Annotated in this window: 37 protein-coding genes (2 of these 37 only partly in view); 15 read left to right on the top strand and 22 right to left on the bottom strand. The window is 69.0% G+C overall.

Features of this window, described 5'->3' with window-relative positions; translation table 11 throughout:
- On the bottom strand, positions 1 to 764 hold the 5' portion of the coding sequence (locus tag OG206_RS01380; protein ID WP_327111281.1) for a hypothetical protein. The gene continues 289 nt to the left of window position 1, outside the view; 764 of the gene's 1,053 nt are visible here — the first part of the coding sequence; its start codon is at positions 762 to 764; its stop codon lies beyond the left edge, outside the window.
- Between the two features lie 193 nt (positions 765 to 957).
- Between OG206_RS01380 and OG206_RS01375 the strand changes: the two genes are divergently transcribed.
- Both OG206_RS01375 and OG206_RS01370 read left to right on the top strand, forming a co-directional pair.
- A complete protein-coding gene (locus OG206_RS01375; protein WP_327111279.1) occupies positions 958 to 1,410 on the top strand; it encodes a MarR family winged helix-turn-helix transcriptional regulator in 453 nt (150 codons plus the stop codon).
- 192 nt (positions 1,411 to 1,602) lie between these two features.
- Complete coding sequence (locus OG206_RS01370) at positions 1,603 to 2,670, top strand: hypothetical protein (protein WP_327111277.1); 1,068 nt, start codon at positions 1,603 to 1,605, stop codon at positions 2,668 to 2,670.
- A 102-nt stretch (positions 2,671 to 2,772) separates the two neighbouring features.
- Here OG206_RS01370 and OG206_RS01365 read toward each other — a convergent pair whose 3' ends face one another.
- Positions 2,773 to 3,774, bottom strand: coding sequence for a helix-turn-helix domain-containing protein (locus tag OG206_RS01365; RefSeq protein ID WP_327111275.1), 1,002 nt, complete (start codon positions 3,772 to 3,774; stop codon positions 2,773 to 2,775).
- A gap of 480 nt (positions 3,775 to 4,254) precedes the next feature.
- Between OG206_RS01365 and OG206_RS01360 the strand changes: the two genes are divergently transcribed.
- Positions 4,255 to 4,725 carry a hypothetical protein gene (locus tag OG206_RS01360; RefSeq protein WP_327111273.1) on the top strand — a complete coding sequence of 157 codons (471 nt, stop codon included), beginning with the start codon at positions 4,255 to 4,257 and terminating at the stop codon, positions 4,723 to 4,725.
- Positions 4,726 to 4,834: 109 nt separating this feature from the next.
- Here OG206_RS01360 and OG206_RS01355 read toward each other — a convergent pair whose 3' ends face one another.
- From OG206_RS01355 to OG206_RS01340, 4 genes are all read right to left on the bottom strand, one after another.
- On the bottom strand, positions 4,835 to 5,185 hold the full coding sequence (locus OG206_RS01355) for a hypothetical protein (RefSeq protein WP_327111271.1): 351 nt from the start codon (positions 5,183 to 5,185) through the stop codon (positions 4,835 to 4,837).
- Between the two features lie 194 nt (positions 5,186 to 5,379).
- Positions 5,380 to 9,147: a S8 family serine peptidase gene (locus OG206_RS01350; RefSeq protein WP_327111269.1), complete on the bottom strand. Its 3,768-nt coding sequence runs from the start codon at positions 9,145 to 9,147 to the stop codon at positions 5,380 to 5,382.
- Positions 9,148 to 9,606: 459 nt separating this feature from the next.
- On the bottom strand, positions 9,607 to 10,515 hold the full coding sequence (locus OG206_RS01345) for an SGNH/GDSL hydrolase family protein (protein ID WP_327111267.1): 909 nt from the start codon (positions 10,513 to 10,515) through the stop codon (positions 9,607 to 9,609).
- 326 nt (positions 10,516 to 10,841) lie between these two features.
- On the bottom strand, positions 10,842 to 11,810 hold the full coding sequence (locus tag OG206_RS01340; RefSeq protein ID WP_327122150.1) for a 2-hydroxyacid dehydrogenase: 969 nt from the start codon (positions 11,808 to 11,810) through the stop codon (positions 10,842 to 10,844).
- Positions 11,811 to 12,217: 407 nt separating this feature from the next.
- Here OG206_RS01340 and OG206_RS01335 point away from each other — a divergent pair, with 407 nt between their 5' ends.
- Both OG206_RS01335 and OG206_RS01330 read left to right on the top strand, forming a co-directional pair.
- On the top strand, positions 12,218 to 13,198 hold the full coding sequence (locus tag OG206_RS01335) for a hypothetical protein (protein ID WP_327111265.1): 981 nt from the start codon (positions 12,218 to 12,220) through the stop codon (positions 13,196 to 13,198).
- Entirely contained in the window at positions 13,173 to 14,018 is an 846-nt protein-coding gene (locus tag OG206_RS01330) for a prephenate dehydratase (RefSeq protein WP_327111263.1), read from the top strand. Before OG206_RS01335 ends, OG206_RS01330 begins: the two co-directional genes overlap by 26 nt.
- An 85-nt stretch (positions 14,019 to 14,103) precedes the next feature.
- On the opposite strand, the gene OG206_RS01325 is transcribed toward OG206_RS01330, so the two are convergent.
- The 3 genes from OG206_RS01325 to OG206_RS01315 form a co-directional block, all read right to left on the bottom strand.
- On the bottom strand, positions 14,104 to 14,718 hold the full coding sequence (locus OG206_RS01325; protein WP_327111261.1) for an FMN reductase: 615 nt from the start codon (positions 14,716 to 14,718) through the stop codon (positions 14,104 to 14,106).
- Positions 14,715 to 15,818 carry a CE1758 family FMN-dependent luciferase-like monooxygenase gene (locus OG206_RS01320; protein ID WP_327111259.1) on the bottom strand — a complete coding sequence of 368 codons (1,104 nt, stop codon included), beginning with the start codon at positions 15,816 to 15,818 and terminating at the stop codon, positions 14,715 to 14,717. Before OG206_RS01320 ends, OG206_RS01325 begins: the two co-directional genes overlap by 4 nt.
- Positions 15,819 to 16,256: 438 nt before the next feature.
- Positions 16,257 to 17,114: an arylamine N-acetyltransferase family protein gene (locus OG206_RS01315; RefSeq protein WP_327111257.1), complete on the bottom strand. Its 858-nt coding sequence runs from the start codon at positions 17,112 to 17,114 to the stop codon at positions 16,257 to 16,259.
- A gap of 567 nt (positions 17,115 to 17,681) precedes the next feature.
- On the opposite strand from OG206_RS01315, the gene OG206_RS01310 reads away from it, so the two are divergent.
- Complete coding sequence (locus OG206_RS01310) at positions 17,682 to 18,611, top strand: VOC family protein (RefSeq protein WP_327111255.1); 930 nt, start codon at positions 17,682 to 17,684, stop codon at positions 18,609 to 18,611.
- A gap of 41 nt (positions 18,612 to 18,652) precedes the next feature.
- Here the strand turns inward: OG206_RS01310 and OG206_RS01305 are convergent, their stop codons facing one another.
- On the bottom strand, positions 18,653 to 19,399 hold the full coding sequence (locus OG206_RS01305) for a hypothetical protein (RefSeq protein WP_327111253.1): 747 nt from the start codon (positions 19,397 to 19,399) through the stop codon (positions 18,653 to 18,655).
- A gap of 495 nt (positions 19,400 to 19,894) precedes the next feature.
- Between OG206_RS01305 and OG206_RS01300 the strand changes: the two genes are divergently transcribed.
- Complete coding sequence (locus tag OG206_RS01300; RefSeq protein WP_327111251.1) at positions 19,895 to 20,872, top strand: RICIN domain-containing protein; 978 nt, start codon at positions 19,895 to 19,897, stop codon at positions 20,870 to 20,872.
- A 122-nt stretch (positions 20,873 to 20,994) separates the two neighbouring features.
- A complete protein-coding gene (locus OG206_RS01295; RefSeq protein WP_327111249.1) occupies positions 20,995 to 21,333 on the top strand; it encodes a YbaB/EbfC family nucleoid-associated protein in 339 nt (112 codons plus the stop codon).
- Positions 21,334 to 21,433: 100 nt separating this feature from the next.
- Here OG206_RS01295 and OG206_RS01290 read toward each other — a convergent pair whose 3' ends face one another.
- The gene (locus OG206_RS01290; protein ID WP_327111247.1) at positions 21,434 to 21,868 is read right to left on the bottom strand and encodes a hypothetical protein; all 435 of its coding nucleotides are present in this window, start codon (positions 21,866 to 21,868) and stop codon (positions 21,434 to 21,436) included.
- A gap of 938 nt (positions 21,869 to 22,806) precedes the next feature.
- On the opposite strand from OG206_RS01290, the gene OG206_RS01280 reads away from it, so the two are divergent.
- Complete coding sequence (locus OG206_RS01280) at positions 22,807 to 23,184, top strand: peptidase inhibitor family I36 protein (RefSeq protein WP_327111245.1); 378 nt, start codon at positions 22,807 to 22,809, stop codon at positions 23,182 to 23,184.
- A gap of 247 nt (positions 23,185 to 23,431) precedes the next feature.
- Here the strand turns inward: OG206_RS01280 and OG206_RS01275 are convergent, their stop codons facing one another.
- The 4 genes from OG206_RS01275 to OG206_RS01260 form a co-directional block, all read right to left on the bottom strand.
- On the bottom strand, positions 23,432 to 34,570 hold the full coding sequence (locus OG206_RS01275) for a hypothetical protein (RefSeq protein ID WP_327111243.1): 11,139 nt from the start codon (positions 34,568 to 34,570) through the stop codon (positions 23,432 to 23,434).
- 100 nt (positions 34,571 to 34,670) lie between these two features.
- The gene (eccCa, locus tag OG206_RS01270; protein WP_327111241.1) at positions 34,671 to 38,732 is read right to left on the bottom strand and encodes a type VII secretion protein EccCa; all 4,062 of its coding nucleotides are present in this window, start codon (positions 38,730 to 38,732) and stop codon (positions 34,671 to 34,673) included.
- On the bottom strand, positions 38,733 to 39,164 hold the full coding sequence (locus tag OG206_RS01265) for a hypothetical protein (RefSeq protein WP_327111239.1): 432 nt from the start codon (positions 39,162 to 39,164) through the stop codon (positions 38,733 to 38,735).
- A 2-nt stretch (positions 39,165 to 39,166) separates the two neighbouring features.
- Positions 39,167 to 39,463 carry a WXG100 family type VII secretion target gene (locus tag OG206_RS01260; protein WP_327111237.1) on the bottom strand — a complete coding sequence of 99 codons (297 nt, stop codon included), beginning with the start codon at positions 39,461 to 39,463 and terminating at the stop codon, positions 39,167 to 39,169.
- A 189-nt stretch (positions 39,464 to 39,652) separates the two neighbouring features.
- Between OG206_RS01260 and OG206_RS01255 the strand changes: the two genes are divergently transcribed.
- The gene (locus tag OG206_RS01255; RefSeq protein ID WP_327111235.1) at positions 39,653 to 40,279 is read left to right on the top strand and encodes a hypothetical protein; all 627 of its coding nucleotides are present in this window, start codon (positions 39,653 to 39,655) and stop codon (positions 40,277 to 40,279) included.
- Between the two features lie 35 nt (positions 40,280 to 40,314).
- On the opposite strand, the gene OG206_RS01250 is transcribed toward OG206_RS01255, so the two are convergent.
- The 5 genes from OG206_RS01250 to OG206_RS01230 all read right to left on the bottom strand — a co-directional run bounded on the left by OG206_RS01250 (position 40,315) and on the right by OG206_RS01230 (position 48,143).
- Entirely contained in the window at positions 40,315 to 43,008 is a 2,694-nt protein-coding gene (locus OG206_RS01250; RefSeq protein ID WP_327111233.1) for a right-handed parallel beta-helix repeat-containing protein, read from the bottom strand.
- Between the two features lie 28 nt (positions 43,009 to 43,036).
- Positions 43,037 to 44,368, bottom strand: a complete 1,332-nt coding sequence (eccD, locus tag OG206_RS01245) for a type VII secretion integral membrane protein EccD (protein ID WP_327122149.1) — start codon at positions 44,366 to 44,368, stop codon at positions 43,037 to 43,039.
- A 99-nt stretch (positions 44,369 to 44,467) separates the two neighbouring features.
- The gene (locus tag OG206_RS01240) at positions 44,468 to 44,794 is read right to left on the bottom strand and encodes a WXG100 family type VII secretion target (protein WP_327111231.1); all 327 of its coding nucleotides are present in this window, start codon (positions 44,792 to 44,794) and stop codon (positions 44,468 to 44,470) included.
- A gap of 57 nt (positions 44,795 to 44,851) precedes the next feature.
- Positions 44,852 to 45,214 (bottom strand): WXG100 family type VII secretion target, encoded by a 363-nt coding sequence (locus OG206_RS01235; RefSeq protein ID WP_327111229.1) that lies wholly within the window; start codon positions 45,212 to 45,214, stop codon positions 44,852 to 44,854.
- Positions 45,215 to 46,193: 979 nt separating this feature from the next.
- The gene (locus OG206_RS01230) at positions 46,194 to 48,143 is read right to left on the bottom strand and encodes a DUF5010 domain-containing protein (protein WP_327111227.1); all 1,950 of its coding nucleotides are present in this window, start codon (positions 48,141 to 48,143) and stop codon (positions 46,194 to 46,196) included.
- A 370-nt stretch (positions 48,144 to 48,513) separates the two neighbouring features.
- Here OG206_RS01230 and OG206_RS01225 point away from each other — a divergent pair, with 370 nt between their 5' ends.
- Together OG206_RS01225 and OG206_RS01220 are read left to right on the top strand one after the other, a co-directional pair.
- A complete protein-coding gene (locus OG206_RS01225; RefSeq protein ID WP_327111225.1) occupies positions 48,514 to 50,211 on the top strand; it encodes an amidohydrolase in 1,698 nt (565 codons plus the stop codon).
- 298 nt (positions 50,212 to 50,509) lie between these two features.
- Positions 50,510 to 52,414, top strand: a complete 1,905-nt coding sequence (locus tag OG206_RS01220) for a glycerophosphodiester phosphodiesterase (protein ID WP_327111223.1) — start codon at positions 50,510 to 50,512, stop codon at positions 52,412 to 52,414.
- Between the two features lie 59 nt (positions 52,415 to 52,473).
- Here OG206_RS01220 and OG206_RS01215 read toward each other — a convergent pair whose 3' ends face one another.
- Positions 52,474 to 53,316, bottom strand: coding sequence for an SDR family NAD(P)-dependent oxidoreductase (locus OG206_RS01215; protein WP_327111222.1), 843 nt, complete (start codon positions 53,314 to 53,316; stop codon positions 52,474 to 52,476).
- A 320-nt stretch (positions 53,317 to 53,636) separates the two neighbouring features.
- On the bottom strand, positions 53,637 to 54,206 hold the full coding sequence (locus tag OG206_RS01210) for a hypothetical protein (protein WP_327111220.1): 570 nt from the start codon (positions 54,204 to 54,206) through the stop codon (positions 53,637 to 53,639).
- A gap of 279 nt (positions 54,207 to 54,485) precedes the next feature.
- On the opposite strand from OG206_RS01210, the gene OG206_RS01205 reads away from it, so the two are divergent.
- From OG206_RS01205 to OG206_RS01195, 3 genes are all read left to right on the top strand, one after another.
- Positions 54,486 to 54,917: a VOC family protein gene (locus OG206_RS01205; RefSeq protein ID WP_327111218.1), complete on the top strand. Its 432-nt coding sequence runs from the start codon at positions 54,486 to 54,488 to the stop codon at positions 54,915 to 54,917.
- 385 nt (positions 54,918 to 55,302) lie between these two features.
- The gene (locus OG206_RS01200) at positions 55,303 to 57,483 is read left to right on the top strand and encodes a discoidin domain-containing protein (protein ID WP_327111216.1); all 2,181 of its coding nucleotides are present in this window, start codon (positions 55,303 to 55,305) and stop codon (positions 57,481 to 57,483) included.
- Between the two features lie 176 nt (positions 57,484 to 57,659).
- Positions 57,660 to 57,671 carry the 5' portion of a discoidin domain-containing protein gene (locus OG206_RS01195; protein ID WP_327111215.1) on the top strand. Its footprint extends 2,184 nt past the window's final position, so the window shows 12 of its 2,196 coding nt (coding positions 1-12); the start codon lies at positions 57,660 to 57,662; its stop codon lies beyond the right edge, outside the window.

Below are 57,671 nucleotides of genomic sequence, written 5' to 3'. Positions count from 1 at the left end.
TAGCTGCCCAGGAACGTGGTGGTGAACGCGGCCGCGGCTGCCAGGAGGCCGAGCGTCGCCATGAGTGGGGCGACCGGGGCGGGGACGGCGTGCAGGACCGGTCCGACCAGGATCGCGGCCACGATGCCGATGGCCAGGGAGGTGCCACCCAGCAGCCAGAGCCGATGGCGCAGGCGCATGACGGCGGACAGGCCGAGGGTGTTCGAACCGAGGACGAAACCGGCCAGGGAGACTCCGAAGGCGACGTAGAAGCCGGCGAGGCCCCGGGTGTCGAACCGTGCCAGAGGGACGACGTCCTCGGTGCGGAGCTCTTCACCCGCACCATGGGCGTAGGCCTCGACCAGGCTGCTCACGGCCGAGGCGGTGGACTTGCCCGCGGCTCCCGCGATCGCCAGGCGAAGTGTGTGGGGTCCGCTCGCGCTGATGGCCGCCGTGACGTCATGTCGCTGCACGGCGCGCCGTGCAGCCTCCGCGTCCGGGACCGGATGCACGTCGACTGCGTCGCCGAGAGCCTGGCGTATCTCGCCCGGCAGGTCCGGCCCTGTCACGGCGACGGGGATGTGGTGTGCCTGTGGATCGCGCTGCAACCCGACATAGCAGGCGATGAAGGCTGCCACGACGACCAGTGCGATCAGGCTCGGCTGGAGCCAGGCCCTCAGCGGTGGCCGGCCAGGGGTCGGCGCCGGTTCACGTCGTCCTCCTGTTGTTGCGGGCGTCGCCTGTTCGATCTCGGCCTCGGAGGCGGATCCGGCGGAGATTTCCATGTCGGGACCTTCTTCTGTAGGCGGGGAGCCGGGTGGATCGCCACGGTCAAAGTGCGAGCATATGCTCGTATTGCAGGTCCGGGCAACGGTGGGTGCCGTTAGATGCCCTTTGGTCACGCCCGCCCGGTGGGTGGCTTCGCAGATACGGGCATATGCTCGTGGCGTTAGGATGTGGGCTGGATCTGGAGGAACCGTGACCCCTGCGTCGACCGGCCGCGCGGATGCGTGCAACAACCTGGCGCTACGCAAAGCGGCCCGGTACCTCAGCGCGACCTACGACAAGGCCCTGGCCCCCGTCGATCTGCGTGCGACGCAGTTCAGCATCCTGCAGAGGCTCGGCGCCGAGGAGGAGATGACGATCTCCGGTCTTGCCGACGCGATCGCCATGGACCGCACGACCATGGCGTCGAACCTCAAGCCCCTGGCGCGGGACGGCTTGGTCACCGTCGAGCCGTCGGCGGCCGACCGTCGCGTGCGGGTCGTCATGATCACGGCGGAAGGCCGTGCACGGATGCGGGCGGCGCTCCCGCTGTGGAACGACGTGCAGGCTCGATTCGAGAAGAGCTTCGGAGTCGGCGAAGCCGCACAGCTCCGTGCATCGCTGGAGGGCGTCCTCCGCACCGGCTTCGAGCCCTGGGCGGAGTGAAGGCGACAGCGGCTGGGGTGTGACCGCGCTTCGGCACCCGGAGCGCGGACGAGCGGACCCGGCCATTCCCACAGCGCCGGCAACGTGCCGGGCGGCGACCGACAGGGGACGGTGCGACACTGTTCGCGGTGGTCACGAAGCGTGCGCGTGGCCACACGTTATGTGTCCCGCCCGCAGCTCTTGGAGGCACCTTTGCGCTCCGGTCGAAGCACTGCCGACGCCGGCGCCGAGGGACCAGCGGCGACCGCCGAGCCCACGCGCAGCCGGGTTCCGACTCGGGCGTGGCTGCAACCGGGGCTGATCGGCCTGACCATTCTGGCGGCGTTCATCGCCGCCTACATCGGGCTCCAGCGAGACCCCCGGCCGCACGACCTTCCGGTCTCGGTGGCCGGCGGCCGACTGGCCCAGGAGGTGCGCCGAGCGCTGGGGCCCAGCCTGCACGTCATCGAGGTCCCTACGCCCGCTGCCGGGCGAGAGGCGCTCGAACGCCGTGAGGTCGTGGCGTCCCTGTCCCTGAGTTCCTCCGGATCGAGCGGGGCCCTGCACCTCGACGTCGCCGGAGCCAACGGGCAGTCGACCACCGGCATCGTGACGGGGCTCGTTCGCGCCTATGCCCACGGTTCCGACCAGCGCCTCACCGTCGACGACGTGGTACCCCTGGTGAAATACGATGCCCGAGGACTCGCGGGGTTCTATCTCTCCTTCGGTGTCACTCTCGCGGGGTTCGTGGTCGGGCAAATCGTGCTGGGGGCCACGAGCGTGCTGCCCCTGCGGCACCGTTTCGTCCTCATCGCCGTCTTCTCCGCCGCCGCAGGCATCCTCGCGGCGATCTTGGCGGGGCCGGTTTTCGGCGCCGTCCCGGCGCCGGTCATCCGGCTGGCGATCGTGCTGGCACTGCTGGCAGCTGCCGCCGCGTTCACGACCCTGGCTCTCGGGGCGTACATGGGTCCGATCGGTGTTCCCGTTGCCACTCTGATCCTGCTGACCCTGGGCAATGCCACCAGTGGTGCCGTCATCGGGGCCAACCTGCTGCCCGGCCCCGCCCGCTACATCTCCGCCGCGTTGCCCCCGGGCGCCGCCGTCCGGGCCATCGGAAACCTGAGCTACTTCGACGGCACAACCATGCTCATGCCCATGATCACGCTGGCGATCTGGGTCGTCGGCGCCGCCCTGCTGGTTGCCGTTCGTTCAAGGATGCCCGCGAAGCGAAGCTCTGGTCGGCCGAGCTCTCCGCAGCCCGGAGTGCGGAACAGCAGCTGAACCGCCGGATGTGCACGGCCGGCTCAACGGCATCGCAGCGGCGCCGGAGCGTGCGTTCGGCCGAGATCTCCGCCGGCCACGGTGAGCGGCGTGCGGTGGTCCCTACAGCCACCCACGACGAGCGGCCTGCCAGGCGAGCTGCATCCGGGTGGTGGCGCCCGCGACGGTCATCAGGTGCTGAATGTGGCGCTGGACCGTGCGGCGGCTCAGTCCCATCTGACTCGCGATGGCCTTGTCCGTGATGCCGGCTATCAGGAGTGACAGCAGCCGCCGGTCTGTCTCCCGCAGAGGGGCTGTCCCGGGGGAGTCGTCGGTACCGCTGACCGTCCCTGAGTCGCTGACGTGCAGGGGTACGGCGTCCTCCCAGTAGCGCTCGAACAGCGCGGTGAGTGCCTCCAGGAGACTGCTGTCGCGGAGCAGCGCCGCCGTGGGTTCGACCGGGCTGCCTGCCGGTCCGCCCGGTACCAACGGGCAGATGGCGATGGTCCGGTCGGCGACGGCGAGCCGCAGGGGGAGGTGGGGTACCGAACGAGCGACCTCGCCCGCACCGACGGAACTAACAACGTTGTCAACGGCGCCCTCGTCGTCGAAGAACGCACGTTCGTACAGGACGCGGTAGCGAACCCCGCGGGCCAGGGCGTCGTACTCGGCCGTGTTGCTGCCCGACGGCATGGCGACGTACTGGGCCTTGCAGAACCACAACATCTCGTGGCGGGCGTTGTCCTGTAGTTGGCGCAGGTGCTGGCGCAGCGCCTCGGCTCCGGTGATGACCTCGATGAGCTGGCCGGCATCCTGGCGCCGCCGCGTGCCGCGGTAGCTCTCCAGCAGGCCGGTGACTGCGGCTCGTGCCTGATCGAGGGCGTCCGCGTTGCGCTGCAGGCGCGGCAGCAGCGCGACGTCGGGAGGGGAGGCCGTGAAGTGGAGGGGCTGCCGGTCGGTGGTGCTGGCGAGCCCCATGGTCGCCAGAGCGGCGAGGACGCCCTCGGCCTGCACGTATGTGAGGCCGGTCTGCGCGGCGATCTCGTCGGCCGACGCCGTCGAAGTCGCTATCAGAAGCCGGTATACGGTCTCCTCGACCGCAGTGAGACCAGCTGCCTCAAGCATGCAGCCTCCCTTTTGGCTCCGGCTGACACGCACAGGCGTATCGGCCACACATATCGTTGAAGATTGGACTATACACGACCGCTGCCCGCGCGCCGCGGCGGGTGTGGGGCGCCCACGGGCATCAGCGGAGCGTGCCGGGGCTCATGCAGCCCGCCTTCTGCTGTCCGGGCGAGTGGCGAAACGTGTCGTACGCAGGATCCGTCGGCGCCGTACGCCGTGTCACTGGTACACAGGTGTCGCAAATGCGACATGTCCCAACGGCGCCAGCCGAGGCGGGGCGGTCGGCGGAATCCACCGACCGCGCCCAACCCTTCCGGGTGGAATCGCTGCCCCGCCCCCCACGGAGGGGTCGCGCCCACACCACCCGGAGCTCGCGGCCGTCGCACGCCGGATGTGCGGCCCTCGTGTCGACCGCACTTCAGAGTGCGGTACCGGCGGTGATCAGTCACCGTTCGGGCCTGTCCAGAGTGTGCCAAGTCGATGTTGCGCCACGCTGTGGGTGCAGGCGCGGGAGCTCCCGAACCGACGCGTTATCGGCTCGTGGTCGAGGCGGCCAACGACAACCCCGTGTTCGGTCCGTACTCCACAGCCACCAGGACCGAGTGGTCGTTCGTCTCCGGAGAAGCGGAGCAGCAGACCCTTCCGCTGGTACAGCTCGACTACGACGTGGATCAGGACGCCGACGGCAAGGCCCGCCGCAATGCGGCCGTTGACATCACCCCGTCGGTACCCGGTGCCCCTGACAGGGAGGTCTCCTCGCTGGGCCTTGAGGTCTCCTGCGACGGCGGCGCGAGCTGGCACCGGCCGAAGACCTCGCGTCACGGCGGCGCCTGGGAGGCACGCCTGTCCGCTCCCGCGTCGGCGTCGTTCGTGTCCCTGCGGACCGCCGCGAAGGACGACGGGGGAGGGACGATCACCCAGACCCTCGTCCGGGCCTACGGCCTGCGATAGATGACGTACGAGGGCCGGGGGCCGCAGTCCTGCTGCGGCCCCCGGCCCCCGCTGCACGAGCTTGTGACGCCTGCCCGACGAGGGCGGGGGATGTCCTCGTCACCGATGCTCAGGCCGCGGCGCCGCAGACCGTGTCGACGGCGACATCGGCTCGGCCGTGAACGACCAGCCCTGGCCCCCGGGAGTCGGCGTTGTCCTCCAACAGCCGTCGGACGGAGGCGCTGTGGGTGACGGCAGAGAAGAGCACGTTCAGATCGCCGCAGCGGCGATGGGCACGCAGGACGGCGCTGGCCGTCGCGGGAGTGGCAGCGGCGTCGTCGGTGACGACGACCACCGGTGCCGGCTGGAAGGCTCGCACGAAGTCCGTTATGTTTTCGGCCAGTTCGGCCCGACCCCCGATCCCCGGGTCCTCGTGCACGGTGAGGACGAGGACATCGTGTTCACGTCTGTGGGACAGCATCCGTGACCTCCGCGTTCAGGCCCGCCGACGGGCTCGTGTGCTCTGCGTCTGCCCCCTCCGGGCCCCCGCCATGCCGGGCGTTCTCCCCGTGCACCGGGGCCCCGTCAGAACCTTCCCGTGACGACGTCAGGGGCGGGACCGCCGGCTGCGGTCCCGCCCCTGACCGGATCAGCGAGTGGCTGTTCCGTGCCTGTCTACTTCAGGCCGAAGGCCCGGCTGATCTTCTGTGTGACGGTGTTGTCCTGGCTGTCGGCGGCGCTCGTGCGCAGGGTCACGAACTGTGCCTTGGCGGGAGCGTTGAGGTGCGTGCTCCAGCCCGCCGCCGTGTGCGTCAGCGCGGCGTGCTGCCAGGTGGCCCCGTCGTCGTACGAGATGTCGAGGCCGACCTTGCCGATGGTGTCGGAGCGGGGAGCGCCGTCCAGGTGTGAGGGGGTGACGGTGATGGCGGCGCGGCGATCCGTCTTGCCGGCGTCATTCATGCCCTCGACCGCGTAGTCGAGCTGGATCAGAGGCAGAACGGAGTAGGTACCGGCAGCGGGCTCCGCCGAGGTGAATCCCCACTCGGTCCTCGTCGTGACCGAGTAGTCGTTCTCCCAGAAGTCCCTGGCGTTGTCCGAGACCAGGCGGTAGCGCTGCTCCTCGGCGCTGTCCAGTACGAGGGGGTAGCGGACGCTGCCGATGGTATCCGTGGTGGACTCCCTCAGCAGCAGCGGGTTGCCGTCCGGGAGTGTCTGGTACATCTTGACGCTGTTCCGGACCCCCTGGTTGTTCAGGGTCCTGCCGACGTGCCCCGAGCCCGAGTCGCCCCACCCCGGAATCACCGCCAGCACCTGGTCGCCCACCCGCACCGGCACGTAGTTGCTGTTCGACCGGGGGCGCTGGATCGGGCCGAAGTACTCCAGGTGGGAGGTCTTGCCACTGGGGTAGCGCTTCACGGTGTCGCTGCTGATCTGAAGCTGCTGGTTGACGTCGGCCGTCTCCACCCAGTCCGTGTCGCGCGACACCCAGTCGGTGCGCTCGGTCCGGGCCGGCGTGGGCACCATGTTGAACGAGTAGTAGCCCTGCCACACAGCGGAACGGGACTCCATCGCCCTGGCCGGCCGGTTGTTCCGGAAGGAGACATCCACCCGATTGAGGTCCTTGCTCCCCGGCCGGTAGGTCGGGTCCGCAGGGACCGCTGCCCAGTGCTGACTGATGTCGTAGAGGTAGTCCCTGGTCGGGTCCGCGGTCACCCGGAGCTCCACGCTCCGGCCGGGCTTGATCCCTGCGATCAGGTCGTTGCCCTCGTCCGCGGTCAGCGATGCCACCGTCAGGGGAGGGGGGTTCCCCTCTTCCGTGTAGGGGCTGTCGAGGTCGGAGCCCCACGGGTTCAGGCGGCCGTTGCCGTCGTTGACGACCAGCAGCAGCCTCGCACCGGCCTTGGCGGCGTTCGCAGCCTGCTCGACCGGGCCGACCGCATCGCTGCGCCGGACCACGACGGCCTTGCCCAGGGCGCCGAGCTTGGTGTACGCCCCGGTGCCGCCCTCACCGGCGTAGACCGCCTTGTACGGCCACGTCCCCCCTCTGAGCTGAGTCTTCCCGCGCGCGACGATCAGGTCGTCGAAGTCGCGCTTGCCGTACGAGACCGCCAGAGCCGGCTCGACCAGGCGCCAGTTGCCACCGAACCCGAAGGTACCCGTGGTCACCTGCTTGTTGGGCAGCGCCCACACGCTGTCGTACTCCTCGGCCTGCCACCGCTGCATGAACAGGGAGGTTCCGTTGTCGAACGCTCGGCTGACGTCGAGGCGGACGTTGGCCGGGGTACTCGTCTGCGGGGTCCGCACCGAGACCTGCTTGGCCTTGGAAGCGTCCAGCTGCACCGCGGTGGGCTTGCTGACGTCCACCTCGGGAACGGTCAGCAGAGCCTTGCCCTTCGAGTGCGGCCCGTGGGCGCCCTGGACATCGCCCTCCAGGCTCACGAAGTACTTGCCGACGGGCACGTCGATCGTGCCGGTGCCCGATTCGTCCAGAAGGAGGGGGCCGAAGAAGGCCTTCTCGCTGATCAGGTACACCTCACCGCTCATCGGGCGGCCGCTGCGGTCCTTGCCGTTGATCGTGAGGGTGTAGCGCGGGGCCTGTACGTACGCACCGATCACGGTGTGGGCCAGCACCGCGCCGGAGGGACCGGTGGCGAGGATCTGACCCGCTGTCGTGGTGTCGCGCTTCACCCGGTCGAAGTCCGTGGTGAGGGTGACCTGGGCGCTGCCGTGAGCGGGGACGGTCACCTTGGCGGCGGACAGCGTGAACGCGCCCGCAGGCGCGGAGGGCACGTTGGCCGACAGGTCCAGAGTGACCGGCGCGTCCGCCGTGTTGGTGTAGGTCACCTTCTTCTCGGACTTGTCACCGGCGGGCGCCGACGGGTCCCGGTAGCCGCCGTACACGGTGCCGGTCGCGAACACCGTGTTCTTGACGGCGGCCGCGACGTCGAGACGACCGCTGCCGGCCTCGTACGGGGTGTACCGGGGCGTCGCCCTCGTACTGCTGACGAGAGCGTCCTTGAGCTGCTGCCCGGTCCAGTCGGGGTGCGCGTGGGCGAGCAGTGCGGCTGCCCCGGCGACGTGCGGCGTGGCCATCGAGGTCCCGCTCAGCGTCTGGTAGTAGCCCGAACCGTCCTCGGCGTACTGCGAGCGGGCCGCCAGCACCTCGACGCCGGGAGCGGTGAGGTCGGGCTTCAGGCCCGCATCGCCCCGGCGGGGTCCCGTGCTGGAGAAGTCGGCGAGGGTGTCCGAGGTGTCCACGGCGCCGACGGTCAGCGCGGCGTCGGCGATGCCGGGCGTCAGGAGGGAGTGCGGACCCGAGTTGCCGGCCGCGATGGTGAAGAGCGCACCCGTCTCGGCGCTGAGTTCGTCGACGGCCTTGCTCAGCGGGTCGTCGCCGGCGGTGGCTTCGGCGCCGAGGCTCATGCTGATGACCTTGGCGTGCTGCTCGCGGGCGGCCCACTCCATGCCGGCCAGGACCCAGGAGTCCTGCCCGCTGCCGTCGTCGTCCAGCACCTTGCCGACGTGCAGGCGCGCACCGGGCGCGACACCCTTCTCCTTGCCGTCGGAGGCCGCCCCGCTGCCTGCGATGGTCGAAGCGACATGGGTGCCGTGGCCGTTGTGGTCCTCGACACTCCGGTCGGGTACGAAGCTCGTGCTCGCGGCCAACTGCCCCGAGAGGTCAGGGTGCTGCGTGTCCACACCGGTGTCCAGCACGGCCACGTCGACACCCTGACCGGTGTCACCGCCCGACCACACCTGCGGCGCGCCGATCTGCGCCGTGGTGTCGGCCAGAGCGGCCTTGACCTTTCCGTCGAGCCAGACCTTCGCGATCCCGCTGCGCAGTTCGGGCTTGGCCCCGGCGCTGCGGCCGTTCGCCGCGCCCGCCTTGCCGGTGAGCGACTTCCAGAAGGTGGCGGCCTTCGACCGTGACGCCGAGAGAGCCGCGCCCTGGATGCTGCTCAGGGTGAGGGTCCTGTCGGCGCCGGAGGGCACGGCCTGGGTCCGTGCACGGGTGGCCGCATCGGTGTAGGTGACGATCAACGGAAGGCTGTCACGCCGGTCGTCCCCGTAACCGTCCGCCAGCAACCGTGTCACGTTGAAGAGTTCGCGGTCCAGCTTGCCGGCCGCGACGTACCGGAGGGCGGCGGCCGGGTACGCGTAGGTGTTTCCGCCGGTCGTGTACATCGTCACGTCGGTGGGCCGGCCGTCCGCGCCCTGCACGGCACGGGTGACCTTGCCGTCGGCAGCGGTGTTGACCGTCACCTTGTCACCCGTGATCAGAGTGACGGTGTGTGAGGACGGCAGATGTGCCGAGCGGGCGGGCAGGCGCGGAGCGGCCTGACCGGCAGGCGTCACAGCACCGGCCGGGACGGCACCCATCGCCAGGGCGGCGACCGCGGCGAGCGCGACCGGACCTGGTCTGAATGTAGGAACGCTGGGCAAAACTCCTCCTGAGAAAGACCGAAGAACGCTCTTGATGATCGGACAGAGAGAGTGTGAGATGGCGGTCCACGCATGTCGCCTTGCGGCCATGACACATCTGCGTCATCGCCGACAGTTCACGTAACGGACATCTCTGGTGCGTACGGGATACTTCGAGGCGGTAGCCCAGGCTCAGGGGCGGTTTTCCGGATCCCCGGCGCACACGTGTGCGGATCACTCCCAAGGAGGCCTGGCCGTGTGGAGAAGTCTCTCAGGACATGCGGCGCGCGGCGGAAACACGCGGCGGCGCGGGCCTGTTCCGGCAGCGTGCGCTCCTCGCTCCTCGGGAAACGCGCCTTCGGTGCAGGGACAGACGGAGGTGGGGCCCGGCCGATGACGCACCGGGCCCCAGGCATGCTCTCGGTGGGCGCCCTCAGCGCCGCGCTTCCGCGCGGGCGTCAACGCACCCTCCGCGAACCGTCAGTGGTGCCAGAAGTGGCGGGAGAGCCCACGCTGGACCGCACCGGCCATCGCGCTCTCGCCGGCCGCGTTGGGGTGCACGGGCGCGGCCGGGGTCTCCGGGGCGAACGTCTCGATCCACCGGTTGGCGACCGGCTGACAGAGGTCGTGGCCGACGGTGGGCGTGTAGGTGTCCACGTACTGCGCCCCACCGCGATGCGCCTGACGGGCAATCATCTTGTTGAGTTCCTTCTCCTTGTCCCGCAGGTAGGAGAAGTCGCCGGCCGCCAGGGGCACCTTGGCACTCGTGCAGCCGATGCCGTCCTCCGGGAAGAGGTCGGGGTAGCCGACGACCACGACGCGGGCGTGCGGAGCACGGCGGTGGATGCCGCGGAGCACCTGAGCGACCTTGGGGGCCGCCTGCTCGATCGAGCCGGTGACGGCGTCGGTTCCACCGGCCGTGAAGTACGACCGGCAGGGGGCACCGGACGGGTCGGTGGCGGTGACGTGCGCGCAGGTTCCGAGGATGGTCGAGAAGCCGATGTCGTTACCGCCGATGGTGACGGTCACGAGGTCGGTGCCCCGGTTCAGGGCCTCGAACTGGGCGGGAACCTCACCCTGAACCGATGCCATGTTCGCGGTGGTAGCTCCCGAACAGGTGACGTCGGTCAGCCGCGCGGACGACGACCGGGCCACCAGCGACGGGTAGTTGTTGTCGGACCGGAGACAGGTCGGGTCGACCTGGCCGGGGACCATCGGGGCGGAGGCGTACGAGTCGCCGAGGGCGACGTAGTCCACGTGGTGCCGGCTGTCCGTGGCGGCGCCGGCCGTGGTCGCCCCGGCCGTGACCAGTGCCGCTCCTGCGGAGAGCAGCGCGGCGCCCACGGTCACGGCACGCGCGGCGCGGGAGGCGGTAGACAGTCTTTGCAAAGCTTGTCCTCTCATGGTCGGCCGCATGGGCGGCCCTGGAATGCCGGCCACGGCCGAGCCGGTCCCGCCGTAGGGACGGTCCGGAGCAGTGGCTCGGGCTGGTCCGCCTCGACGGACGCGTGACCGCTGAACCATGTGTGCAGGGCCACGCGGAGCCGAGACGTTCACTCTCCACACGCATGGACTCATGAGTAGGTGTCAGGTTTTTTGTAACGACTTGGTGCCTGCCGGCTGCCCCGTGCGATCCGCCCGTTGGCGCACACCGTGTGAGCCTGTGCCGGGGAGGGCGCAGCGAGGTATGCGCATGCGCCGGCCGAAGGGACGGCTCAGCTTGCGGCGGGGAGAGCGGTGACGGTGTTGTGCAGTTCCTGCCCGTCGGCGAGACGGTGCAACTGGGCGCTGAGCAGCCGCTTGACCTGAGGCAGGAAAGCGGACGTGAACGCGCCCGCGTGCGGGCTGATGAGGACGCCCGGTGCGGTCCACAACGGATGCCCCGCGGGCAGCGGTTCGGGGTCGGTCACGTCGAGGGCGGCGTGCAGCCTTCCCCCCTGCACCTCGGTGAGCAGGGCTTCGGTGTCCACCACCGCGCCACGTGCCATGTTGACGAGGAGCGAGCCGTCCTTCATCGCGGCCAGGAAGCCGGCGTCGACCATGTGGTGAGTTGCCGCCGTCAGGGGCACCGAGAGAATCACCACGTCGGCCTTCGGCAGCAGGTCGGCCAGCGAGGAGTGGGAGTGGACGGGCCCCCGCTCGGACCACCGCGCCCGGCCGGCGACGCGTTCCACCGCACATCCGAAGGGGCGCAGCCGTTCCTCGATCGCCGCACCGATCGAGCCGTACCCCACGATGAGGACCGTGGCGCCGAACAGGGAGGGACGGACACCTTCCTGCCAGCGGCCCTCGGCTTGGTTACGGACGAAGTCCGGTACCCCGCGCAGCGCGGCCAGCGTCAGCGTCAGCGCCATCTCCGCCGTACTGTCGTCGTGCACACCGCGGGCGTTGCACAGCACGACGTCCGGCCGCAGATGGGGGAGCAGGTAGTCGACCCCCGCGCTGAGCGCCTGCAGCACGCGCAGTCGAGGCATGTGCGGCAACGGCGCCAGGATCACATCGCTGTCCTTGGTGATCGGGGGCGCGTAGAAGGCGACACGGGCTGGATCGGTGGGGTATTCCCCGCGGCCGTCCCAATGCGCGTAGTCCAGGCGGTCCGGGAGCTCGTCGAACTCCTCCGCGGGTATCGGAAGCCAGGCGAGTGCCCGGTCACCGCCGTGGAGGCCGGCGGCGGCGGTGTTCAGGGGCGTGACTCGACTCACAGTTCTTCCACTCCTTGGATGCTGGTGCGTCAGGACTCCGGGGGACGGCATCGGCCCAGCGCGGTCCGCGGGAGTCGTGGCTTCCGGCACGGACCGTGCGGCTTCAGTACGAGGGGCATACGCACGAGCCCCCGGATGTCCAATATAATATGGTTGGTCGTCTTGGAAGAGAGCGGCCGGCATGCGGTCGCTCACACGTGTCGGTCCCTCATGGAACACACACCCTGGAGGCCGGGCGGCACGACGGTGGGCGCAGGCACGCCGAGATCGTTTGTGGCGGGACTCACGTGAACACTCGTCCGCCTCGGCCCCGTGAAGAGTGTGGGCGATCGGATACCGGTGGCGGAGAGTCGGACGACGTCCCGTGAAAGGCGACAGGTGGTGAAACGGTGAGCGAGCGGACTCGGGATACGGCGACGGGTGCGCCGAGCGACTGTCTCCCCGACCTGGCGGGACCGGATGCGGGACTGCCGCGCGTGCTCGAACGCTTCGAGTTCGCCGCCCATCAGGATCCATCTGCGGCGTGGGACGCCTTCACCCGTACCTGGAACTGGGCGGCGCCGCTCGCCATCGCGCTGCCCGTCACCGCCGACGGAGCCGGCCCGGCCGCCCGGGCCGTACCGGGTGGTTTCTCACTCTCGGGCAGGTGGCGCCCGTCCGGGGACGAACAGTCCGGCTGGGTCGCCCTGCCCGTCCCCACGGAGGGGCGGCAGGGACATTCGGGCACGGAGGAGGGCGCACGGAACCTCTTCGTCCTTCCGGAGCGGACACTGCCGCGTGCCCTGTCGGGCGGGAGTGGTGACCCGAGACACGCGGCCACGTTCGAACTGACCGACGTCTTCGTGGCAGCCGGGCTCGCCACGCGTACCGCTGGAACCGCCCTCCGGGCGGAGGACACGCTCTTCTTCCGCACCGCCGTCACGGCGATGGCGCTCGGCTCGGCCCGCAGGGTCACCGACGCGCTGACAGGGCTCGCGCCGGACGCCCGGGCCGATGCGAGTACGGCGCCGCTGTCACCGACCGCTTCGGCGGTCGAGCTGGCCGCCGTACTGCACGACGAGCGAACGGCTCTGGCCGCGGCGCTGCGGGACCTGCCGCGCAGCGGACGAACGGCCCCCTCGGCCTCCGAGGAGGCCGAGGTGACTCATCTGACACGGGTCGGCCCCATGGTCCGCCATGTCGTCGTCGCCGCGTACGAAAGGGGACTCCCGTCGGCCGGGCACCACGAGGGACAGTCGTTGGTGCGCACGGTCGAGGACACTGCACCGATACTTCAGTGCATGAGGTTCGCAGTGGAGACACTGCCGCCGCTCGGCAAGACCACCACGCGGAAGGCGCAACACGGTGACGAACGTCGCATATCAGGGTGAACCAGGGTCCAATTCCTCGACCGTCGCTCGAACGCTGTACCCGACGGGCAGCGAGCTTCCCTTCACGGCGTTCGATCAGGCCCTCGATGCCGTCACGCTGGGTGCCGCCGACGTCGCTGTGATCCCGGTGGACAACTCCGCGGCAGGGCGCGTCGCCGACGTGCACCACCTTCTGCCGGAGTCCGGGCTGTTCATCGTCGCCGAGCACTTCCTGCCCATCCGCTTCGACCTCATGGCCGTTCCGGGCGCATCGCTCGATCAGGTGGAAACCGTACGCAGCCATGTGCACGCGCTGGGCCAGTGCCGGAAGGTACTGCGCGAGGGTGGCTGGCGCACCCTCGTCTGCGACGACACGGCCGGCGCGGCACGCGAGGTGGCGGAGCTGGGCGATCCGCGGCACGCGGCCCTCGCCCCGCCCGCTGCGGCAGGGCTGTTCGACCTGGTGACGCTCCGGGCCGGAGTGGAGGACGATCCCGACAACACCACGCGCTTCGTCGTGCTCTCCCGGGAATCCGTCACACCCCCGTTCACGGGCGAGCCGACGATGACGAGCCTGTTCTTCTGCGTGCGGAACATCCCGAGCGCCCTGTACAAGGCGCTCGGTGGATTCGCCAGCAGCGCAGTCAACCTCACCAAGATCGAGAGCTACCAGATGGGCGCCGGCCTCAATGCCAGCCGGTTCTACGCCGAGATCGAGGGACACCCCGACGAACCGCGGGTCGAACTCGCCCTCCAGGAGTTGGGCTTCTTCTCGACCGAGGTGCGCATCCTCGGCGTGTACCCCGCCCACCCGCACCGGCTGAACGGACGTTCCGGCTGAGCTGCCGCGGGGGGCGACGCGAGGCGTCCGGTCCGCCGGGTGCGCCGCTCTGCGGTGCGAGCCGGAGTGCCGCCCGCACCGCGGCTCATTCGCCGAGAAGCATCTTGCTGAACGGCGTCGGGTCGGCGTACGGATCTTCGATGACCGGCGTATCCCGGCGGTGCACCTCACGTGCGAGTTCGCCGCCCGCTCGTGCGATCCGGTCCATCAGTGTCGCCTGCGAGTCATCCCCGCTGCCCCAGTCCTCCGGCGCGGCGAACACACCGGTGGGCATCACGACCGCATGCAGGTACGTGAACATGGGCCGCAGCGCGTGGTCGAGCACCAGCGAGTGCCTGCCGGTTCCGCCGGTGGCCGCGATCAGGACGGGCTTGTCCACCAGTGCCTGGTCGTCGAGGCTGTCGAAGAACATCTTGAACAGGCCGTTGTACGAGGCGGTGAACGTGGGCGTCACCGTGATCAGGCCGTCCGAACGCGCGATGGTGTCGAACACCGACGCCAGTTCGGTGGACGGCTGACCGGTCAGGAGGTGGTTCACCACGTCATGGGCGTGGGAGCGCACCTCCACGAACTCGAGCTCGACCTGATCGCCGAGGAGTTCGAGCTCCGTGCGTGCCGTGTCGGCGATCCTGTCGGCCAGCATCCGGGTCGACGACGGCAGCCGCAGTCCGGCGGAGACGATGACCAGTGTGCGCTTCATCGGGCGATCGCCTCGGAGCGCGCGTCCTGTGCCTGTGCCGCCTTGAGGGACGCGTGGGTCGGGGCGTCCGGAATGTGCGCCGGACGGTCCGCGGCGAACTCCTTCCGCAGCACCGGCAGGATCTCTCCCAGCATCTCGATCTGCTGAAGCACGGTCTTGCGGGGCACGCCGATGCCGTCCACGTTGAAGAGCTGCCTCTGGTAGGAGCCGCCGGCGAGCTCCTTGTAGGCGAGGACCCGCTCGATCACCTCCTGCGGGCTCCCGACCACGACGGCGGTCCGCTCCTTCGTCTCCTCCAGCGAGGGGCCTCCGCCGTACGCCTGTGAGTTGTCGAAGTAGGGACGGAACTTGCTCATCGCGTCCTGCGACGTCTTCCCGATGAAGAGCTGGGCCGCCAGTCCGACGGTCGCCTGATCGGCGGGGCCGTGCCCGTAGTGCTCGAAACGTCGCCGGTAGAGGCCGACCAGCTGCTGGACGTGTTCCTTCGGCCAGAAGATGTTGTTGTGGAAGAAGCCGTCGCCGTAGTAGGCGGCCTGTTCGGCGATCTCCGGTGAGCGGATGGACGCGTGCCAGACGAACGGCGGGATGCCGTCCAGGGGGCGCGGGGTCGAGGTGAAGGACTGCAGAGGGGTGCGGAACTTCCCTTCCCAGTCGACGACGTCCTCGCGCCACAGCTTGTGCAGGAGGGCGTAGTTCTCGACTGCGAGCGGGATGCCCTGCCGGATGTCCTTGCCGAACCAGGGGTAGACCGGTCCGGTGTTGCCGCGGCCCATCATCAGGTCGACGCGGCCGTCGGCCAGGTGCTGGAGCATGGCGTAGTCCTCCGCGATCTTCACCGGGTCGTTGGTGGTGATCAGCGTGGTGGACGTCGACAGCAGGATTCGGCTGGTCCGCGCGGCGATGAATCCGAGGATCGTGGTGGGTGACGACGGGACGAACGGCCGGTTGTGATGCTCGCCGAGTGCGAAGACGTCCAGGCCGACCTCCTCCGCGAGCTGTGCGTACTCCGTCAGCGCCTTGATCCGTTCGTGCTCCGAGGGAGTCTGCCCGGACAGCGGGTCACGAGCGATGTCCCCGACGCCGAATATTCCGAAGTGCATGGTGATCAACCTGCCTATCAATCCGAATTGAGATTCTTGCGGTCGAAGGACGGCGGTGGGCCGCCGTCCTCGGTCACGCCAGGCGGGGCGGGAAGCCCGGTACCGGCGCTGTGTCGTGCCGCACGGGCGTGCGGGTGAAGCCGGGCCGTTCGTGGCCTGCCGGGCGTGCCGGACGTCCACGCGACACGGGGGCCGGACACGTCGGTCGCGTCCGGCTCACCCGCCTGGGAGCAACTTCGAGAGGGCGCCGATCTTCCGTCCGACGGATCAAGCTCGAACAAATTCATTGCTGTGCGTAGCAATGATATCCATCAATGCTTTACCGTGCAAGTAAAGCCCTCGTGGTCGTGCCCAGCCCGTTGCCGCTCCGTCCCACCCCGCGAACGGTGCGGCGCGTGGGCGCGCTGCCGACGCGGACTTTCCGCGCCGTCGATGGCTCTATTCCTGATGGTTCTGTCGCAACGAGATCAGCTCCGGGACGCGGTCAAGAGTGATGCCGAAGTGCTCGTGGTACGCCGCTACGGCGGACTCGTCCGACAGGTCCACCTGCTTCTGTCCCTCGGCGTCCGTGATCAGCAGTGTCCGTCCGCTCAGGGTGATGCGGCCGGACTCGGTGGGCAGGGAGCAGATCAGCGACTGGGTGAAGTGCGCTTGGGGCGAGGTCGAGTGCCACAAGCAGGCCGTCGCGAACTCCGGGAGTGCGCGGGGGCGGGTTTCGACGCGGTATTGCAGTGCGCCGTCCCGGAACACATCCAGATCGCCGTCGGGCGTGTCCTCGATACGGAAGACGCCGCCGGGTCCGTGCTGCTCTCCCCGGTCGTCCAGGCGCAGCGGGAACTCGATCTGGCGCCCGAAGCCCACGTCCACGAGCCAGGGCTGGGGGGCGTCCACACGCAGGGCGAGGTGGTCGAAAGGCGGTCCGAAGCCATCGCCTATGAAGACACGTGCGGAGAGCAGGCTGACGCGGTAGCCCAGGCTGGTCAGCAGCGCCGCGAAGGCGCCGTTCGACTCGTAGCAGATTCCGCCGCGCCGCCCCACGGTGATCTTGTCCACCAGGGATCGCGGGTCGAGAGTGATCTGCTCGCCGAGGTGCACGCTCAGGTTCTCGAACGGCACCGTGTGCACGTGGCGGTACTGCAACTCGCGCAGATGCTCGGCGTCCGGCTGTGCCGGGCGAGCGGCGCCGATGCGTTCGAGGTAGGCGGCGACGCGGTCCTGGTCGATGTGCAGTTCGCTCGCGGAGCCGGCGTCGGCCTTGTCCGGCCCGGGCCGGTCGTCGATCCGTGAATCGGTCACGCTTTGTTCTCCTTGCGGGGTGCGGGGTGCGGGGTGCGGGGTGCGGGGTGTGTCAGGTGGCAGACCGGTCTGGGGCCGAGGCGTGCGGGCCCGCCGGTGTCGGTAAGGGCCGGTGTCGGTTTCGCAGCCGCCGGAGCGCGGTCCGGTGCCCAAGGGCGTGAGTGAAGCCGTCCATGTCCCTTTCGGGGGCGGGGCCTTCGGGGCGGCCGTTGTCCGTGGAGTGATAATTGACGCAACAAGCATCCTACTGTAATTTGCTCGGCAAGTCCGCTGCTTGTGGTGAGCGGAACTGCCTCTGCCGACCAGTCCGCACGGGGCGGCGCCGGTATGTGGAGAATTCGCACGTGGGTGCGCCGAGCGGAGCGTCCTTCCCTGCTGCCGCATCTCCCTCACGCCGCACGGTCGGCGGGGTGAGGCGGTGGCCCTCGTCGGTCGTGGCGCTCCGTCGCCCCTCGCGCTCCTGCGTCGTGCGTGCGCGCGGCAGCCCGTGCTGCCGAGCAGCGACCGGCAGACGCATACGGCGACTGATGCCTGTCGGTTCGATTCGTCCAGATCCGGAGATGACCCATGGCTTTGCACCGCCTCACCGACATCACCCTCGGGGTGCCGAACGTCGAAGAAACCGTCGAGTACTACACGGCGTTCGGGCTCATCCCCGAGCCGTCGGACAACGAGAACGAGCACTGGTTCGGCACCGTTGACGGTGGCCGGCGTCAGCTGCGAATCGTCCATGCGCCGATCCGGCGACTGCTGGCGCTCGGAGTCGGCGCCGATGACCGTGACGACCTCGGCCGCATAGAGAGCTCGCTCCGGCGGAGCGACACCGCCGTCACCGTCGAGGGCGATCAGCTGCGAACCAGGGAGCCGGTCACGGGGCTCACCGTCAACGTGACCGTCGCACCGCACATCGAGCAGCAGTCCACGCCTGCGGGACCGTTCAACACGCCGGGCACCATCGGGCGGCCCAACGCCCGTGCGGCTTCCCTCCTGAGGTCGGGCCCGGTGCGACCGAGGAAGCTCGGGCACATCTCCCTGGGGTCGACGGACGTCGCGACCACGCAGCGGTTCTTCACGGAGGACATCGGCTTCAAGGTGAGCGACGAGGTCAAGGACTTCGGAGCCTTCATGCGTTGCTCCTCCGATCACCACAACCTGGCCGTCCAGGCGGCTCCTGTGCCCTTCATGCACCACAGTTCGTGGGAGGTCGACGACGTCGACGAGATCGGTCGCGGAGCCGAGTCCCTGCTTGCGGACCACCCGGAGCGGCACACCTGGGGCCTCGGCCGCCACTGGGTGGGGGCGAACTACTTCTACTACTTCCGTGATCCGGCCGGAAACCTCAGCGAGTACTACTCCGACATGGACCAGATCACCGACGACGAACTCTGGAATCCCGGCGTCTTCGACCTTCAGGCGGGCAACTTCTGGGGTCCGCCGCTCCCGCCGTCGATGATCGAGCCCGAGGACCTTGCCGAACTGATGGCCGGACTTCACTGAGCGCGGGCAGACTCTGCCCCGACCGGCCGGGGTCCTGACCGTCAGCGAGGGCGGCGTCCGGTCAGGGCCTGCCAGGCGTCCTTGGCGTCTTCGAGAGCCGCTCTCGCCTTGGGGAGTTCGGGGCGGTTCTCGTGGCGCAAGCGGATCTCCTGACGTGCTGCCTGTGCCGCCCTCACAGGTCCGGTATCGGTCCTGGCCCGCACCAGCTCGGCCTCGAGCTTGCGGATGGCGCCACCGCGCCCGTCCAGACGGCGGGCGGCCTTCACGGAGGCGTTCTGCAGCCGGGTTCCGAATCGGCGGACCGTGTCCTCGGGGTACTCCTTTGCGCCGTAGCGCTCCACGAGTTCGTGCCCGTCCGGCTCCGTCAGGTACACGTACCACGTCTTGCCCGACCGTGCGCGCTCGAGCCGGACCCGCAGTCCGGCCAGCGGTATCTCGGCATGGCCGACGAGCACCGCGTGCTCATGGAGGACGATCCGGCCCAACTGCTCCAGGCGGCGCCCGCGCTTCGGGGTGCGCAGCTGCCGCAGCGCGGCCTCGGTCCTGACTATGCGTCGCCGGTACGCCCGCTCGGCCCGCTCCGCCCTGAGCCACGCCCGCCCCCTCTCGCGCAAGGCCGCACTTCTCAGCCCCCGTACGAGTTCGCGTGCTCCGGCCAGGTTCTTGCGGTCGCTGCGGTACTTCCGCTGAAACGCGTACGCGGGAGCGCCCGGGTACCGGAGCGCGCGCCAGATCCCCCACCCCGCGCAGGAGGCCGTCACCACGACGGCCCACCAGATCACAGCCATGGACTGCCCGCCCTTCGTCCACCATGTGCATGCCCCGCTGCCGCCAAGATCAGCCCTGTGGCCGTGCCCCGCGAGGCCGGCTCGGGCGGCACCGGGCGCCATGACCCGGGAGCGGCATCCCGCGCGGCGCCGGTGAGCGAATCGCGTGGCAGGCGACCTGAGCGGCGGCGGCAGGCGCGCGGCGGTCCGGACGGGGCCCCGGGGGGGCTGCCTGTGCGGTGCGGGTCCGAGTGCGCCAGGGGTGGGCGTGAGGCATCGGAGTCCCAGTCGGCGACTCAGGAGACACCTGTGAGACACCCGGAGCGGAGGAGGCACGTGTGTTGCCCCACCGGGGAGTGCCTCCTCAGGATTCAGAAGAGAGCCGAGAGCGGACCTGTCGGACAGCGCGTTCGGCGATTTCCAAGAAAGTGCTTGATTGGCATAGTTTCTTCGGTAGGGGAAGCACACGACGCGCTTCCCTGTCTGCCCATGGTTTACGAACTCACAGGAGTCGAAGTGCCGCCCCAACCAAAGCCGAAGGATCCGGCGCTGCTGGACGGAGCATCGTCACGGTTCGCGGACGCGTTCACTCGGCGCACCACGCAGCTGCGCGGAGGTGGTAATCCTGGCCCGAAACCGTGGACGTGGGCTGCCGGTGCGGCCGCGCTGACGGCCTGCGTGATCCTGATCGTATTCGCGGTTGCCAAGCTCCCCTCCGGTGACAGCAAGAAGGACGAGGCCTCGGCCTCCGTCTCGCCGACTGCTGCCGGTTCCTCCCCGTCCGTCGCCCCGCGCGGCTCCACACCCACAGCGGGCCAGTTCGGCGGTGTCCAGGCCACCGGGCCCGGTGCCGTACCTCCGGGAAGTGCGAAGCTGATCGCGGGAACGGCGGGTGGTGCGGGTGCGGCAGGCAAGTCCCGCACGTCTGCCGGCTCCGCCGCACTCAGCACTCCCGGCGGTTCCGGCGCGTCAGGCGGATCGGGCGGCCAGGCTCCGGCTGCTCCTGCCGCCGGCACGGGGTCCGGCTCCCAGTCCGGCGGTACGACCGGCGGATCCGGGCAGTCGACGGGCAGCTCTCCGAAGGCGAAGACCGTCACCTACTCCGGTGTTTCCGTCTCCAGCCACGACAGCGGTCGCTGCATCGCTGCCACCGGGGCTGCCAGTGGTACGGCCCGCGACGGTACCCGGCTGGAGATCTGGGACTGCGGTGGCGGGTCATGGCAGAAGATCGACTTCCGTTCCGACGGCACCGCCAGGATGTTCGGGCTGTGCATGGACCTGGCCGGCGCGAACCAGGGCAACGGGACTCCCATTCAGCTCGCCACGTGCAATGGCGGCTGGGCCCAGAAGTTCAAGCTCAACGGCTCGCACGACCTGGTGAACACAGCGATCGGCAAGTGCGTCGACGTCACCGACGAGAACACCTCCAACGGAACCAAGCTCCAGCTGTGGGACTGTTCCGGCACCGACAACCAGAAGTGGACCAAGCGCTGAGCGAGACCGGGTACAGGGGCGCAGGCGCGCCCGTACCGTCTCCCCGGTGACTCCGCCTCAGCCGTTCGACGAACCTCGGTCTCCCGCACCGGGTATACCCCCCACCTGATCGGAACACGGACATGGATCTTGACGACGACGGCCTCGGCCTCCGGAAACTGCTCGACAGCACCCTGCAGCTCCAGGAGGACCTGGCCCGCGCCCAGGAGGAGCTGCGCTCGCTGAGGGCGGAGGGGACCGCGGGCGGCGGTGCGGTCAAGGCGACGCTCGACGGCAAGGGTGCGCTGGCGGGTCTGGTGATCTCACCGGCCGTGGCCGACCCGGGCAATGCCCGGGGTCTTGCCGACCTCGTCGTCTCCGCCGTCCGGGACGCCCAGCAGGCGCTGGCCGACCGTCATGAGGAGCGGCTCCTTCCGGCTCTCGACTCCCTCCGGACGGAGCTGCGGGACATCTCCGGCTGACACGCTTCCCGCAGCACCGGGGCCCGGCGGAACGGTTGAACAACCGTTCCGGCCGGGCCCCCGCGTCTTCCTGGGGTACCGACAGATGACGTGCGTCAGGTCACTGTCGAGATCGAGTCCACAGAAGCGGTCCCCGCCGCCGAGTCCCGAAGGCGGATCTGCCCGCTTCCAGCCGTCGCTGCTCCAGCTGTTGAGCCTGCTCCGCCACCGGGCCGTCCCACAGGCGCTTGGCCCGCGCGACGAGTTCCTTCTCGCTCTCGGCGAGCGAGGCGTCGGACACTCCGCCACGCGTCCCGGCGCCCTCCTCGCCCGCGACGGCCGCCCTCGGCGTCGAGGCCCGGCTCCGGTACGTCGCGGCCATGGCTGCGGCCTGCTCACTCAGCTGCTGGACAACCCGCCGACGCAGCTCGTTCTTGGTCGTGGCCGCGTACGTCCGGGCCCGTTCGACCAGGGTGTCGAGCAGTTCGACAGGCCCTTCCGCTTCGTGATCGCCCGTACGCCGGTAGTCGTTCAACAGCCCGTCGAGGTAGGCCACTCGGGAGAGAGACCGCAGCTCCGCCCCTGCGGCGCCGGTGCTCTCTCAAGGAAGGTGGCCGGGTCCAGGAGGTCGACCGGCTCAGGCACGGCGGGGCCGGCCTCCGCCGCACCCGCTGTCTGCAGGGCATCCTGTTCGTCCTCTACGACGACACAGCCCGGCAACACCTGTCTCTGGAGCTGAGGTTCGTCTCGGGGCAGACGCGCTGGCGCCGCCTGGCCCGGTGGTGGAAGGGGTCTTCGACCGGCTCCACCGGGTCCTGTTTGCGGAGCTGAACGCGGCCGGCGAACTCGACTGGTCACGAGCCTGCGTGGATGGTTCCCACATCCGCGCGAAAAGGGGGCGCCGACACCGGCCCGTCGCCGGTCGGCCGGAGGATAGCGGGCAGTGAACACCACCTGGTCTGCGACGGACGCGGCACCCCATCTCCCTTGCTCGTGCAGGCTCTTGGTCCGGCCGGTTCGCCCACATGTCCGGGATCCGCTGGTCGGCGCGAGAAGAGTCTCAGGCAGCTCCTTCGGGCCAGGACGGCACCGTCGTTCCCGGCAACGGCGCCGGTGTGTGGTGTCGGTGAGGGCCGCCAGGGCGGCTATGTCTGCGCGCACGGAATCCGTCAACACAATGAAGGTGGGCGGGTGTTGACGTGGCGATCATGGGGCAGTCATGATCGAGGGGATCCGAAGACCCGGTGGAGGCAGTCTTCAGGCCTCTCCGCTGAAGAATGTATCCCGTGACGAAGTAGCGCAGCTGTAGATCAGTCAAAATATGTGTCTGCGATCCAGTCAGATCTGATCGCTCCGTGGCACAGAGCGAGCTCGCTCGATGTGGGCTGCGATGCAAGCGGAAGCGACACTCTCCGACTGGGTGGTGGCATCCGAATTGCCCGAGTACCCCCCCCCCGCTATACCTGTGTTCCTCTTAGAACAAGGAGCTCTTCTGTGACCAGATTTCGCCGTATTGGTCTTACCCTCGCAGCGGTTGCTGCGCTGACCTTCACGCCCGTGCTGCCGGCCCAGGCGGCGCCCACCGCTTACCAGTGTGATGCCGGACGCGACAAGGACGGTGTTCTGGTCGTCTTCCGGGACCGTGACTACGGAGGTGAGTGCCGGGCGTGGAGTGATCCTCGGTACGGTGACTTGGCGTGGACCGGAATGAACGACGACATATCCTCTCTCAAGAACCGGACGCCCTACACCCTTTGCTTCTACTCCGAGGCGAATAATCAGGGGGCGGTGTTCCAGATCCACGCATGGGAGTGGTGGTACAACATCCCGTCCTGGATTGACAACCAGATATCCTCCTTCGACTATTGCTGAGAGCTCGTAACGCGATCTTGTCGAAGTGTGCCGGTGGGGCATTGCCGGTGTGACGATTCAGCCGTTTATGCCCCCGAGCGGCTGGCGTCGCGCCGGTTACCGCCACGGGGCGCAGCCCGTCGTCGGCCGCGAGGACCTGGTCGTTGCCCGGGGCTCTGTGCGCCCATGGGATCGAAACGTGCTGGGCGCCGGAGCAGCGGCCCAGGTCACTCACCGGCTGCTCCGACACCCTTGGCCAGGGCGGCCGTCACACGACGTGCTTCAGGTCCGCCCCCAGTGTCAGATCGCAGAAGTTTGTCGTGCTGGCACCGGTTTCCCCGAGCCGCACGTCTCGTTTGATCAGCATGCCCCGAGGATCGAGATCGATCGACCTCACCTGCCCGGACGCGGTGAGCGGAGCCTGCGTCTCGAGACCCGTCTCATGTTCCAGCCAGCGAACAGTGCCCCCCAGATTCCATGCCCACAGCTGACTGCCCGGTGCCACGCCCATGACCAGTGACCGGGCGCCGGGGCCCGCGGTCTTCAGCAGCCTCTCCAACTGCTGTGCTTCGTCCGGAACCGGCCCAGCCCAGGCCCGCTTGGCGAAAGCGATCCGATCCCGGTACCCGAGCGGCCGGAAGAGGTGCCCGATCCGCGTACCCACCTCAGGGTCGAGCTCGCCCTCTTCGCTGACCGGCAGACTCGCGGTGAGACCGTTCGGGACGTCGATGCTCAGCCGGCCCTCCCGGCCGGGAACGCTGAGGTGCACTCTGACCTCGAAGTCGACCAAGGCCTGACGCCTGGCCGACTCCGCGTTCGTCTCGATCGTCTCCGAGATCCCGTGCTCGACCTTGTGGTCGGCCGCCTGTCCGGCGTCGAGAGCCGAACGAGCCAGCACCGCCACGTCGTCGACACCTCCGCCCGAGTTCGGACCGAGTCCCCGCACGACCCCGTCGATACGCACGAGGCCGGCTTCCCGGTCCTCGTCCACCTGCCGGTATTTCCGGTTCTTGGCCGTATGGGCGGCCTCCGGCCGCCAACGGGCGGAGATCAGGTCGAAGCCGACGGTGACCGTCCGTCCGGCGACCGGAACCTCGTAGGTGTGTGCCAGCAGCCGGTCGATCCCGACGCGCATGGCGGTCGTTCCGGTCGCCTGTGCGTAGGCCCACCCCGCGCTGGTTCCCGTACCGACGGCGACAACGTCCCGGCCGGTGCCCAGGGGATCGCTCTGCCGCCGTCCACCAGTGAACGCCACCGACTTCGCCCACTGCTCGACCACGGTCGCGGCGGGTATGTCCCACGGCTGCATCCCTGAGACGGCGGTTTCCGCCTCGGACGTCCTCGGCTCCTGCGCCGGCACCCACGCGGGGTCCCAGCGAGAGTTCCGGCCGGTGGTCTCCTGGTGGAGCGGCCCCGTGTCATGGCTCTTCGCCGGCACCGTCAGGAGGCGTGGTGTCAGAATCCTGACCTTGCCGGACAGGGTGTCGGCGGCTGCCTCGGCTGCGTCGAAGACATCCTTCCGCGGGGTGCCGTCCGCATCCAGGAGGCCGGCGATGAAGTGCAGGTCGTCGTCACTGTCGAGGGGGACGCGCGACGGGCTGAGCGGTTCGTGCTGATGGGGGTGGACTTCCGCGTCGTCGGCGCTGTGCGCAGGAGGGTTGACACGCCCCTGACCATGCAAGCCATCGACGACCTCGAGAGCGGGGGCCCGTTCCTCGCCCTTGGCAGACTGCGCTTCGACCGCACTGTCCGCCGCGCCGTACCGCTGCCCCGGCGCAGTCGTCGTCGCGTGCGGATCCGTTTGCTTCGGCTCTGTCGCCCGGACCAGTGCCTCCCACGCCTCCTCGGCGGAGACAGGCGACGACTGGGCACCGTAGCGACTCTCCGCATAGTGCGCGAGAGCTTGAAGAGCCTTCTCGTCAGGCATCCAGTCGTGTGCCCCGAATGTGGCTCCATGTATTCGGATCAGCGAATCACCGACCTGCGAGGCTCTGCGCCCGAGTGTTTCCCTGCCTGCGAGTGAGCTCTTGAAGATGCGCTCGACCGCTTGTTCCTTCAGGCTTCGGTCGTGATCGCCACGAAGGCTTTTCACGAAGGTATCGGCGACCCGCTTCAAGTAGGAGTCGTCGCCTATCTTCTGGAGGAGGAAGCGGTAGCGGGGAGTGATTTCACCGTCGAGTCCGTGAGCCGCGCTGTCGATCGCTGTCACGTTGCCCGGAATACCTTCGGCGTGGTACATGATATTTCCGAGGTTGGGTGTATGGATCCGGTCCGGGTTCCCCAGAAAAGCATCGGCGATGATGATTCTACCGATATTGTCAAGCGACTCGTGGTCCCTCAGGAGTGCTGCGATGTCATGGGAAGGTGACTCTGTGAGTGTCTTTCCGGAGATCAAATTCATCACCATGACATGACGCACTGTCTGCAGTTTCCGATCGATGCTGTCAGCCGTGCCATCCGCCTGCGCCTGTCGCAGGATCAGATCGACGACAGCTCGGCCTGACTTCGAATCCTTCGCATAGGCTGCGGATTCAGGAGTCACCGCCGCCCCGACGGCAGCCATGAACTTGTCAGCGAACATCGCATGAGAAGTCTCGGTGGCCAACTTGACGGCGACGCCGTTTCCGTGACGGTCGGAGACGAAATAGACACCGTCGACGCCCGCGCGGGACATCTTGACCCGGACATCCTGTGGCCACCGCTCGGGTGGGGTTACATGCCGGAGTCCGACACGTCCTTCCTGGGCCGCGTCCAGTTCGACGGAGATTCGCTCACCAAGGAGTTCCACCCACTGCCTGCGTGTGTTGGTGGCACTGCTTTCGTGCAGCCAATCGGCGATGGCTGAGGTGACATTCTGCAGTTCCCGGATGTTCCTCGTGATGTCCCCAGGTGCGATACGTCCACCTGTTTCCCAACTGTGCAAAGCCGCATCGATGCGTTGCGTCTTGGCCGATCTCGATCCCCAGGAGCGTGCGGTCACCCGAGGCCATTCGGCGATGATGTCGCCGATCTCAGCACCCATCGCGGTTGCGCTGGGCGTAATCGCGCCGCCTTCCAGCCGGGGCCATTCCCCCGACACCCAACGGCTCGCAATGTGCTCGGCCCATGCGTGCAGGGGGTACCGCCGCTTGTACGTGCCGGCCACCGAGGCGTGCAGGTCCGCGACCTCCTGCTCGCTCGGCCTTCCCTTCGCCCCCGTCGGATCCATCCTGCCCAACGCAAGCAGCACGTCCACGTACAGGAGACCCGTGTCAGCGGAACTCTGCTCCTCGGGTGAGGAGGGCTTGTCCGGCGCCGTCTCCTGGGAGCCCGCCACCGCGAGTTGCTGATCCCCGACGCTGCCACGCGCCGCGGAGGCCAGTACCTCCGATCTCCCGTGCATCGGCTTCGCCCACGATGCCCTGGCCGTCACCTCGGTACCGGCCTCGCCGGCCAGGACGTGGGCCGGCCGGAGGACGGAGGTGTCGAGCGGTGTCGGGAGCGCGAAAGACTGGTGCGGGGTAAGACCCAGGGGCGTGACCGGGGAGTCCAGCTTGAGGTACTCCAGGGTCTGGGTGAGCGGGGAGGGCTGGTCCTCTCCTCTCGGATGCATGTCGATGTCGAAGAGGGCTCGTCGGCGCAGTACGTCGGCGGGGACGTTGCGCGAGGGCATCGACCCTTCGGGGAACGCACGCCCTCTGTTGTGGTGCGTGATGACGAACCGACTGGCGTCGAGGGCGACGCCGGTGTGGTCGTCGGCCTGGCCCTGCAGCATGTCGAGGCTGCTCCGGAGTTCCTGCCGGAACATGTCGCTCAGAGCGTTGATGCGTCTGTCGGCCTGCTTGCGCGCGCGTTGCTCACGGAACGGGACGAGGCCGGACGGTGAGCCGTTTCCGCCGGCCGACACCTGGACCGTCGGGAGCGCGCGGCCGTGACGGAAGTTCCAGAGACCGACGCGGGCGACCCGGTGTGCGACGGACCTGACCTTCCGCCGGTCCTCCTCGGTGACCTGGCTGTCGCCGGGACCGAATCCGATCCAGCGCGAGGTCTCGGCGATGTCGCCGTGGGCTCCGACCACCACTCCGGTGAGCGGATTGACCACGATCCCGGGTCGGTCCTTCTCCAGCATTCCTGCCAGCTGGTCGTGGAACGTCGCATGGTGCCTGCTGACGAATCTCATGTGCCACAGATTCCCGGGGGCGGTCAGGTGGCCAGTCTTGGCCGAGAACGCGCGAAGCTTCCGGTCGGCATCCTTGGTGGCGGAGTGCACGGCCTCCGTCGCCAGGTCCACCGCTCGCTGTTCCCGTGGCATTCTGCTCTGTGCTGTGGTGAGTGCGGCCTTCGCGTCGCGCAGCCCGATCAACGCAACTGTTGCGTCGAGTCCGGCAGCCGCCAGAGCCTCTTCCTGTTTCGAGCCGGGCTCCCTGCGCCGGTCGCCGTAAGCCTTCTCCAGCGCCTCCAGGTTGTCCCCGAGCGTTTCCAGATTCCGCTCGATGGCCTGTGCGAAGGCCCGGCGGGTAACGCCCTGACGGTTGTAGTTCTCGAGAGTCACCTGCGTCATCCCGTCCTCGCTGCCGAGGACGACCGCCGCGTAGTGGTAGCCGAACGGGTTGGTGATCGGGTGGAACGCCCCTGCGTGGTCCTCGAGCTCGAACCCACCGTCCGTTCCCGAGTGGCCGATGGACTGGGACAGGTATGCCTCACCGACCTGAGCCCATGCCCGTTCGTTGACGCCGATCTGCGAGGCAATGTTCCAAAGGGCCTGTCGCTCTGCCTGATAAGGCTGGGCGGGCCCGAGGTACGCGCCGTAGGTCCGCCCGGGAAGAGGCGTCCTCGGGTCTGCGAGGTCCTCCGGTCTGACGGTCTTCCGCGCGGCCCACGAGACGTCAGGCGTGGTCGCGGACAGTCGTCCGCCGTCCGCCACATCGGCGACGGCCTGTGCGAGGTAGTGCATCTCGCTGACCTTCAGACCGTCGGTCGCGCGCATGGGGCCGAGGCCGGTGCGGCCACTGCCGTCGCGGTAGACAAGCTGGTCCGGTATGCCACCGATCAGGGCACCGGCCAGGTCGCGGCAGACATCGTTGGGCTTCGCGACGAACTCCGGCTTGACCGGGTGGAGAGTGCGCTCTCTGCCGTTGTGTGTGAACGTCAGCACCACACTCGTGTCCAAGGCGAGCGTCATAGCGCTGTCTGCCTGCTTGAGCGCCATGGACGCGTGTGCGACAGCCTTCTGGGTGGCGAACGCCTCCTGTACCTCGCCCCTCGTGCTCATCGCGAGCGTGCCGTCGGCGGACACGTGCAGATCCGGGTGTTCGTCGGCGACCACGCCCTGAACCACGGTCACCAGGCCGGGCGAGCCCCCGGCCTGCTGTCCCGTACTCTTCGCCGCCTGGTCGTCCGAGAAGAGCATGGGGGTGACCCGACTGAAGACCGCCTCGGCAGGTGCGCCGTCCTTCCGCTCGATCACGTAGTCACGGACGATCCTGGGCCGGTCGTCGAGCACCAGGCGGGCAGGGCGCCGTCGGCGGGTGTCAGGGGTCGCGGAGAGGGCGGCGGGCCCGGCAGTCGTGCCGGACTCGTGCCGCAGGTCTCCCGCACGCATCCCGGCGTTGCCGTGCAGATCCGTCCGTGGGGCGCCCTGCTTGTTCAGAGACCCAGCCGTGAACTGCAGCTGCGGGAGGTCCTCGTGTACGTCTGTGCCGGTCGAGGCCGACGGGGATTCACGCACCGTCCGCACCGATTCCGGGACTGTGGTCGTCCGAGTGGCCGATGGCGCGAGTACACCAGGCGCCGGAGTGGTCGCGGGTGCCTGCGCCAGGTGGACGGTGGCTGTGGCTGTGGCTGTGGCTGTGGCTGTGGCTGTGCGGGGCGTGAACGTGGTGAAGACCCCCGCTTCGGCCGCCTGCGAGTAGACGGTGAGCAGCGTCGTCCCATCGGACGCGGACGTCTTTATGGCCACTTCACCGTTCGGCGCGTGAACGGTGACACCGAGCTCGTCCGCGAGCTGTTGGGCCATGCTCTGCTTGCCCGTCAATCCAGCCTCGCAGATGGCCAGTACGACCTCCACAGGCTGGTTCGAGAGTTTCGAGAAGACGGGATCGTGACGCAGGATGCGACTCAGTCCGTGCGCGTCCACGATCTTCCGCTTACCGGAGAGCAGATAGGACTTGGCCTTGTCGTACTCGCCGTGAGCAGTGACGTAGAAGACAGCCCGGTCGCTGCCGCTCCAGGGCGCCGGTTGCTTGTGCGAGGTGGGTGCGCCGGGTTGCATGGAGTAGTAATGACCCTGCGCGCCCTGATAGTCCGCCCAGAGTGCCCGGCGCAAGGCCCAGTCCTCGGCGTTGTGAAGACTCAGAACGCCCGTGGTCACGCCGTCTCCAGCCCGGTTGAGGCGCAGCCTGCTGATGTCGCGGTTGCTCAGCTCGTCGACGAGGGCGTCGCCCGGCGCATCAGGATTTGCCGGAACCCTGAGGTCACCCCTGTTGCGCTCGCCCGGCAGCAGCTTGCCGAGCTTGTCGGCGAAGAACTGACGCACACCTCGGCCGGCTTCTCCCAGCCCGCTCTCCGTCAGCACCGGGTCCATCGCGGCGGTGCCGCCGGCCGGCTCCTTCCAGACGTCCCACCCCGGAACACCGTCCTGACGGAACACCCCGAACACGTCCCGCATGTCCGTGAGCACCCCGGCCAGCCCGTCGGGCCGGGACGAGGAGACGACCGAGCCCCAGGCGCCCTGGGCGTCCAGTGCCCCGACGCTCAGATGCAGGCTGTCGAGGCGGATGTGCCCGCCGGACGCCGGGGGGGAGGCACGGTGCAGGGACATGGGGTCCGCCCTGTGCTCCTCGACCGGCTCCCGCGCGACCGAGGAGACGAGCGGGGACTCGACGTTCTTCCCGGCCGCGACCTGTACGACGCCGTCCACCAGGCTGACGCTCTGCTGGTCCTGCATGTGCCCGGCGACGACAACGCCCTGCTGGCGTGCGGAGAGTTGACGGAAGGACGACCCGAAGAGGTCGCCGAGCTCCTTGTGGACCCGCAGAATGTCGGAGCTCCTGGGGTAGACGATCGTCTGCTCCTGCCGCAGCAGACTCTCGGTGGCGGCGCTCACCATCCTTGACGTGCTGTGGTTCAGGGCTCGGCCGACCTCTGCCGCCTGTGCACTCAGAGGCAGGTCCGAGAGGGAAGCGGGCCGCTGCTGCAGAAGTTCCTGGTAGGCGGTCTCGATCTCGGGGCGGCTGAACTCGTAGGAAGAATGGGAGTTGAGCCAGTCACGGACGGCGCGTGGCAGGTCCACAGACCTCGGCTCGGGCCTCGGTTCGGACCGCACCGGCACCTGCTCCGGCGCAACCGTCGACGCGTCGCGCACTCCGGTGTGGGACGGAGCGGACACCTGGCCTCGGCTCGTGGTGCCGGGAGCACCGGCGCTGTCGCGCCCCACCGTGACCTGCGTCTGCTGCGGGCCGGCCGGCGATTCCACATCGGAGCGGGCCGGGCCTCCGTACGTCTCGGCCTCGGCACGGCCTTCCCTCGGCAGAGGTGTGGGCCCGGCGTCGCCCGCGGCCGGGTCGATGGCCGGTGTATCAGCACCCGCGGGAGCCTTCCCGCCGGTCCCCGTGGCGACGTCGCCGTCCGTCGCCGGTCCGGTCACGTCGTCGCGCCGGGCTGAGAAGACCGGCCGTGTGTCCTCTCTCCGCAGATCGTCGAGAACGAACTGGAAGCCGTCGTCGTGCGCCGACTCGTGCGCGAGCCAGAGATCCGACCTGTGCTCAGCGGAGCCATACAACTCGTCGTACTTCAGGACCCGTTCGGTGCGGAAGTCGTTGCCCAGCCTGGACAGGGTGTCCTCGTGGAGCTGGAACGCCTCCACGCTGTCCGGGTGGCCCACGATCGAGTGGAACTCGAACGCGGCGTCGGACACCACACCTTGCAGCTCGACCTCGTGGCGGATGGTGCGGGGCAGAGGTGCCCGTACGTCGCTGCGTTTCGCGGTCCACGCCGCGCCGATGGCGTCCGGAGAGGTGAGTCCGCTTGCGTGCATGTCGGAGAAGTGGTCACCGGCGATGTCGCGCACGCCGTCGAGGTACTCGCCCACGACACGCTGCCGGCCGGCCTCACCCATGGTGTTGGCCAGGGCCTCGTCCAGTTCGGACAGGTGATAGTCCGCGTAGTCGGTCTCCTCCGACAGTTTGGAGCGGATGAACCTCTCCCGCTCGATCCGGTTCGGGAGGTCGTCGACGGCACGGGTCGTCGCTTCGTCCCACAGCCTGTTGGGCGTGCCGTCGCCGAAGCCGTTCTCGTAGATGATGTCGTTCTGGGTGCGCAGATCGCGCTGGAACTCCCGGCGTATCCGCGACACGAAGTCCTCGCTGAGGGCGCCGTACCCGTCAGGACCTTCCGCCTGCCGATTGACGACTTCGTCGAACTCCCGCTCCGTCGACACCTGGATGCGGCGCTCCCTGACCGCGATGGCATCGAGTTCGCCCCCCATCCCGCTCGTGACCCCGTCGAGCTGGTGCTTCGTCGAAGGAGGCAGCGTGGTCAGCTGCTCGTCGTTGAGGAAGTGGCCGAAGACCTCGTTGAACACCTCCATCTTCCCGATGAAGTACTGCTCGACCTGATTGAAGTCACCGGACTTGTCGCGGAAGTGGTCGACGGTGGCGTCCGAGCGGCTCTTGTACTCGACGAAGACGTCGACGTCCGGAACTCCGGTCGCGCCTTTTCCGGACTCGGGCCTGACGATCGGCCCGTCACGGCCTTCCGCCGGGAGGCCGTAGACCCTGGTGTCGTCCCTCACATACGTGTTGAGCCTGGTGTCGTACGTGTAGTCCAGAGGAGCGGAATCGAACTCGTTGAGTTCCTTCCTGTAGTCGAGACCGCTGGTCCGGAAGTCCGAGACCTCTGCCTTGAAGCGCGAGATGAAGCGCTCAGCCTGATCGGCCCACACGAGGTACTTGTGCGCCTTGTTTCCGGCGTCCCGCACGATGCCGTTCAGCGCCTCCGTGGACACGAATCCGGACTTCTCGATCTCGCCACGGAAAGCCTGCGTGATGTCGCGGCGCCACTTCCACCGGGCGTGGTTCGCCGCGTGACCGTCCCGGGACACGTCGGTGACACCGAACACGTCCTGCCCGCCGAACCGGTCGTACCCCTTCTGCCACGCGGCTTCGAGTTCCTCGGCGCGCAGTTCCAGGCGGGCCTCCGCCTCAACGAGTGGCGTGTTCTGCTTGACTTGGTCCTTGGAGAATGCGGTCCACTGCTGCGACTTGGCGGCATCTCCGGCGTGGGGTGCGGGCGCGTCCGCCGGATGCTGGTGGGTGGCGCCGCCGACAGCGTCGTCGTGAACGGGCGGAGCACCGGCGTCCGCGGCCGGGTGGCTTCCGGTGCCGTGTGCCGTCGAGTCGTCCGCCCTGGAGGAACGGACGTGGGTTTCCGCCCGGGAGGTCCGGGCATGGGGCGCCGTGTCACCCGCTCCGGTCTCCGTGCCGTGAACCGTGGAGTCGCCCGCCTCGCCGGCCGGCCGGCCCGAGCCGGGGGAGTGCTGCTCGGCGCCCCGCGATTCGGGGGTCCGAGCTCCGTAGGAGCCCTGGTCGCGCGTCGGGGCGCCGACAGCTTCCGTCTCCGCGGACGTCTGCGAGCCGGCGGCGGAACCGTCCGGCTCCGTGTGCTCGCTTGCGTGCGCCACCTGGTTCCGGTCGCCGACGGCGGACTTCGCGCCCGGCGTGGGGTCGGGTGTGCCTGATCCCGCCGTGACACGGTTCCGGCCGCCGCCCGTGGCCTCCGTGGTGGCGGTGCCGCGCGTGCTCCGAGGTGCGTCTTGGGCCGGGCGGCTCGCGCCAGAGGTGTGCGGGCCGCTCGTCCCGCGTGTGTTCTGCGGTGCTTCGTGGGCGGGGCGCGCCCCGCCGGATGCCTCCGGGGTGACAGGCCTGGTGGTGGCTCCCGGGACGGTCTGCGCCGGGCCTCGGTCTCCGGGCACTACCGCGGAATCCGCGTGGGTGCGTGGCCCGCCGGTGCCTTCGAGGGTTCCTGGACCCCGGCCCGGAGTCGCTGCGCCCCCGACGCCCGCGCTCGCCGCGCCGTGGGTGGACGTGGGCGCACCGCTGGATCCGATGGTGTGCCCTCCGCCCGGGCCGACTGCGTGGGACGTGGCGGTGTTCGGAGGCGGCGTCGCGGTCCCACCTGCCTGAGCAGTCCCGGTGGTCGCTGGGGGCACCTCGCTCCGTACGCCGGGTCCTCCGGTGGTGACTCCCTTGCCACCCGCGCCGGTCTCGTGCGACGCCGTCGGACCCACGTCGGTCCTGCCCTGCCCGTCGCCCACGCTGCGGGGAGGCCCGTCGAGGTGGGCCTGCGGCGTTCCGGACGTGGGGGCGACGTTGCCCCCGACCTGGTTCGGCGGCGCCTGTTCGCTCGCGCCGACCATGACCTGTTTGCCGGGGCCGGTCGGCATGGTGACACCCGGGCCCGCGTTTCCGGGTCGGCCGGTACCGGTGGTCTGGCCGGGAGTGCTCCCGGAGGGCAGCACGTTCCCCGGCAACGCCGTGGCTCCGCCGTTGCCCGCGTCGGTGCGCGGAGCGCCGGTCTGCGGGCTCGGAGCGCCCGAGCTCGTCGGCGGCATATGGTTCGCCTCGATCACCGAGTTCATGTTGAACGGGGTGAGGCTCACCGGGGAGGGGATCGGCGTGTGGACGCTCGTCGACGTATTGGGGAGAGAGATGTTCGCGGGGGTCGGAGTGGTGGGCGTGGGCGACGGGACATCGACCAGTCCCTTGCCCGTGGTGGTGCGCGGCTCCAGGAAGTGCTCGTCGATACCGCCCATACCAGCGCCCATCCACACGCCCAGGCCCATGTTGATGCCCTCGCCCTGCCAGTCGATCGTGACCGGAGCGTGGACAGTCGCTGACCCCAGAACGTCGGCGAGCAAGTCGGTGCCGAGTGTCAGGGCCGCATTGAGAACCGAGTCGGCGGTGAAGGCGGCCGCACGGCCGATCGCGGCGGCTGCCGCCGCGAGCTTGGAGATGCTCGCGATGATGCTCTCCACGATTTCGCCGACTACGGTGGCGATGCGGCTCAGCAGAGGGGCGATGCCGAACGAGGCGATGCCCAGAACCATGCCGAAGACCGTGGTGAGCGCCTCGATCAGATGGGCCCGGTTGATCTCCTTGATCGTCTTCTGCAGCTCGTCCGCATAGCTGATGATCGCCTTGCCGATCTCCTGGGCGACGTAGCCCGCTTCCCAGATGGCGTGCCAGATGTTGTGGTCGGCCACTCCGTTCCAGACCAGCTGTGCCGCGCGGCCCGCCTTACCGGTCCACCCGCCGGCCATGGACTGCACACTTCCGTGCATCGTCCCCAGGTACTCATGAAGTCGCACACCGTCGCTGATCCACATGTTGCCGAGTTCGCGGATCTGCGAGTCGTCGAAATGAGCTGGCATGGCGTTGGTTCCTCACAGGTGGGCGGCCCTCAGGTGGGCCGCCCACGGGTCATGGGATCGGGCGTGGAAAACGGCGGTCGCGGCACGGGGGAGACCGGCCCTACTCCTCTGCGCTGTCGTGGACCATCTGGACGAGGCCAGCACCGCTGCGGCGGGACACGAGGATGCCGCGGCCGGGCGGCAGACGCCGTGCCCGCTGGTCCCCGAGCACGGCTCCTTCGCGGGGATCACCGGACAGGATCAGGCCGGCGGAGCCGAGTTCCCGGATCCGGCCCGCCACCGGATCGGCGAACGAGCGGCCCATCCCGCCGCTTCTTCGGGCGAGCACCACATGGAGCCCGATCTCGGCCGCCTGGGGAAGGTAGTCGCTCAGCACCGCCAGCGGCCCCCGTCCGGTCGCGCCGCTGCCGGCAACCAGGTCGTAGTCGTCCACGACGACGTACAGCTCCGGCCCGGCCCACCAGTCGCGCTTCTTCAGTTCGCGTGGCGTGATCCCCGCAGGCGGCATCCGCTCCTTGAGCTTCTCCACGACCTGCTGCAGATAGGCGGTCGAGGAATCGGGGTCCCCCGCCACCGCGCCGATGTAGTCCTCGGGTACGGCACCCAGCAGCCCCCGCCGGTAGTCGACGACGATGAATCGCAGGTCCCAGGCCGAGTGCCGCTGCGTCATCGCGCGCATCCATGACCGCAGGAACGACGTCTTGCCGGAGCCCGAGTCGCCGTACACCAAGAAGTGCGGTCCATCGGCCGCGAGGTCGAGGACCGCGGGCTTCAGGTCGAAGTCCCGGATTCCGATCGGCACCGCGCTCGCGGGGAGTGCGGCCGCCCCGCCCGGGAGGGCAGCACAGGCCTCTCCCAGATCCTCGGGCGTGACGAGATCGGCGAGGACCCGCAGCGGTGGCGCGACCGGGCCCGTCCAGCCGGCGACGAGTCGGTCCACCAGCGCCTCCTGTGCCTTGCTGAGGCCATCGGTCGACGCCATGCCGTCCAGGCGGGGGAGAGCCGCGTGGAAGACGTTGCCGGGAGCCACGATGCCTCGCCCCGGCAGGAACGCACGCAACTGCCGGGCCAGAGGCCGGGAGATCTCCGACTCGGCGGGTTCCGTGAGCCGGAGCTCGAGCCGGCCCGTGATGGTGTCGCGCAGGTTGGCACGCAGTTCCGCCCAGCGGTTGGCGGTCAGCACGAGGTGGATGCCCACACCGAGGCCGCGCACCGCGATATCGGGCACGACCTGCTCGGCGTCCTCCACGGCCGTCCGCAGGCCTGCCCAGTTGTCGATGACGAGGACGATGTCGGCGGCATTGACACCGTCGGGCAGCGCGCCCTCGTCGCGGAGCCGGCGGAAGTCCGCCGCGGAGTCGATGCGCAGTTCCTGGAAGAGCTGTTCCCTGTCGTCGGTCAGCTGTCGCACCACGGACAGCGCGCGTCCGGTGCGGGCCTCGTCGTGCCGGTTCGTGATGCCCGCCACGTGCGGCGCACGCTCCAGGCCGGCGAGACTTCCGCCGCCGTAATCGATGCCGAGGAACTGCAGTTCGTGAGGGGTGTGCGTGAGCATGGCGCTCGTCATCAGAGAACGCAGCAGGGTGCTCTTGCCGGACTGCGCCCCGCCCACCACGATCAGGTTGCCCTGCTGTCCGGACAGGTCGAGGAGCATGGCGCGCTGTTCCTGCCGACTGGGCAGGTCCACCACACCGATCGGGAAGGAGAGGTTGCCGCCGTCCGGCCAGAGCTGGGAGTGGAAGCCGCGCTCCTTGTCGGTGGTGACCGGGCCCAGCATCGAGTCCAGCTCGATCCCCGAGGGCAGAGGCGGCAGCCAAACCTGGTGCACGGAATTGCCGTGCGCCCTCACCTGCTCCACCGCCACCTGCATCTCGGTGCGCTGACCGGGCAGTGGCCTGGCGAGTGTCACGGAGGTCTCGGCCTCGTCGTTGTCCTCCGCCCGGGCCTCCTCCGCCGTCCGCAGCGTGAACGGCACCGGGACGGGCCGCGGTCCGGTCACCGGGGCTCGCTCGTCGTCCTCCTGATAAGCGCCGGAGATGTGGGCGACACGGAAGCGCTCGTACACGGACTCGTCGACCTTGAGATAGGCGGATCCGGGTATGGACGGAAGGCGGTAGGCGTCGGGCGTCCCGATCACGGCCCGGCTCTCCTGGGCGCTGAAGGTGCGCAGGCAGATCCGGTACGAAAGGTGCGATTCCAGACCGCGCAGACGCCCTTCGTCCAGGCGCTGGGTGGCCAGCAGCAGGTGCATGCCGAGGCTTCGTCCGACCCGCCCGATCTGGACGAAGAGCTCGATGAAGTCACCTCGCTGGGCGAGGAGTTCGCCGAACTCGTCCACGACGATCATCAGGTACGGCATCGGCTCCAGCGGCCTGCCGTCGACATCGGTTCCGCCTGCCTCCTGCAGGATCTGGTACTCCCGGACGGAGTCCACGTTGCCGGCCCTGCGCAGCATCTGCTGACGCCGCTGCTGCTCGCCCTGGAGAGCAGTACGGACCCTGTCGACCATCGCCAGGTCGTCGGCGAGATTGGTGATCAGACCCGCCACGTGGGGCAGTTCGGTCACGCCGGCGAAGGTGGCGCCGCCCTTGAAGTCGACCAGGACGAAGCTGAGATGCTCAGGGGCGTGTGTCATCGTCAGACCCGTGACAAGGGTGCGCAGCAGTTCGCTCTTACCCGAGCCCGTCGCGCCGACGACGAGGCCGTGCGGGCCGATGCCACCGAGCGCGGATTCCTTGAGATCGAGGACGAGAGGGGTGCCGTCGCCCGTGAAGCCGATCGGCAGCCGCAGCAGAGCTTCGTCCTCGGGCTTGCGCCACAGGTCGGTGGGGTCGAACGAACCGAGGTCGCTCACACCGAGCATCTCGGGCAGCGCGACGGCACGTGCGAGGACCTGTTCCTGCTCGCCCGAGAGCCGCAGCGGAGCCAGCGCCCTGGCCACCTGTTCGCCGAGCCGCCGCGGTGGCACGTCGGCAACCGCGTCCTCCACTGTCTGCACCAGCCCGGGGTGCCGCGTTTCCAGTCGGAGATTTCCGTCGGCGTCGACCCGGGCCCGCGCGTCGACCCTGCCCGGTTCCTCACTCTCCTTGCCCACCAGACAGACGACGTGGACACCGGAGTCGGGGCCGGCCTCTGCCAACAGGTCGGACACGAGCGGCAGACGCGCCCACTCGGCGTCCGGACGGAACCCGTCCAGGACGACCACGAGATGCTTCGACGCCCTCGCCTCCCGGCGCAGACCGAGCGAGACCGCGCGCTCGGCGCGCTCCTCACGAAGCCGGTCCACCTGGGACTGGAGGAGGTCGGCGATGCCGTCGAGGCTGTCCGCGACCATGGGGACGAGGTCCGTCCGTCCCGGCTGACGCGCGTGCGGCAGCCACTTCACCCACCCCCAGGAGTGGTCCTCGCCCGGAGTGAGGGCGGCGATCTGGACGTCGTCGGGAGCGTGGAGCACCGCGAGCTGCATCAGCAGCGAACCGGCGAGTTCGGCGGTGCGGTTCTCCGGACCGAGAAGACTGAGGACACCGGTGTTCGCCAGGTCGACCCAGGCAGGCTGGAGGGTGACAGACTCGAAGTCCTTGGAGAGCCGTTCCGCCCGACGCTGAGACTCGGGGTCGTGTTCCGTCGTCGGATCGCTGTGCCTGCTCAGCGTGATGCGCATGGCCGGCTGCCCCCGGCCGATGCCGAGCCTGAGCTTCAGGAAGTCGGCATCAGAGGGCCGGCGCTCCCAGACGCGTCGCGGACCGGTGGTGGCGATCGCCCACAGCCGCTGCGGGCCCGGGTGGACGAAGGCGTTGACCGCGCGCTGGGCCGCGGCCGACTTCCTCGCCTGCCCTCGGATGTCTGCGAGGTACTCCACGTACCGGTCGCGCTGACGGTACTGAGTACGCCGGCTGGCGTTCTTGGTCTGCGTTCGTACCAGGACCATGACCCCGACGGAGATGACGACGAAGCCGATGCCAAGCATGATCATCCACGTCTTGCCGAAGGTGACCATGTAGGCGGCCATGCTGACACTGCTGAGCAGTGGCAGCAGCATGTACAGCCATGTCTGGGCCTGATTCTGTGCGGCCTTCTGTGGCGGGGCCGCCAGTGCGACCTGCTGCTCCGGGACCGAGGGCGGAAACGTTCTCGCCGGGCGGTGGAAGTCTTTCCTGGTCATTTAGTTCGGGAAATCCTGAGTGATGGGGAATTCGGATCCGGTGTGATCGACGGGGCCGGTGCCGCCGTCGCCGGAGGGTACGGCGAGCTCGTTCGAGAAATTGTCGAAGGCTGCTTCCAGTTCGAGTTCGACATGACTGAAACCGACAGCCGTACCCGTAACTCCGCCGGCCATGGCAGGCAATACACCCGTGGGTCCGTCCTTCTGGCCGAACATCTGCGTCATCACCCGTATCCAGCGCTCGCCGAAAAGGTGCGCCTCCTCGGCGCTGGGCGCCACCCACCCCAGCGTCAGATCGGCGACCGTATTGTTGATGCGGATGATTGCCTCACCCATCTCATTGGCGAGTGTCAGCATTCTTTCGCCCTCGGCGCCGAGGGGCCCGGGATCGACCTTCAAGGTGCTGACGTCGTAGTCCGCGTTGTCGGGCATGCTCAGCCTCCGGTGTTGTGAGTGTTGGCACGTTCGGCGTCGACGTAGTTGTTGTAGGCGGTCTGCATCCGCCGCACCATCTCCGCCAGCAGGGCTTCGAGTTCGCGTGAGGCCATGGTGAACCACGTGGACGTCCGCTCGAACGTCGAGGCCGACGGGCTCTGCCAGTAGGTATGAGCCTCGTTGAAATTCCTCTCGATCTCATTGATCAGATCGGAGACATGTCCACTTTCCGTGCGCACGAGACCGATTGCGCTGTGGAGTTCACTCAATGCGACCTTGAACTCACTTGCGGTCATTTTAGGCATAATTCACGCTCCTTCCTGCTGCCTTACCGGATTCGGGCCGTAGTCGTCCGTAGGATTCCCGTGACGCGAGGTCCGGCCTATCACTTCGGTTTTCCGATGTGTCAAGATGCTGTTGGCCGGTGACGGCCGATCCACGCACCGGGCCGGCGTCAAAGCCGGACGCGCACACGGGAGAAGAGAATGCCTAGTCCCCATGAGAATCATTCGGGATCCGACGACGGTCCCGTCGATGATCCGGACGCAGGGAAGGACCTCGGTCACCTGGTCCCCACCATGTCGGTCGGATGGACCGCACCGCCGAGCTTCAACCTCGACCCGAACGGTGGCACCGGGAGCGGCCAGTCGGTGAGCGCCGTCGCCGACAGCGGCCCGATCCTCTTCGACGGACCCACGGTGCGGGCGACCGAGAACACGCTGCTGGCCCAGGGCCGCAATGCCATCTCCGACTACGAGACGCTGCGCGCCCGGGTCGACGCCGCGGTGCATGCGCCGGACTTCTGGGGACCCAAGCACCCGGGCTCGCCGATCGCTGCGATGAACACGGGCAGCGCGACGCCGAACACGGGGTACTACCAGTCCAAGGAGGACCGGGACAACGGGGACCAGGAGACCCTGGCGCAGATCGGTGAGGAGTTCGCCAGGCACATCGCCCCGGCGATGCAGAAGGCTCTCGCCATGCAGAGCAACTCCTTCCAGTTGCTCGGCAACTTCATAGCCATGATCAACAACTCCGGCCAGTCCTACGGCCGCGTCGACCGGGCCTCCCGCTTCCCCGAACCGCCGGGCCCAGTCACGAGCGGAGCCTGACGCCCCGAAACCTCCGATGTGCCCACGGCGCCGGTTCATCCGGTCACCGCCGGGGGCACGTCGGCGGGCAGCAGCGCTGTGAGGTCCCGGTCATCGGGGGCGGCCAGGTCAGCCACTCGCATCGCATGGTGTTCGGTCATCCGCTGAAACGTCTGACGGGCCGTCCGGCCGTTGCCGAAGCGCTCGGTCCGCTCGGTCGCCTCGAAGTGCGCGAGCAGAGCCGACGCGGTGTCCTCGCCGATCCCGTATTCGTGGCTGGTGGCCTGGTGCTCCACGATCCGTACAAGATCGGCCGAGGAGTAGTCGTCGAAGGTGAGGGTCCGGGTGAAGCGTGACGCAAGGCCCGGATTGGAGTCGATGAGGCGCTCCATGTCCTCCGGGTAGCCCGCCGCGATCACGACGACCTCGTCACGGTGGTCCTCCATGAGCTTGACCAGGGTGGAAATGACCTCCTGTCCGAAGTCGTTGCTCTGCCCCGCCGGGACCAGGGCGTACGCCTCGTCGATGAACAGCACACCGCCCAAGGCCCGTCGGAAGAGAGCCGTGGTCTTCGGCGCGGTGTGTCCCACGTATTCGCCGACCAGAGCGCTTCGGTCGGCCTCCACCAAATGCCCGTTGGCCAGCAGGCCGAGCGCTGCGAGAAGCCGGCCGTACAGTCGTGCGACCGTCGTCTTGCCGGTGCCCGGATTACCCGCGAAGATCAGATGCCGGCTCAGAGGCGGCGGCTGCAGACCCGCCTCCTGGCGTCGCTTGACCATCTGCATCACCTTGGCCATGGACGCCACTTCCCGTTTGACGCCCTCCAGGCCCACCAGGCGGTCGAGTTCGGACAGCAGCTCGGGAAGTTGTCCCGCGGCCGCGGCCTCCCGCTCGTCCGCCTCGGGGGCAGCTGAACCGGCCACCGCGATCCGCCCGGCGCCCGCCGCGGCCACTTCGCCCCCGGCCTCCGTCGGCATGGTGGTGACCTTGACGTTGCTGGTGCGGCAGTGCTCGAAGCGTGCAGCGGCATCGTCGGCCTGGGACAAGTCCTCGTCGGTGTCGTGCACCAGACACCGGCGCAGCACGGGAGAGGCCCCGGCCCCGACGTACACGGCGGGGTAGCCGGTGGCGGCCACTGAACAGTCCTCCAGCAGCCCCTCGGCTCCGTCACCGACGTACACGCCGTTCTTCCCGGTGCCCGAGATGGACACCGAACGCACCCGGGGCCGGGCTCCGGACCAGATCACCAGTCCGCTGCCCTTCGTGTCGGCGATGGTCAACTCCTCGACCACAGCCTCACTGCGCTCGTCGAGGAAGACGCCGGCCGACCCGGCGCCCTCCACCCGCCCGCCGAGCACCACGGCGCCCGTGGCGGCCGCGATCTCGATACCCGTCCCGGTGGGGCGGAGCACTTCGCAGCCCTCCAGCAGCGGACGGTGCCTGGTGTCCAGCCTGATGCCGGTGGTCGTCCCACTGATCACGCACCGGCGTAGCACCACGTCGGCGTCCCGCACGTCGAAGCCGGTCATGCGCGCGTGCTCCACCCGCGTGTCCTCCGCGACGAGATCCGCGGCCTCCTCCACCCGGACGGCGTGCTGCCTGCTGTCCCGCACCGTGCAGGAACGCAGGTGGGCCCGAGCGCTCCCACCGAAGTGGAGGGCAGTGAAGCCCGTCGTCGAGATCTCGCACTCGGTGAGGCGGACCGTGCAGGTGCCCGTGCCGTGCACACCGTTGGCGCCGGTCCGGGCCACGGTCCCGCCCTTCACCGACAGTTCGGCGCTGTCCAGAGCGGCCAGGCCCGTACCGGGCACGTCGACCACCCGCGTCCCGTCGAGCTCCACCCGGCACGCACCCGCCGCGATCACCCCCGCCCCGCCCGTGTCTCGGACGTGACAGTCCCGGAGCCGGAGCGCGGCCTCGCCACCCGCCAGCACGCCTTCGTGCCCGGTGCGGAAAACTTCGCACTTCTCCAGCCGGATCTGCGGTTCCTCCCGGCCTGCTGCTGCCGAGGCACGGTCGGCGCCCGGTTCGGCCGGGGCTGTGATGCCGGGACCGTCAGCCATGACCAGCCCCTGGGCACGGGTGTCGTGCAGCCGGCATTCGCGCATCAGCAGACGTGCCGGGGTGTGCACGAGTACCGCCGCGTCACGTGTGTGCCGGACGGTGCACTCGTCGAACGTGGCCAGCGACTCCCCGGCCATCACGACCCCGCACCCGGTGAACCGTTCGAGGGTCGTCCGGCGTACCTCCGCCCGCGCGGCGTCGCTCAGTGCCAGCCCGTGCCCCGCCGCCGACCGTACGACGCAGTCCTCCAGGACCACGTGAGCCGTGCCGGTGACGTGCACGCCGGACTGGACGGTGTCCTCGACGGTGCAGGAGCGGAGTTCCGCCGTGGCATCGCGAATGACCTCGATCCCACCGCCGGTCATCGTGCACTGTTCCAGGACCGGGGTGCCGCCACCGATGAGTACCGACGGGCCGCCGCTCGGCGCGCCCTCGAACGAGATGTCCCGCAGCACGGGCCCGCCACCGCTCACGCTGAGCGCGGGACCGTGCGGGGCCGCGATCCGCACGGTCCCCGGGCCCTTCTCCGCGAGCACGGTGACCGCGGCGTCGAGGGACAGGGTTTCCCGGTAGACGCCCGGCTGCACATGGATCACCGCGCCCTCGCCGGCGACCCGCAGCGCGGCCGTGACGGTGCGATAGGTTCCCCAGCCGCGGTCCGCCACCCGCAGCACGTTGCGCTTCACCGGCGTCGCGCTCCCTTCCCCGGCACCGTCACGGCGTCTGCCCCGAGTTCAGCAGGGACGCGTACACATCGAAGACGCCCACCGCGAGCGGAACGGAGACCAGCAGGAGGAATCCGGACAGCGGGTCGATCCACGAGGGCCGCTCGTCGGCACCGTCCTCCCGAAAGGCCCGGGCCAGGCCGAACGCCAGGGTCAGTGCGGCCGCACCGAGCAGCGTGACGGCACCTGCCCAGTGCGGAGCGCCGAAGTTCGCCGGCGCTCGGATCAGCGTGGTCGCGAGGCCTACCGATCCGGCCGTCACCATCGGCACGACGGCAGGCGCCATCGTGAGCAGTCCCGCCCGAAGAATGAGGGCGAGACCCAGGCAGGCCGCCAGGGCCACCGCGAAGGGCTGGTCCGTGGTGCCCAGGATCACCAGGCACGCTGCGGCGACGAGGGAGCCCAGGAGGTTCGTCCCGACCAGCAGTTGTTGGCCACGCTTGACCAGGCGCAGTACGTCGGCCTCGTCCCCGTACGCCTCCGCCCCCGTGCCGGAGGTCCCTGCCAGTACCGCGAAATGGCCGGCGACCTTGGGGGCGGCGCTGAGTACCGCCATCATGCTGACGGCCACCACGGCGGACGCCTCCGGCAGCGAGGCGCCGCCCAGGGTCAGGCACACCGTCAGCAGCAGCGTGATGCCGGTGGTCGCCACCGCCATCAAGGTCGTCGCGTGGCGCAGCGCCAGAAGGGCGGCAAGCGCCCCCAGCAGAGCCCCCGCGCTCAGAGCCGTCAGCGTGGATGCCGTGCTCGTGGTGGCGGCCGGCAGCGACGCGGCGCCGACAGCGAGCAGCGGAACGGCTGAGCACGCCATGATCAGCCGCAGGCCCAGCGCGAGGGACCAGCCCTGGCGGGTGGCGTGCCAGGCCAGGAGGGTGAGGGTGAAGGCGACGACGATCGCCCCGGCACCGGTGGCCGGCAGCACCGTGTCCCGGCCCCCTGTCGACGCCAGCACCACGAACCCTGCGATGAAGCTCAACAGGCCCAGGACCATGGTGGTGTAGGCCCGCGGCCTACGGCCCCACGCGGGCATGTCCCTGTCGGCGCCGGCGACCGACTCCTCGAGGTCGGTGACCACGGGTTCATCGGATTCGCCCGCCGCCGCGTCGCGGAGGTACAGCGTCGCACCGTCCGTGATGCCGGACTCGCGAAGCGAGTTCTCCGGTGCGAACGGCGGTGCGCCCGGCAGAGCGAGCGACCAGACCGGGGGGAAGGTCTCGTCGAACTCCACCTGCCCGACGAGTTCGAGCAGCGCCGGCGTGTACTCGGCGATGGCCGCGTCCGCGGGTATCGCGAGATCCACCCGCCGTCGCGCTCCTACCACGGTCACGTGGCAGCGTTCATTCTCCACTGAGGTAATTCCTTGTCACACGTCGACGAGGGCCCTGCGGGCCGTGCGGCGGGGTCGTGCAGATCTGCGGGATCAGTGTGTGGAGTTCCACGTCTTTATGTTGGCTTCCTCGGCGTCGACGTAGTTGCCCCAGTTGACCCCCAGCGCCTTTGCGATCTCGCCGAGCACGCCGTCCTCCGCCTCGCTGCCGAACAGGCCGATGGCGGCCGTGTCCCACTCATGCATGCGTGCCTGGTAGTCGGTCGCGGACTGGGCGTTCCAGGTGTCGATCAGCGAGGCGAGGTGACTCCTCAGGGTGTGCAGTTCACCCATGATGTGATCCGCCTGGCCGTTGAGATAGGGCCCAGCGCCTTCCAGGCCGCGTCCGACGCGGATGTTACTGCCTTCGATATCGGGCATATTGGTTCCTCCGACGAATGGGTGTGTGCAGCGGGCGTGGCGCGGTGCGTGCCGTTGTCAGGACAGGCGAGCGGGCGGAAGATGCACGTTGTTGAGATTCGTCAGGTTCACGTGCTCACCCTCGGTGTAGTTGTTGGCGGTGCTCTGCAGGCCGTGTGCGATGCCGAGCAGCGCGTCCTGCAGGTGTGCCGCGTGTATGTCCCACTCGCTCATCAACTGCTGGAACGTGTCAGCCGCGATGCCGGCCCACGAGGCTTCCAGACCGATCACGTAGTCCTTCAGCCTGGAGAGTTCGCCCTGCACGGTCCCCTGGGTGGTGATGATTTCTCCGGCCTTCTCCTTGAGTTCCGCGGGCGTGGCGTTGTAGAGAACTCCGTCGGATCCCGTGACGCTCGTGTTCGTGCCGTCGGTCGCCGCCATGACGCCCACTCTCCTGGATTGGTTGCCGGAAGCCGGTGCCCGAGGCATCGGCCTGCTGAGAAACATGTGCCGGAGCTGAAGCCTCCGGCGAGGGAACTCCCACACCGGGGGGCGCGGAGGCACCCGCGTGACGCGAGAAAGGTCCCGTGATGATGCAAAGTAATGAGGTCACGTCGCCGACGAGCCAAGTGCCGCCAACACACATAAATAATTGACCAAACAATTAATTAATCGTTGGTTACCCATGGAATCGGCCGCGCCCACGCGTCCGGCACCGTGCGTGAGGTGCATTCGCCGGAGTGAACCGCCTCGAGGTGGCCCTCGCCTTACCGCGCGCGCCGATGTGGACCCCTCTGTGCTGCGGGGGTCTTCGAGGTACGGAGCCGGGCGGCCGCGTCATCGCCGCGCGGCGGTTCGACCGTTCAGGAAATGAGCCGAGTTCGGCCATCCGTCTCGGTGTCCAAGGGCTGTCCCGTAACCCCTGGCGGGCGTACGACGACAGCTACGGCGCCTCGCCGCGTTGTCGGAACGCCCCAATGCATCCAATATGCGGATGTCCCACCGCCCCGCGATGCGCCGCATCTGACGCCGCGCGCTGATCCACCAGGGATTACGGGGCAGTCCTTAAGCGGGCCGCAGTGGACGTTCGCGTCCGGCCGGGCTCATCGTCCATGCGAGGCTTGGTCCTGTGCGTGTGGGGTGACGTACAAATTTCATTGACTGGGCAATTATGATGATAGGTGGGCCCTCTGTCAAAGCGGGAAGCGGGCCAGGTGAACGCGTTGGCCGACCAGGCGCCTCTCGCACACGGAGCCCTCGTGTCGCCCGTGCTTACCTGGCGAGGGGGCGCCGAGGCTCAGGCGGGGAGAGGTTCGCATGCCGAAGGCCCCCTGCTTCTGTGATGAAGGCAGGGGGCCGTAGGAGAGGGCGGCGGGCCGTCTATTCAGAGCCGTTCCGCATCGGACGGCCCGCGCCCGTCTCAGCCCGGCAGGGCCCACTTCTGGTTGGCGCTGCCCGCGCAGTCCCAGATCTGCAGACGCGTGCCGTCGGCCGAGCTCGGTCCGGTCGCGTCGAGGCATCGGCCGGACTGCGGGTTGACCAGGCCGCTCGACGTGGCAGGCTGCCACTTCTGGGCGCCGCCGCCGTTGCAGGTGGCCAGCTGTACCTTGGTGCCGTTGGCCGTGGCGCCACCGGTGACGTCCATGCACTTGCCCAGGGCCTTGAGGCTGCCGTCCGCCGCCTTGGTCCACGACTGTGCGGCGGTGTCGTTGCAGGTGTAGAGCTGGACGGCAGTGCCGTCGGTCGAGTCGGCTCCGGCGACATCGACGCACTTGCCGCCGTATCCGCTGATCCGCCCCGTCGGTTCTGCGGCCCGGTCGGCCCGCCACCAGTTGATGTTCTGGCCGCCCGACACCTGCTGCAGTTGCACCGTGTGATGCGTGCCGGGGGAGAACTGGTACGTTCCGGCGTCGATGGTCTGCCAGGTCTGCCAGTCCCCGGTGTTGGGCACGTCCACGACAGGTCCCGCGACGCCGTCGACGACGAACCGCAGCTGGGAGCCGCTGTTCGGTGTGGCGACGCGGACCTTGAGGTTCTCGGTGCCCTGCATCGGCACCTCACGCCACTGCAACCATTCGCCGGTTGCCGTGCTGCCGACGTTCCAGCCGCCCCCCGTGTCGGTGGTGGCCTGGACGTCGAGGTCGTCGTCGCGGTAGACGGCCCAGAGGTTGCCGGCCGTGGTGTCGCTCACCGCGTCCGCGGATTCCGCCTGGACGACCATGCCGGCAGGGAAGGGATCCTTCGAGTAGCGGCGGAGGATGTTGAGGTTCTGGTTCGGATAGTCACGCTGCGTCGTGGTGTACGGCGCGTTCCGGGTGCGCCACAGGGCGGCGTTCTCCTCCCAGTCGGTGAACCCTTCGAACAGAGTGATCCTGTCGCCACCGTTGACGGTGGCCTCCAGGTTGTTCACCAGCGTCTTGCCGTGGTCGGGGTCGATCACCATGTTGGTGGCCCCGGACACAAAACGGAAGCCGGGCACGGCGACGCCGTAGGACTGACCGTTGAAGGTCGTGTTGGTATAGGCCGGGCTGGGCACTCCGAACCAGCCGTTCGCTCCGTTCACGACGGGCGCCACCGCGGAGTCGTTCTTCAGCCAGCTGTTGTCGACGACGAAGTAGGGGCTCTGGCCGAACTCGGACTGCGCCTGCGAGCGGACGTGCTGGAGCAGCCGGGCCGAGTTTCCACCGCCCTGGCCGGAGAAGGCGAATGTGTTGTTGGACCAGAGGTAGACGACCGGCTGACCGTTCACCTTGTAGCGCAGTTCGTCCGGCACGGACTGGAAGTACGCCCTGAGGTCGTTGTCCCAGAGGTACTGGTAGCCGCCCTCGCCGGCCCCGCTCGTGTCGCCGATGTCGAAGACCGGCGAGTAGCCACCGGTCTTGTGCTTGACCTGGTTCTTCTTGTCGGTCATCGAGGCCGGTGTGTCGTCGAACGCGGCGACCTTCAGCCTGTCTGCATATCCACCGCGCTTGATGGCGTTGACCAGCCCGGTGATCGCTCGTGGGTCCCCGCCCTGGTTGGGCACCGCGGAACCGGGTACGTAACCGCGGGTGACCATGGCGACGAAGTCGACGCCGGAGGTGACCAGTTCTTCGACGTAGTTGTCCCAGAACCGGTCGGACGATCCCGTGGCCGCCTGATACAGGGGCAGGTTGTCGATCCGGTTGCTCTGGTTCTCGTACGGCCCCCCGGCCAGGGTCCGGGTGGAGAACCCGAAGGTCACGCCCAGGTCCCCGGTGCGTCCCGGCGCCCGGTGCGACAGGACCGTACCGCCCGTGTCGACGACAGCGGCGGTCGGCGCGGCACCGGCGGGCGTGGTCCCCGTGGCCGCCATCCCGATCCCGGCGGCGGCCGCAAGGACCGCTGACATCACTGTGTATCTCCGGCTGTGCTTCCGGTGAAAGGCACGTATACGCACGTCTGCACGCTCTCTCGGAGTCGTTCGGTGGAGTGTGGACCCTTGCCGCTGCGGCGCGGCCTGGGTGGGGGTGATCCTGCCATGCCGCGGTGGGAAGGAAACACACCGTGGTGTGGGTTCCGGTCCGTCAAGGTAGGCACTTCACCGTTCAGTTAGACTTCGACGATGCTGTGAGGGCGCCGCCGGATCACTCGCACACCGCCTCTCTCCGGAGACGGCAACACCGGTGTGCACTGGGAAACACGTATCTCACTCACAGGTTTCCGCCGAGTCCCGGCCCCTCACAAACCCTCACCCCGATCCCGCGAGGAACGACCCTGACGTGAATGAACTGGACCCGGGCCGCAGGCGCCTGCTCAAGATGTTCGGACTCGGCGCCTCGGCGACGACCGCGGCCATCCTCCAGGCCGACCCCGTGCTGGCCGCGACCCTTGGCTACGACGAGAGCACCGGCGTGACTGCCGCGGGTTACCGGCCCCCGAGCGGCCTGGCCCGCAGCACCGCGGCGAAGGAGACGGCGCTGGACTGGATCAGCAAAAGCGCCGGCGCGATAACCAAGTTGAGCGACGAGGTGTGGCAGCACGCCGAACTGTCCCTGCGCGAGTGGAAGTCCTCGCTCGCCACCGCCCGGCTGCTGCAGGACAACGGCTTCACCGTGGAGTGGGGTTCCGCCGGATTCCCCACCGCCTTCGTCGCCACCTACGGTGAGGGCGGTCCCGTCCTGGGATTCAACGCCGAATACGACGCGCTGCCGGGACTCTCCCAGAAGCGAGGTGTGTCCAGCCACGACCCGCTGGTCTACCACCACGACGCCTACGGACCCACGTACGGTGCCGGGCACGGGGACGCGCACAACGCCCTCGGCGCGGGCGGTACCGCCGCCGCCATCGCTGTGGCGCACGCGATCCGCGCACACGGCCTGAAGGCCACGGTCAAACTGTTCGGCAGCGCGGGCGAGGAACAACTCGTCGGCAAGGCCTACGCAGTCAAGGCAGGCGTCTACGACGGGCTGGACGCATTCCTGGACTGGCACCCCTTCAACATCACGGTGCCGTTCTGGAACACCACCAGTGCCCTGATATCGACGACGTTCACCTTCCTCGGCGCATCGGGGCACGGGGGGACGCCGCTGGGCAACAAGAGCGGTCTCGACGGTGCCCTCATCATGGCCACGATGTCGGAGTACCTGCGGGAGAAGAACGTCGCACCCTCGGGACGGTTCCACTACGCGATCATCAACGGCGGCGGCGCCCCCAATGTGACCCCCGACATGTGCTCGATCTGGTTCTTCGTCCGGGAGGGCAGCCCCGACCGGGCGAGGGTCCTCTACGACAAGCTCGTGGACTGTGCGAAGGCCGCGGCACAGGCCAGTCAGACCCGCCTGGTGCACAAGTTCCACTCGGCCACGTGGAACCTGCTGGCCAACAAGGCGGGTGCGGAGCTGCTCAACGACAACATGCGGCAGATCGGCGCTCCCCGGTTCACGGATGCGGACCACGCGCTGGCGAAGACCCTGCAGAAGTCCCTCGGCCGGCCGGAAGTGGGCATGCCCACCGAGCTGACCCCGCTGGCGCCGCCGGCAGCCGGGTACACCGGTGGCCTGGCCACCGACACGGCCGACATCAGCTGGCAGGCGCCCACCGCGGTACTGCTTTCGGCGGCCTACCCGCCCGGCATCCCGAACCACAACTGGGGTGTCACCGCGACTGCCTCGACCAACATCGGCCACCAGGCCCTGCTCTCCGCCGCCAGGTATCTGGCGGCGGCCGCCGTCGACCTGATCGAGCAGCCCGACCGGCTGGACGCGATGCGGCAGGAGTTCGAGGGGCGCACCGCCGGCCTTCGGTGGGCGTCAATGCTGCCCGACGGCAGCCAACCGCCCCTGTACGAGCCCCCTGCGGACTTCCTGCGAGAGACCGGCCAGAGCTGGCCGCCACCGGGGGTGACCTGGCCCGTTCCCCAGGTCGTGGCCGCGGAGCAATTGGGTACGACCGGCCCGAACCTGCCCCCGGTGACCTGATCCGGCGTCGCCGGCCGGGTGCCTGTCAGGTCCCACGGGGACCGGGCTCCCGGCCGGCGACGATCCGAACGGGCGACGGCGGAGCGGTCGAGCGCCCTCCGCGCCACGGCGGCTTGGCACGGTTACGCTCAGCGGTCAGGGGCCGGCCGGCTCCGGGCTGTACGACTCCGCCGCCCGTGTGAGGGAGCAGATGGTGCACCGTGTTTCGAGCCGTCGCCGCGACTGGACTTCTTCCCGCCTGCCGGTGTTCACCCGCAAGGGGCCCGATCGATCGCCGGAACTTCCTAACGTCACTCGCATGCCTCGTACTTCTCGTACCTCACGTACTCCACGCCCAGGCCTCGCCCTCCTGGCATCCGCGCTGGTCGCCCTGTCCCTTCCGGCGATCGCCTTCGCCGACGACTCCGCACCGCCGGCCGGAACCGGCCCGGGCCGGGTCGTCGTCTCCTCGGACTTCTCCGGAAGCACCCTCCCCGAGGGGTTCCGGTCGGCGGAGGGCACCTGGCAGGTCAAGGACGGTCGTCTGTACGGGAGTTCCGCGAGCTCGTCACAGCTGAGCCGGATCACCTTCGGCGAGCACCTCAACGACTACCGCATCGAGCTCACCGCGCGCTTCGAGTCGGCCGTCGACACCGCACGCTGGACCGCGATGGGACTCGACATGCCGGCGGGCGGGACCGTGCCCTGGTCCATCGCCACCATGCGTACCGGCACCACGGCCGCCAACGGGCTGGAGTTCGCCCAGCGCACCTCCTCGAACACCTGGAACGTCACGGACACCCATGCGGCACCGTCCAGCGCGGGAACCGGCAAGGACGTGAAGATCGCGGCGGAGGTGCACGGCACCAAGGCCGTCTGGTACTTCGACGGCAAAGAGATCATGCGGACCGCGAAGGTCGCCCGCTCCGCGGACGGTGTCCAGGGCCTGCTGGTGAACGGCGCCTCCGCCTCCTACGACGACCTCAAGGTGACCGAACTCCCGCCGCAGAGCTACATCCGCCCGGCCGGAGCCCCACTGACCGTCATCGGCCACCGCGGTGCCTCCTCTGCTGCCCCCGAGAACACCCTGGTCTCCCAGGAGATCGCCCGCCGGGGCGGTGCCGATTTCATCGAGAACGACGTCCAGCCCAGCAAGGACGGCGTTCCCTACATCCTCCACGACGCCACCGTCGACCGAACGACCGACGGAACCGGCCCGGTCCGCTCGCTGACCTCCACCCAGCTCGACGCCCTCGACGCAGGCTCCTGGTTCGCACCCCACTACAAGGGAGCCCGTGTCCCGACGCTGGCTGCCCAGCTGGACGACCTGCGCACCCGCGGCGGCGACCTCCTGCTGGAGATCAAGGGCGCGCACACCAAGGCCGAGGTGTCCACGATCGTGGACACCATCCGCTCCCACGCCATGACCGGACGCGTGTTCGTGCAGAGCTTCGAGGTCGATGCCCTGCGCTACACCCACGAACTCGCCCCCGACCTGCCCCTCGGCCTGCTGCGCAGCACTTTGGACGCCGATCCGGTCGCGCTCGCCAAGGAGCTGCACCTGGCCGCGTACAACCCCGAGGACGGCGCGCTCGGCAAGAAGCCGTCCGTCGTCGCCGACCTGCACAAGGCCGGCGTAGCCGTGATGGTCTGGACCGTGGACGACGCCGACCGCTGGAAGGCCCTCGAAAGCGCGGGCGTCGACGGCATCATCACCAACCGGCCGACCGAACTGAGCGGCTGGAACAGCGCCTTCCGCCAGGACGGGGCGACGCCTCCGGCCGAGCCGAAGGTCGCGATCACCTCTCCCGCCGCCTCCGCGGTGCTGGACCGTGCGCAGTCCCCCCTGCCGGCCGTGCAGAGCGATCACGCGGACTCGGTCGCCCTCAGCCTCGACGGCCGGCCCGTCACCGCCGGAACTCCGCTGGACCTGACCACCCTGGCGGCCGGACTGCACACGCTGCGCGCCGTGGCCTCCGGGCCCGGCGGCACCGCGGAGGACACCCGGACCTTCACCCTCGACGCCACCCCGACGGGCCTGGCGCACCTGATCTTCACCTCCGGCGCCAAGGACACCTCCGTCAGTTCAATGACGGCCATGCTGGGTCTGAAGCAGTACACGCTCCTCGGCACCTGGGCGAAGCTGCAGTCCGGCAAGTCGTTGAACCCCGGCCGTGCGGCGCTCATCGAGGGCGACGCACGCGCCCTCGGCTCCGCCCACTGACCCCGACCGTGAGGGATCGCGGGCCGGCCCGGCGTCACCGCGCCGAGCCGGCCCCGTCCTCAGACCGCGAGGGCCCCGCCGTCCACGGGCAGCAGTACACCGTGAACGTGTGACGCCTCGTCACCGGCCAGGAAGATCACGGCCGCGGCGGTCTCCTGTGCGCTGCCCATGTGCTTGTCGGGGTTGCTCTCGGCGATCTCCTCCAGGAGGGGGCGGAGTTCCTCGTTCTCATCCGTCACGGTGGGGCCCGGCGCGACGGTGTTCACCCGTACACCGTCGGCGGCCAGCTCCGCGGCCCACGACCTCGTCAGCGAGTGCAGGCCTGCCTTGCTGGCGCCGTACAGCGAGGTGAACTTGATTCCGGCCACGCCGCCGATCGAGCCCATGTTGATCACTGAGCCGCCGCCGCTCTCCACCATGCCGGGCACCAGGGCGGCCGTCAGAATGTACGGGGCCTTGATGTTGACCTCCAGGACCTTGTCGATCTGTTCCTCGGTCGACTCCGTCATGGGATGCGGCGGTACGAGGAAGGCCGCGTTGTTGTCCAGGATGTCGATGGGCCGGCCCGCCTGCTCCGCCGCTTCCCGCGCAAGACGGCGGACCCCGGAACCGCCTGCGGAGAGGTCCGCCTGGACGAAGCGGGCAATGCCTCCCTCCGCGACGATCTCGTCCACGACCTGCGCTCCGCGCTCCGCGCTGCGTCCGGTCACGACGACGATCGCGCCCTCGCGGGCCAGTGCCTCCGCCACGGCGCGCCCGATTCCGCTCGTCGAGCCTGTGACCAGCGCGGCGCGCCCCTCGAGACGGTTCACGTCAGTACCTCCGACTGTCGCGGTGATGTCGATGGACGCGGGACGGCTGAACCAGACGTCGAATCCGTCCAAAGTTACTTGCTCAGACAAGCATATAATGATTGCCTGAGCAAGTAAATGCTTCGGCTCCTGGAGAAGATCGCTCGCCGCGGCCTTTCGCGCTCATCCGGCCCGGGACCGGACGGGCCCGCTGGGCACCGAACGGAGCTTCGTCCCTCCCCACCGATCCGGGCGCGCGCCACCGCGTCGGCCGCGAGGTGGCACCGATCCCCTCCGATCCGCCCGCGAGGGAGGGGCCGATAACTCCGTCTCGGCTGCGTGAGACTCGCCGGCCCCACCGGGTGACTCCTCAACTCATCGGCCAGGGGTATCTGTTGCGACGCGTGCGAACCCCTTCCCGGCGCAGTCGGTCACGGCCGGGAAGGAGTCATGGAAGCGATCTTCTTTCCGCGCCCGTCGAGCAGGGTGACGCGGTCGATGGTGAGGTCGTCGTGGAGGGGGACATCGGCGTACCAGGCACCCCACCCCGGTGAACCGGGTAACCGCACGAGAGGAGCGGTGACCTCGCCGTCGCCGGTGCTGACGACGACACTGCGGGCGTGGTCGGTGCCCGTGTAAAGCCCGGAGAGGAAACAGCGGTCGCCCAGAATCTCGGTGCTCAGGCCCACGCTGGGGTGCCGGAGGTCGAGGTTGCCGTCGACCGCGCTCCGGAACTGGTGGCCCGTCTCGGGTGTCGACCAGTGCTTGCCCTCCTCGGTCAGCCATATCTCGACGCCCGCTCCGGCCTGGACACGCTCACCCGGCGCGACCACCCGCACCGGGGCGGCTTCGTTCGCCGGCGCTTCGGCCTGCCTGCCCTGAGCCTCGGCGGGCACCCGCATGGGCGCTACGGCCTGCGCCACGGCCGGCACTGCTGCCATCGCCGCAGCCGCGATCGCGACGGCGGCCGCACACTTCTTCGTTCTCGTCAGGCGTGTCATGGCGTGGGGCTCCTTGCGGATCGTTCGAGTCGATGGGTGGAGGGCGCCTCTCCACCCCTAGTAACGCCGTCCGTTCCACATCCCGATGACACGATGCGCCATCGGATGTCGTGCGGTCGGGCCTTCGCGGAGTGGGCAACGGACGCACCGTGAAGGGGAACACCCGGACGGGAAAACGCCGTTGCCCGCTGCAGCGCACCGATGACGACCCCACCGGGGGACGGAGACGTGGGAAGAATTCGGGTCCGGTGAGCGGCTCGCGCGACCTAGGGTGGACCGATGGCGTCTATCAGGCAGGTCCAGGTCACCTTCGACTGTGCAGAACCCGAACGCGTCGCGCGCTTCTGGTGCGAGGTGCTCGGGTACGTCATCCCGCCGCCGGCGGGATTCGCCGCCTGGGACGCATTCGAGCGCTCGCTGCCCCCCGAGCGCCAGGGGGCCGGGTTCGTCTGTGTCGACCCCTCGGGGGCGGGTCCGCGCCTGTACTTCCAGCGCGTTCCCGAGGGCAAGGCCGTCAAGAATCGGGTGCACCTCGACGTCCGGGTCGGCACCGGGCTCGTGGGGGAGGAGCGCCTGGCGGCCCTCGAGGCCGAGTGCGCTCGGCTGCTCGCCCTCGGCGCGACGCGCGTGTGCCTGCTGGTCGCCGACGAATACGACGAGTCGTGCCTGGCGATGCAGGACATCGAGGGCAACGAATTCTGTCTCGACTGACGTCGGCGTGCGCGTGTGCTCGCGCCGCCGTGGGGCCGGACACGAGCCAGCCCTGTCCTGCGAGCCTGTTGCGGGCCGTGGCCGGCGGGATCTACCCCGAACCGGCGTCCCGCACTGACGGTGCCGGCGTCCCTGGCGGTGCGAGGACGGTGCGCCCGCGCGAGGTTCGGCACGAGGCGCACGCGGCCGTTGCGCCTGATCCTCGCCCCGAGCCGTGGCTCAGGGAGGCGAAGCGTCAACGGCCCCTGGGAGTCACTTAAATCAAGTCAAAAGAAAAGTCGTGTCGGAGTTATTGACCGTACCGGGATGGAGCGGCATGGTTCGGGAGAGCGCTCTCCCGAGCGTCATTTCCCTACAGGGAGTTCCCTCTATGTCTCTATTTGGCATGCCCCTGGCGACGTGGTCGCCACCCCGTGGGCGCGTGCGGAGCGGTCTCGCGAGCGCGGTCGTCACCGCGCTGGCCGCGACGCTCCTGGCCGTGGTGCCGGCGACGGCAGCGCACGCCGCACCGGTGCTCCTGTCCCAGGGGAAGCCGGTCACGGCGTCCAGTCAGGAGCACAACGGGACCGCGGCGGCCGGGGCGGTCGACGGGGATCTGGGTACCCGCTGGTCGAGTGCCGCGTCCGACGGGCAGTGGCTCCAGGTGGACCTGGGCAGTTCCGTCCCGCTCGGCCAGGTGGTTCTTCGGTGGGAAGCGGCGTACGCCAAGGCCTACCGGATCGAGCTGTCGACGGACGGCACCACCTGGTCGACGGCCTACTCGACCACGACCGGGGCGGGCGGCACGGAGAGCGTCCCCGTCTCCGGCTCGGCCCGCTACGTGCGGATGCAGGGCGTGACGCGAGCGACCGGATACGGCTACTCGCTCTGGGAGTTCCAGGTGTACGGCGCCGGTGACGGCAGCGGCCCCACCCTGCCCGGGGGCGGCGACCTGGGTCCCGACGTCCACGTCATCGACCCCTCCACCCCCAACATCCAGGGCCGGTTGGACGAGGTGTTCAGGCAGCAGGAGTCCGCGCAGTTCGGCACAGGCCGTCACGCCTTCCTGCTCAAGCCCGGCACGTACAACAACCTCAACGCGCAGATCGGCTTCTACACCCAGATCGCCGGACTAGGACTGCGCCCCGACGACACCACCATCAACGGTGACGTGACCGTCGACGCGGGCTGGTTCAACGGGAACGCCACGCAGAACTTCTGGCGAGGCGCCGAGAACCTGGCCGTGGCTCCGGTCAGCGGCACCAACAGGTGGGCCGTCTCGCAGGCCTCGTCGTTCCGCCGTATGCACGTCAAGGGCGGGCTCAACCTCGCGCCGGACGGATACGGCTGGGCGAGTGGTGGCTACATAGCGGACAGCAAGATCGACGGCCAGGTCGGCAACTACTCGCAACAGCAGTGGTACACCCGCGACAGCACGATCGGCGGCTGGTCCAACTCCGTTTGGAACCAGACCTTCTCGGGCGTCGAGGGGGCGCCGGCCACCGGCTTCCCGGAGCCCCGCTACACCACGCTCGACGCTACCCCGGTCTCCCGCGAGAAGCCCTTCCTCTACCTGGACGGCAGCGAGTACAAGGTGTTCGCTCCCGCCAAGCGGACCAATGCCCGGGGCACGACGTGGGCGAACGGTACTCCGCAGGGAGAGTCGATCCCGCTGAGCAAGTTCTACGTCGTCAAGCCGGGTGCCGCCGCCGCGACCATCAACCAGGCGCTCGCCCAGGGCCTGCACCTGCTGTTCACCCCGGGGATCTACCACGTCGACCGTACGATCGACGTCGACCGCGCGAACACGATCGTGCTCGGCCTGGGCCTGGCGACGATCATTCCGGACAACGGGGTGACGGCCATGAAGGTGGCCGACGTCGACGGCGTCCGGCTGGCGGGCTTTCTGATCGATGCCGGCCGCGTCAACTCGCCGACCCTGCTCGAGATCGGCCCCCAGGGTGCCGGCGCGGACCACGCGGCCAACCCCACCACGGTGCAGGACGTCTACGTCCGAATCGGCGGGGCCGGCGCAGGGAAAGCGACCACGAGCGTGGTCGTCAACAGTGACGACGCGATCATCGACCACAGCTGGGTGTGGCGGGCCGACCACGGCGAGGGCGTCGGCTGGGAGACCAACCGCGCCGACTACGGCGTCCGAGTCAACGGCGACGACGTGCTGGCCACCGGCCTGTTCGTCGAGCACTTCAACAAGTACGACGTCGAGTGGTTCGGCGAGCGTGGCCGCACGATCTTCTACCAGAACGAGAAGGCGTACGACGCGCCCAACCAGGCCGCCATCCAGAACGGCGCCACGAAGGGCTTCGCCGCCTACCGCGTCGACGACTCCGTCACCGCGCATGAGGCCTGGGGTCTGGGCAGTTACTGCAACTACAACGTGGACCCCGGCATTCGCCAGGATCACGGTTTCAAGGCCCCGGTCAAGCCCGGGGTGAAGTTCCACAGCCTGCTCACCGTCTCCCTTGGCGGCAACGGCCACTACGAGCACGTCATCAACGACACCGGGGCCTCGACCGTGCCCGCCGGCACCTCCACCGTTCCCTCGACCGTCGTCTCCTACCCCTGAGTCACCCTCTGCCTCACGCCGCTCGGTGGTGAGGCCCGCGACTCCCTTCCGGGCGGGGCGTTCACGTCCCGCCGGCCCCGGCCCGGAAGGGCGAGCACGACAGCACCTGCACGCCCTCCAGCAGCCACGCCGGACGTCAAGCCGACTCACGAGTCCGCCTCCTCGCGCCGTGCGTCATGAATCAGCCA

Source organism: Streptomyces sp. NBC_01341 (genome assembly GCF_035946055.1).
In the GTDB taxonomy this organism is placed as follows: domain Bacteria; phylum Actinomycetota; class Actinomycetes; order Streptomycetales; family Streptomycetaceae; genus Streptomyces.
Note: the sequence above shows the minus strand (reverse complement) of the source record. Positions and strands in the feature narration are given on the sequence as shown.

What these genes read in the sequence shown, in the direction of transcription:
- OG206_RS01320 (WP_327111259.1), bottom strand. Translation starts at nt 15,818, where the DNA reads ATGCACTTCGGAATATTCGGCGTCGGGGACATCGCTCGTGACCCGCTG.
- OG206_RS01220 (WP_327111223.1), top strand. Translation starts at nt 50,510, where the DNA reads ATGCCTCGTACTTCTCGTACCTCACGTACTCCACGCCCAGGCCTCGCC.
- OG206_RS01260 (WP_327111237.1), bottom strand. Translation starts at nt 39,463, where the DNA reads ATGACCGCAAGTGAGTTCAAGGTCGCATTGAGTGAACTCCACAGCGCA.
- OG206_RS01205 (WP_327111218.1), top strand. Translation starts at nt 54,486, where the DNA reads ATGGCGTCTATCAGGCAGGTCCAGGTCACCTTCGACTGTGCAGAACCC.
- eccCa (WP_327111241.1), bottom strand. Translation starts at nt 38,732, where the DNA reads ATGACCAGGAAAGACTTCCACCGCCCGGCGAGAACGTTTCCGCCCTCG.
- OG206_RS01360 (WP_327111273.1), top strand. Translation starts at nt 4,255, where the DNA reads ATGTTGCGCCACGCTGTGGGTGCAGGCGCGGGAGCTCCCGAACCGACG.
- OG206_RS01325 (WP_327111261.1), bottom strand. Translation starts at nt 14,718, where the DNA reads ATGAAGCGCACACTGGTCATCGTCTCCGCCGGACTGCGGCTGCCGTCG.
- OG206_RS01365 (WP_327111275.1), bottom strand. Translation starts at nt 3,774, where the DNA reads ATGCTTGAGGCAGCTGGTCTCACTGCGGTCGAGGAGACCGTATACCGG.
- OG206_RS01235 (WP_327111229.1), bottom strand. Translation starts at nt 45,214, where the DNA reads ATGGCGGCGACCGACGGCACGAACACGAGCGTCACGGGATCCGACGGA.
- OG206_RS01310 (WP_327111255.1), top strand. Translation starts at nt 17,682, where the DNA reads ATGGCTTTGCACCGCCTCACCGACATCACCCTCGGGGTGCCGAACGTC.
- OG206_RS01295 (WP_327111249.1), top strand. Translation starts at nt 20,995, where the DNA reads ATGGATCTTGACGACGACGGCCTCGGCCTCCGGAAACTGCTCGACAGC.
- OG206_RS01230 (WP_327111227.1), bottom strand. Translation starts at nt 48,143, where the DNA reads ATGTCAGCGGTCCTTGCGGCCGCCGCCGGGATCGGGATGGCGGCCACG.
- OG206_RS01200 (WP_327111216.1), top strand. Translation starts at nt 55,303, where the DNA reads ATGCCCCTGGCGACGTGGTCGCCACCCCGTGGGCGCGTGCGGAGCGGT.
- OG206_RS01275 (WP_327111243.1), bottom strand. Translation starts at nt 34,570, where the DNA reads ATGCCAGCTCATTTCGACGACTCGCAGATCCGCGAACTCGGCAACATG.
- OG206_RS01355 (WP_327111271.1), bottom strand. Translation starts at nt 5,185, where the DNA reads ATGCTGTCCCACAGACGTGAACACGATGTCCTCGTCCTCACCGTGCAC.
- OG206_RS01265 (WP_327111239.1), bottom strand. Translation starts at nt 39,164, where the DNA reads ATGCCCGACAACGCGGACTACGACGTCAGCACCTTGAAGGTCGATCCC.
- OG206_RS01305 (WP_327111253.1), bottom strand. Translation starts at nt 19,399, where the DNA reads ATGGCTGTGATCTGGTGGGCCGTCGTGGTGACGGCCTCCTGCGCGGGG.
- OG206_RS01255 (WP_327111235.1), top strand. Translation starts at nt 39,653, where the DNA reads ATGCCTAGTCCCCATGAGAATCATTCGGGATCCGACGACGGTCCCGTC.
- OG206_RS01240 (WP_327111231.1), bottom strand. Translation starts at nt 44,794, where the DNA reads ATGCCCGATATCGAAGGCAGTAACATCCGCGTCGGACGCGGCCTGGAA.
- OG206_RS01210 (WP_327111220.1), bottom strand. Translation starts at nt 54,206, where the DNA reads ATGACACGCCTGACGAGAACGAAGAAGTGTGCGGCCGCCGTCGCGATC.